The following is a 51324-nucleotide window of genomic DNA, read 5'->3' as shown; positions in this document are numbered from 1 at the left end:
CCGTCCGGGGAGTTCAGGGCATACAAGCAGAGAACAAGCGGCAGGCGGATCAGCTGAGCCGGCAGCTGGGCGTGCTGGCAGGACTATTCGGAATCGCAGGGAGCCGTGATCCATTCCGTCCGATTTCCATCCCGACATTGGCACAGAAGGCGGTGACTAGCTTCATTCGTACGCTCTCAATACTGAGCGGCCGGGATGAGCTGAGCAGTGATCCGGCGGTGCAGAAGCTGCGGGGGATTATTCAGCAGTCGGGCCTGGCAAGCATTGAAGGACTGTCCGCGCAGGTCAAGCTGAAAGAGATTTATGAAGCGAGGGAGCAGATCGCGAAGGCACAGACAGCCTACGAGGTCTATCAGACGTTTGGGAATCAGGCTCAAATGGCGGCTGCACATCAGCAGGCGGAGGAAGCGCGCAGGAAGCTGGAATCGATGGGGATCAGCGCGAAGCAATATGAGGCAGGGAAAGATCTTACAGGCTACTTCAGGCAGGCGGCAATCAAAGCCTGTGATTATGATCCGTCGGTCATCGACAAGAGTGTACCGCTGCCGGAGAAGGAAGAATATGCGTTTCTGCTGCGGATGGCGATGGAACCGGGAATCCAAGGAGAGTGGGCAAAGCAGCAGCTGGCGCTGGTCAAGCCGGAAGCGATGCTAGGTCCGGTGGACCCGTACAACAGCGTATCGGAAGCGGATATCCTGAACCGGAACGATCCGAGGGCGATCGGGCGGCTGAAGGAAACGTACTGGTACACGTTGCCGCCGGAGGAGCAGGATCGGCGGTATGAAGAGCTCAAGGCATACTACGAGAAGCAGGAGAAGGAAGCAGCGGACAAAAACCGGCTGACGGGAAGCGGAGTAGGGAATCAGACACTGGCGAATATTCTGGTGGGCGGAAGCAATATGATTGTGAATGCGATCGATACAGCCTCGTTCGGAATAGCGAGGACGGTAACCGACTGGATCGCGGGCCCGAAGCCGGAAGGTTATGTCAGTCCGCTGGATGATTCCTACGGGAAGCAAGCGGGACAGGTGGCAGGGGGCTTTATCGGCATTGGTCTGCCGTGGAAGTATTTGAATAGTGTGGTGAAGGCGACGGGAGTGGTAGGCAAATTCTCGCCGACCCTGTACAAATCAATGGTATCAGGAGCAATAAGCGGAACGATTGGAGAAGCGTTTGACGCCGCGAATGATTACCGGGATGATGGGAAGCAGAGCCTGGGTGAGCGATTAATCTCAGTAGGCGTCAACACGGTGGTTGCCGGAGCGGGTGATGTGTTAATAACGACTGCCAGCAAAGGGCTTGCCGGTGTAAAGAAAATCGTGAACGGCTCCATACGGGAAGTGAAGGTTAAAGAGGTTGAAGGCACGGGCAAGGCCAAGGTGGAGATCGATGAGGCAGCGAAGGAGCTTGAGGACGTTCGGGTTGGGGGGACGGGTAAGATTGGTGTAGTAAGCGAGGGTTCGGGTGGTCAAAATTTACTATCAAGTATAGGGAAAGTAGATAAAGCTCCATCAACAGTTAAATACTTGGAAGACGGTATTAGAAATGAGCCGTTTGAGCATGGTCTGTTTTTCGATAAAGACGGCATTGTGATTGGTAAATTAATCTCTGATGGTGAACAAGCAAAAATTGATCTTTCTTCTTATAAAGATATAGCAAAGGATACTATATTTACTCATAATCATCCTAGTAGCAGTAGGTTTAGTATTGCGGACCTAGAAACAGTGGTATATTTTGATATGGAAGAAATAAGAGCTGTGACTCCAAACGGGGTAACGTTTAGTATTAGTAGAGGGACTGGAGGATGGGCGATACATCCACTGGACGTTGAGAAAGTTTTTAAACAAACACAAAGAGAACTTGCTGGTGACCCTACGGTTCAAGCATTATTTAAAGAAGGTAACACAGAAGCAGTTTGGAATATATTATATGTTAAAATGGCAGAGAAAATGGGAGGGGAATTTAGTGTTTTTAAATAATGATGAAAGAATTAATTCGAAATTTCTTTACAGAAAACCTACAGTTATTGGGATTTTGGACGATAGTGATAACGATCCCAATGATATGAGTTGGATGTTTGATAACTCATGTGAATTGTTAAAAGTAAAATTTTCAGAAAGTTCATTTCAGGAGTTAGTTATAGGATTGGTGGAAATATTTAGAGGGGGACAACCGAACTATTCATCACTTGGTGAAATGTTTGGTAACGATACAAATGTGGAGGAAGATGTTGAGAAGATAGTATACAGAATAACTACTATTGAAAGAATTTTAAATGATATTATGAAAGTCGAGATGCACCTTGATCCTATGAATCGAAATATTAATGATCTGTTTTTGTATCTTCGGGAAGGTTTAAATATATCAAACCTTAGTGAGATGCTTATCAAAAAATACGAGGGTTTATCTATAGAATATAATGACAAATTTATTATTACAGATAAAGATTATAGGATTATCATTTTATGAAAATAATTGAAGATTCGAATTAATTAGTTCTTCCAAGAAAATGTTTGTGAGGGGTCTGTCAATTTTTCGTGCAATACGACTCCAACAGAAGAATGCATAGTACAAATCAACAACGCCACAATGCGAGCTAACTGCCGTGCTGTGGTTTCATTTTTATCCGCCGCTAATACCAAACAATATAATCATACAAGTGGCGGCTGTTCAAAATACCCTACCCAGTGCCGAATGAACCCATCATTCAACCAATAATACATTTAACCCATGTAATACCCGTATAAAGATCTCTTCATTGCGGTTGTAAGCACAACAAATGCTTTTAATTTTATACCCTAAATAACGCCATTCCGTTACAAAAAAAGGTCAATTATGGTCAGATACCACCATGATTGATCTGTTTTTTTGTTATCTTCGCTTTCCCCCGTTTTTTTTTCAAAATTGATCGCAACTGTAGACTACCTTACAGCGATATAGACAGTGAGAAGGCAATCAGTCCAAAAGTTTATTGCAACTAATTGGTTAGATAGAACGACCATTATATTGTCAGAACTTAAGAAGGGGTGGCACATGAAAGGTGTAACTGTATCTATTGACCGCGTTGTCATTGACTTTATAGACGTATAGCGCTGGATGGAGTCAAGGACCTGAGCAAAGTCCTGAAGAACAGCGAAAAATTTCCGAACCTAAAGCCTTTCGTAACGACCCCGGAAGGCTTTACCTTAACAATTAAGTAGTTAGATGAGCAAATAGGTGGTACGAGAAAAGGAATGACATGGCATCATACGGAAATCCCTGGTAAAATGGAACTTGTGCCATTTGGTATTCACAATATTACACTTCACAATGGTGGGCGGACGGCAGGTATGTGGACTGACGCTCCTAGATAATATTTTTTAGGAGGTAGAGAAATGGAAGTTAAGGATGAAACTATAATATATCCATTGCCGGATGATGTTCTGCTGACTGAAAAAGAAAACAAGTGGAGAATTATATTGCCGGATAAATATAAAGAATTTATTAAGAAATTTAATGGTGCTTCTCTTTTAAAAGATAGTTTTATGTGTAACAGCCATAGTTATGCAATTGATAGGTTTTTAAGTATTATGAAGGTAACTGGGGAGAGGGAAGAAGAATTCTACGATGTAGGAGTAGTTAGAACTCAATTAGATGAGAGAATTGTTTCAGACGAAAATTTGTTAGGTACTGAGTTATTACCAATAGCTGTTCTTTTTGCAGGTGACTTTGTGTGTTTAGACTATAGAAATAATGATAAAACAGAGCCATCTGTTTGCGTTTGGAATCATGAAGAATCATCAGATTTAGATCCTGTAACTTATTCTACAAGTAACAGCTTTGATGAGTTTCTAAATATGTTAACCATATGAGTCTTGCAAAATTTTGTTTGCGACTTTATGCTTCCATTCAAGGGTGAGGCTACTCAGTGCCCCATGTGATACCAGGACTGACTCCATAAAGTGAGACAAATCAAAATACCTTCAAGAGAACAGGAAATGGAAAAAGAAAACAATAAGTATAATCATTATAAACTTTCGGGAATATATATTTCTTGATGCGTAACGTTGAGCCAGTTGAATAAATGGACAACATGTATTTTTCATCTTATAATTTTTACGATTTCTTTGATAACTTATACTAGAGATTAGTTCCGCTCAGCTTCCAGACAGGAGAAGACAAGCTATGGCATTAGAACGGCTGCGCGGATTTATTCGGGCTTGGCAGGATTATCCGTTACATTCAGGAGTATTAATCGGTGAACGCTATGAGATACATCGCCTGCTGGGTGAAGGAAGCTACGGGCTAACGTATTGCTGCCGCGATATTACAGACGGCAAGCTCTACGCGCTGAAGCAGTCCAGGCCGAGCAAAAAGACTGCCGGACGGATGCTGCTTGAGAAGGAGTACACTATCCTGAGGTCCATGGAGCACCCCAATATCCCCCGGTGCCGGGACTACCTGGAATATAAAGGATCGAACTGGCTGGTCAGTGATTATATTACGGGGAAGACACTGGAGGACCTGATCTTTGATGATCAGCTCATCTACGGTGAGCGGGAGAGCCTGGCTGTTATTCTTAAGCTGGCGGAGCTGGTGGCCCATGTTCATTCCCGAGGGTATGTGCATCTGGATCTGCGTATTCCTAATGTGATTTTACAGGAAGATGCTTTATACTTGATTGACTTCGGGCTGGCAAGCAGGATCGGAGAGGAAAGAACGGCAGTAGCGCAGCTAAGCCTCCTTGATCCAGCCCTCCTGCCAGAGCAGCTGCCGCCGGTAGCCGCTTCGGATCTGCATGACATGGGCCGGCTGATGCTGTTCATGCTGTACTCCGCCTATGAGCCGGTACGGGGTGAAGAGGAACGGAGCTGGAGGGAGGAGCTGAAGCTCTCACCTGAAATGCGGCAGCTGCTCAGCCGGCTGCTGGGTGAGCAGGCTGAGCCGTATCCGGATATAGAGACTTTTGCCCGTGAGGCTGCTGCTTTATATAAGAGTCTGCTGAAATAACAGAAAGAGGCGCTTCCAGCCGGAACCGGAAAGCGCCTCTTGCGTTATTACGGCTGCCAGAGCTTAGCTTGAGCTGCCGTAACGGTTCTTATAATATTTGTGTCCGCTTCCTCCGCGCCGGGCATCGGAGGACGAATGCCGCTTGTAGCCGCGGCTGCTGCTTGAGTGTCTGTTGTAAAAAGACCGTCCTTTATGGCTGCTGGAATGTCTGCGGTGACCGCCGGGCCTGGAGTGTTCCACGGAATGCAGCACTTTACCAAGAAGTTTTCTAAGCATTACAATTCCTCCTTATATGTTAGGTTTAGCTAATAATTTTATCTTACTCTATAATTACCCTGTAGTACGCGATGATTAAATTAAGGTTTCATGAGAAAATTTTCATTTTTGCAGGGTGCAGCTGGCAAGAATAGTGATATTCATATGACGCTGGCACCCTGCCGCAGCAACAGCAAACAGCCGTCTCCGGAACGGAGGCGGCTGTTTGCTGTGAGTAATACTTTTTACGCGCGCAGTGTCTTGAGAGCACCGCTCCAGGCCAGGACCTGATCAAGCATTGCATTAACGTTGGCTGTATGCAGATCAGCCGGCTTGAATACTGAACCATTCTCGAAATCAGTGAACAAGGAGAGCAGCGGATGGACACGGACATCTGCAACCTGCAGCTCTCCGAGAATTCCGCGTAGATGCTCGGCTGCACGCGCGCCGCCTGCCGAGCCGTAGCTTACAATACCTGCAGCCTTGTTATTCCATTCATCACGTGCGGAGTCAAGCGCGTTCTTAAGCGCCCCGGTAATGCTGTGGTTATACTCCTGAGCAATGAAGACAAATCCGTCCAGCGTAGCCAGCTTAGCCGCCCAGGCAGCAGCAGGGGCATAATCGTCACTCTCGCCCAATAGCGGCAGTCTAAAGTCGGCAATATCCACAATTTCATAATTGGCGTCTCCACGGGCATCCGCAATGCCTTTAACCCATTCTCCAACTTGCGGACTAACGCGGCCTTGACGGGTGCTTCCCAGAATAATTCCGATGTTTAAAGTAGTCATTTGATATTCCTCCCAAGTAATTGTTTTGGATGTCATTTGTTGTTTGTGTTTTTATTATAGCATATTACTTTTATAAAGCAAGTGTATTTACGAAACTAAAATGCATTTTTAGATACAGGCAGATTGAATGGGAAAATGAGCGTTCATTCTTGAAGAATTAGCTGCTGGAAGCAGATTTACAGGGAAAACGCTTCATGATAAACTAATAGCCTAAATAGTTATTTTAAAATTTAATTAACTTTCGGCAGTCTGATTTAATATATGATCTCGCGTCACCGTTACGGATATTCTGTGCAATTGTATGAGGTTAGAGCAGTAAATAAGTACTTAGTGCAGGTTTTTTGCAGCAAGATGTACACTGGAGGAGTATTATGACAAGAGCGGTAATCATCGACGACGAAAAGCCTGCACTTGAATTATTGGCCAACATGCTGCTCAGAGACGGGCGGATTGAAGTAATCGGTGCTTTCCGTACACCTTCAGATGCCCTGCGTGAGATTAGGTCGCTGAAGCCGGATGCTGTGTTTCTGGATATGGAAATGCCGGGCATGAACGGAGTGGAGCTGGCACTAATGCTGCTGGAAGCATGCGGCGAGCTTGATATTATTTTTGTAACCGCCCATACCTCCTATGCAGTAGAAGCATATAAGGTTGAAGCCGTCGATTATCTGCTGAAGCCCCTGATTCCGGAACAGCTGGACCGTGCGGTTACCCGGCTTCAGAAAAAACGGATGTTGCGCGGAGCCTATGAGGCAGGCGTACGATCCATTCAGCCGGAAACCCGGATTATCGGCTTCGGCGGGCTTAGGCTGCTGAACACATCGGGCGAGGAAGAGGAAGTGAAATGGAGAACCTCCAAAACGAAGGAGCTGATGTCCTTCCTGTTCTTGAAAGGCTTGTCCAATGTGTACAAGGGGCAGATTGTTCAGGCGCTCTGGCCGGACTGCAGCGATGAGCAGGCCCAGTCTAACCTGCATACCACTATGTATCAGTTGAAGAAGGCATTGAAAGCAGCGGAGATTCATATCGTTATTCATTTTAAGAGCGGAAAATACCGGATGGAGCTTGAAAGGACCACGGGTGATGTCTGGGAATTTGAGACGTTCATTAGTAGTAACAAGACGGTTGATGCGGCAAACGCGATGAATGTGGAGCGGGTACTGGAGCTGTACAGCGGGGATTTATTCGCTGATTCGGACTACTTGTGGAGTATCTCTAAACGGGAGGAAATGCTCAGCCATTATATTAAGCTATCCAAAAGGCTCTGCGGCTTCTATATGCGAGAGGGAAGGACGGAGGAAGCGATACAGCGGATCGGTAAACTGCTGCAGCATGCCCCGCTTGAGGAAGAGGCGCATGAACTGCTGCTTGGGCTCTATTTCCGGGAAAAGGACCGGATCAGCCTGATCCGCCATTATCATGCCATGAAAGAGCTGCTTAATCATGAGCTCGGGCTTGAGCCGAGAGAGTCAGTCAGACAGCTGTATAATGATATGCTGTACCAGCTCTAATCCTATATATGATGTAACAGGAGTACATCTTCCCTTGTTGGAAGGTGTTTTTTTGTGTGCATGGCTGTAAAAGATTCTTACGCTCTATTGTGAATCTTATGTTTCTATGCAGCACAAAAAAATGTGTCGGAAAATGTCCAGAAAATGTCCATAGTCCGATGATACATTAAAATAGTGTATACATTTCCGACAGGAGGTATTATGTGCTACAAAAAAAGACAGGAATGCGGAAGCATTTAAAGGTGGGAAAGAAGAAATCCTTGTAGGATTTTAATGCCTGGAGGTATCTTTTGTCACAGGAAATAAACTTGTCAATTTATTGTAGTGTTTGATTACCTGCGAAGCAGTAACAATAATCACATTGGACGGGGGATTATTTTGAAAGATAAGAAAAAAGCAATTATGACCGGTCTCAGCTTCAGTCTGTTCCTGTCGAGTGCAGCTCAGGCAGCCGCTGCTGCCAAAGCAAGTTTTACAGATCTGCAGCATGTGAAATGGGCGGAGAAGCAAATTACGCAGATGAACCTGCTGGAGGTCATTGATGGCCGCGGCAACAGCACTTTTGCTCCGCAGGATAACGTAACCAATCAGGAATCTGTTATCATGATGATCCGGCTGATGGGGCTTGATAACCAGCTGTCTGCAGGAGTAAGCGGTTACCCGGCTGATGATTGGGCTCAGTCATATATTAAGCTGGCATTGGATCTCGGACTGCTGGATCAGGACGATCTGGGTCCGGGATGGGGCAGAGCCTCGGCCAGCCGTGAAACTGTAACAGAGCTTGTTGTGCGAGGGATACAGTCAGCCAACCAGATCAGCGGGTTGACTGCGGATACCTCACCCTTCACAGATATCAGCGATGCTTCAACTGGTCTCGTGAATGCCATTCATGTTGCGACCCAGCTGAAAATCGTAAACGGTTTTCCAGACAATGAATTCAAGCCGTTACAGAATGTAACCCGTGCCCAGATGGCAAAAATTCTTAATGCTTCGCTGCCTTATCTGGCACTTGATGAAGCTTCACCAGTAGCACAAAAGGTAAAATACGGCATCATAAGTGAAATTACAGACAGCCGCCTTGTAATTGATACAGACGGCGTTAAAACGACGTACAGTCTGACTGAAGGACTGGCGGTCTACGGGCTTAATGCTTCAGCCATTAATCTTTCGCAGCTTAAAGTCGGACAGCCTGTATCTCTCGTATCTGATGCAAGCGGCCTGGCCATGATTGAGGTAACCAGCAAGGCGGTATCCTTGCCAGAAATCAAAGCTCAGCTCGCCCAGCTGGCAGTCAAGGGTGAAACAGGTGCAACCGGTGCGACAGGAGCAACGGGACCTGCCGGCCCGACCGGGGCAACAGGGGTGACAGGCTCCAGCGGTAACCCTGGTTCCCAGGGGCCGGTAGGCGCGACAGGAGCAACCGGGCCTGGAGGAAGTGACGGTGCAACCGGTGCGACAGGTGTAACCGGACCGTCGGGAGCGACGGGTGAAACGGGAGCGACGGGTGCAACCGGGCCAACGGGAGCGACGGGTGAAACGGGAGCTACTGGTGCAACCGGGCCAACGGGAGCGACAGGCGAAACGGGAGCGACAGGCGCAACCGGAGCAACGGGAAGTGACGGTGTGACCGGGGCTACTGGAGTGACTGGAGCAACAGGAAGTGACGGTGTGACCGGGGCTACTGGAGTGACTGGAGCAACAGGAGTAACCGGGGCGACAGGAGTGACTGGAGCAACGGGTGTGACTGGAGCGACGGGAGTGACTGGAGCAACGGGTGTGAATGGGGCAACAGGAGTGACTGGAGCAACAGGTGTGACTGGAGCAACGGGTGTGACTGGAGCAACGGGTGTGACTGGGGCGACAGGAGTGACTGGAGCGACGGGCGTGATTGGGGCGACAGGAGTGACTGGAGCAACAGGTGTGACTGGAGCGACGGGCGTGACTGGGGCAACAGGAGTAACTGGAGCGACGGGCGTGATTGGAGCAACAGGAGTAACTGGGGCGACAGGAGTGACTGGGGCAACAGGAGTAACTGGAGCGACGGGCGTGATTGGAGCAACAGGCGTAACAGGAGCAACGGGTGTGACCGGGGCAACAGGAGTGACTGGGGCGACGGGTGTAAATGGAGCGACAGGAGCAACCGGGGCGACAGGAGCTACTGGTTCTGCAGGGGGAAGTGGATACGCAAGCGGAGTCAATTCGGGTGGAGGAACAGTTTCAGTTGTAATCGGTGGTACAACGGTGCCGCTGACGCTCGACACACAAAGCTCCGCTGTCAGCTTCAGTAGCAATATGTTTACAATTACTACTGCTGGAACCTACTTTATTCAGTATGATATTAATATGAATAATAATTACTTAGTGAGCTCAAGAGTAATGCGCAACGGAGTACAGATTAATGCAAGTATAGTTAATTCTAGTGTCAGCACATCGCATCTTAACAACGGATTTATTATACAGTTGAATGCCGGTGACAGCTTAGAGCTGCAAATGTATGACCTGCTAGGAGCTGTTACTTTGACGACCGGGGACGGCGCTTCCATGAATGTAATATATATCGGACCGGGAACTCCTCCTATCTAAGTGAGCTGTAAACAGAATAGATCTGCTTCATAAAAAAGAGAAGGGCAGCTGCCTCCGGTTCATTCCGGTGTGCGGCTGCCCTTCTGGTTTATTTTGTTATGCCGGGTTATTCAGCCTTCCGTACCGGAGTGCAGCATCGGTGAGATATTAACCCGGAGAAGCTCGCTGCATACGGCTTCCCCGATATTCCGGATCATGGCCAGGAACATTTCATGCCCCTCGAACTGATATTCCTGAAACGGATCGTTACCAGAGTAAGCCCGCAGATGAATGCCCTCCCGGAGCTGATCCATCGCGTCGAGATGCTCCATCCATTGACGGTCTACCTGGTTAAGAATGATATATTTTTCTAGATTACGCATGGCTAAGCTGCCAACTGCTGTTTCTTTTCTGCTGTAAGCTGCGCTCAGACGCTCCGTCAGGTATAGACGCAGCTGCGGCTGCTCCATAATCCGCAGATCTGCTGCATTTATCTGCAGGTCGGGATCGAGCAGCGGATTCACAGCGGACTGCAGTCCTTCCGTGTTCCATTCCTCGGGAATCTCCTGTTCCGGGCAGTGCAGGGCTACAAGACTTCTGCACCATTGCCCCAGCATAGCCGCCACAAGGCCGCTGTCTATCCGGTTCAGCAGAACGTCCTCCCTGTCCCGGTAGATCAGCTTCTGCTGCCGGTTAATCACATCATCATATTGAATGACATGCAGCAGTGTATCGTAATGGATACCCTCGACCACATGCTGGGCGGATTCAATGCTCAGGCTGACCAGTTTGCCTTCGAGCGGGCTGCTTTCGTCATGGCCCAGTTTCAGCATCTTCCGTCTAAGCGAATCCGATCCGAAGCGCTGAAACAAGGAATCCTCCAGCGAGAGGAAGAAGCGGCTGGAGCCCGGGTCTCCCTGCCGGCCTGAACGTCCCCGCAGCTGTTGATCAATCCGCCGGCTCTCATGCCGCTCGGTCCCGATCACATGCAAACCGCCGGTTTCGGCTGAGCCTTCTCCCAGTTGAATATCAGTGCCTCTTCCAGCCATGTTGGTAGCAATCGTAACAGCACCTTTCCGGCCGGCGCCGGCGATGATTTCGGCTTCCTCCGCATGCCGGTGGGCATTGAGCACGCGGTGCGGAACACCCGCTTCCTGAAGAAGCACAGATAATTGTTCTGATTTCTCAATGGAGACGGTTCCGATAAGAACAGGCTGTCCGTTGGCGTGCCGTTCGAGCACCTCACAGATGATCGCACTGTTCTTGGCCGCTTCGGTCAGATAGATGAGATCCTGCAGATCATCACGGATACAAGGCAAGCGGGTCGGAATCTGGACGGCATGCAGTCCGTAGACCCTGCGGAATTCGTTATGCTCCGTAACTGCAGTTCCGGTCATTCCGGCCAGCTTGGGATATCCGGCGAAATAATGCTGGAGTGTCATTGCCGCTTTGGGAACCAGCTCTGTTCCGATATGCACCCCTTCCTTCTCTTCAATAGCCTGATGCAGACCATCGCTATAACGGCGTCCGGGCATCAGCCTTCCGGTATTCGTATCAATAAGCTGTATCGCATTATCCTTGACAATATATTCGGTATCACGTCTGATCAGGTGATGGGCTCTAAGCGCCTGAATCAGATGATGATGAATCAGTGAATGCTCCGGATCAAACAGGTTGTCAATCATGAATTCGCGTTCGGCCTTCCGTACACAGAGCTCAGTCAGGGTAAGGGTCTTGGCCTTCAGGTCAATGGTGAAATCAAACCCTTCGCTAAGCGGTAAAATAAAGCGGTTCATCCGGTAGTACAGCATGGACGGCCGCTGGCCCTTGCCGGAGATAACCAGCGGTGTACGGGCTTCATCAATGAGGATCGAATCCACCTCATCAATAACGGCATAATGTAGCGGGCGCTGGACCAGCTGCTCGCTGTACAATGACAAGTGGTCGTGCAGATAATCGAAGCCGATTTCACTTGCAGTTCCGTAAGTAAGATCGCAGGCATAAGCATGGCGTTTCTGGTCACGGGCCATCCCGTTCAGCGTGCAGCCGACAGAAAGACCCAGGAATTGGTACACGGGCTGCAGCTGCGTGCTGTCACGGACGGCCAGATACTCATTGGCTGTAACAATATGAACACCCTTGCCTGTCAAGGCGTGGACATAGCCGGCCGGAATGCTCGCCAGCGTCTTGCCTTCACCGGTCTTCATGTCCGCAATATCGCCTCTAAACAGGGCCGCAGCGGCCAGCAGCTGCTCATCATAGAGCAGCAGCCCCAGCACACGGCGCACAGCTTCGCGTACAACTGCAAAAGCCTCAGGCAGCAGCCCGTGCAGCGGCTCGCCATTGCTTATCCGTGTGCGGAAGACGGCAGTACGGGCCTTCAGCTCACCGTCACTAAGCGCTTGAATTTCCGGAGCGAAGGTATCCATACGCTCAATGATCCGGCTAAGCCTGCTTAGCTCCCAGTCGTTATGGTTTAATATCCGCTGAACTTGTCGCAGCATCATTGTTCCTCCTTAACATGCCGGTTAATCGGCATCCTCATATTCGAGCTGCATTGCAGACATCCGGTACGGATCGGCATCAGCCGGGGGATTCTGTTTTTCACGGCGCAGCTTTCGCAGTGTCAGGGTAAGCCAGATTTGGCTGGCTATACATACAGAAGAGTACACGCCTGTAATAAGACCCAGTGTCATTGCCAGTGAAAACAGCCGGATGGACTCACTGCCCCAGAACAGAATCGCTGCTGATGCAAAGAGTACGCACAAAAAGGTGTTCACCGAGCGGAGCAGCGTCTGGTTAATGCTTGTATTTACTATCTGCTCCAGCTGCTCCCGGTTGCGGGGAATACCGCTCTTCAGGTTTTCGCGGATCCGGTCGAATATGACGACAGTATCATTAACGGAGTAACCGATAATGGTCAGCATTGCTGCGATAAACGGAAGATTAATCTCCAGGCGGAAGATTGAAAAAATAGTAATGATAACAAAAACGTCATGCAGCAATGCGACGATAGCACCGACGGCAAATCTTTTTTCGAAACGGATGCCGACATAGACCAGAATACCGAGACTGGACAATGCCACTGCCAGACCGGCCTTCTTGGCGAATTCCCTGGCAATATCCGGGTCCACGGTATTCTCCTCCAGGCTGGCTGTGCCGCCGAGCTTGGAAGTCAGCGCATCGCCTATGATGGCGGCGTTGCCGCTATCGGGCGGAAACGTTTCATTAAAACGCAGCGAAACCCGGTTTGCGGCTTCACCGCCGATGGCAACAATAGCCGGCTGAAATCCGGCTTCACGGATGATGCTCTCGGCCTGCTGCTGGGAGACGCTCTGCGACAGCTGGATGTCCAGCGACGTGCCTGCACGGAAATCCACGCCGTAGTTCACCTGCTGAATCAGCAGGCTGGCAACCCCAATAATCGTCAGTGCCCCCGAAAAGATGTAAAACCGCTTCCGTGATCCGGTAAAATTGAAGCTGCGGTGCGAGGCTTTAACCTCATGCGCTTCGCGGGAGCCGAATGCATTTACCTCAGACGGCTTGACACTGTACCATCTGACATTCTGAAGCAAGCCTGAACGGCCGAGCTGGCGCAGCAGCCACTGGGAGAAATACACATTGGTAAGGATGCTCAGCACAATGCTCAGAATCATGGTGACCGCAAAGCCTTTAATCGCCCCCGATCCGAGGGAGAACATACAGAATGCAGAGATCAGCGCGGTTACATTGGAGTCCATAATGGTTCTGAAGGAATGCCGGGAGCCAGCCGTGAGCGCGGAGGGAAGGCTTTTACCTGACCGGAGCTCTTCCTTAATCCGTTCATAAGTGATGATATTCGCATCAACAGCCATTCCCACGCCGAGTACGAAGGCGGCTATTCCCGGCAATGTCATGGTCGCCTGAACCAGATTGAAGCTGAGCAGCAGCAGCCAGCCGTAAGTTATCAGCGTAAAGGAAGCAATGAGACCTGGCAGCTGGTAAAAAATCAGCATGAACAGCAGCACCAGCACAGAGCCGATCGCGGCAGCCCGAAGCGTCTCTGACAAGGCCTCCTGGCCAAGGGAGGCGCCGATGGTCTGGTTCAGCTTCTCATTCAGCTTCAGCGGCAGGGCTCCCATATTGATAATGTCTGCCAGCTCGGATGCTTCAGTCTGTGAAAAAGCGCCGACAATCCGCATTTTTCCGCCCGTTATGACTGCCTGTACGACCGGATCAGTCAGCAGCTCCCCGTCCAGTTCGAACCGGATCTGCCGGTTCAGCAGACGGGTGGACATTTCCTCAAGCTTCTCCGGATTCTTCAGCGTGACCAGAATGCCGGGATTTCCAAAGTCATCCCGCACAACAAGTGATTCGCCTTCGACAAAATCAGCCCCGCGCAGCTCCACTGAACCGTCAGGGCCGACTACCGTCAGTTCAGCCGGTTTACCGAGCAATTCCCTGACCTTCTGCTCGTCGGTTACACCGGGAAGGCGGACGCGGATCCGGTTCGTGCCCTCTGTCCAGATCTCCGGCTCAGAGGTGCCGAGCGCATTCACTCTTTTTTCAAGGCTGGCTGCTGTCTGTCTGAGGCTCTCCAGTGTAATGACGCCCCCGGGTGAAAGCGGCTGTGCCTCATACAGCACCTCAAAACCGCCCTTTAGGTCAAGTCCGAGCCGGACATCCTCTAATACTCTGGGAATTGTCGCTGCTATAATAATGAATAAGAGTATTACCGTTGCCGAGAAAGCAGCTATACGTTTCCGGTTTATCGCCACGCTGGAAAATCCCCCTGTGTGAAGCAGTGAAGCCGTTTCCGGCTGCGATTCTTCAAATTTTATTGTTTTGCTGCTATAGTAGATAAGAACTTACAGTATTCATAATAATAGAAATGAAGGTGGTTCCTTGAGCAGTGCCAAACCGCGTCTGACACTTTCCATGGTTGTACGCAATGAACAGGGGCGTTACCTCAGGCAGGCCCTTGAGCGCCACCGCCAATATATCAGCGACGCAGTCATCATTGATGACGGCAGCACCGACGGAACCCCTGAGCTGTGCCTGGAAGTGCTCCAGGGAATGAATGTGAAGCTGGTGCGGAATCAGGCATCCCGGTTCAGCAATGAAATCGATCTGCGCCGGCAGCAATGGCAGGAGACCCTTGAAGTCGGACCGGACTGGATTCTGAATCTGGATGCCGATGAATGGTTTGAGGATGCATTCGGCAGTCAGATCGAATCGCTGATATCAAAAGAAGATGTGTACTTATATTCCTTCCGTTTGTATGATTTCTGGAATATGAATGCTTACAGGGACGATGCCTACTGGCAGGCGCATCATTATTACCGCCCGTTCCTGCTCCGCTATGAGTCCGGGTACGCTTACACCTGGCGTGAAACAAGCCAGCATTGCGGCCGGTTTCCCGAGAATGTATACGGGCTTCACAATGAGCTTTCGGCGCTCCGCCTGAAGCATCTTGGCTGGGCAAGAGCAGAGGACCGCTTGAGTAAATACCGGCGCTACATGGAGCTTGACCCGGAAGGTGCTAATGGAAGTCTTGCCCAATATCATTCTATTCTTGACCCGGAGCCGCGTCTCGCGGCCTGGGAAGAATAACGCTACAGGCTGTCTCCGGCTTCTGCCAGGGAGACAGCCTTTTGCTATCCTGCGCCTGCCTTGGCCTAGCCGGTTTGCTCTGAGTCCGGCTGCGTTCCGGCGGCAGCCAGCTTGTCCAGCAATGCACTGCGGTTGTTAAGCATGACCGGATTATCAGGCGCGTAAGCAAGCCCCTGCTCATTGTATTTAAAAGCGGACTGCCAGCTGCCGAGCCTGGAGTAGCAGACGCACAGCTGAATACAGGGCATCCAGGTCCAGGTATCCTTTCCGGGCAGGCTCTCCCAGTTAGCCGGGCGGGGCGAGGCAAGCGACTGCTTAAGCCAGCGGATGGCTTCATCCCAGGCCTGCACGTCCATTAATTTGGCACCGATCCTAAAAGTGAGCTCCGACCGGCTGAAGCCGGCTGCAGCGGCACTGAGTAGGCCAAGGCCCTTCACTGTATCCCCGAGCCTGCCGTAACAGGCATCCAGCTCCAGCAATGCGGTTACCCGCTCATCCTCTGTACCCTGATTGTCCTCCAGAAACTGCTCAAGCAGCTCACCGGCTGCTTCATCATACCCGTAACGGATAGATTGCATGGCAGCAGACAGCCCAGTGTCTGCTGCTGCCGGCACCGCAGAGGCACTTGCTGCAAGATAGGCAGAGCAGCCCTCCAGATCAGAGCTTCTGTAAATATGGTAGGCAGGATAGGTTGTTTCGACATACATCTGCAATCCTAAGGCTGCTGCACGGACACAGAAATGCCGGTCTTCGCCCCAGTAGCCCAAATTCGGAATTTCGGCAAACCGTACTCCGCGCAGCAGCGCCTGACGGCTGATTAGCGTACAGGCTCCGAGGCCTCCGACCTCATGCAGGCCGGGCTGGCGCAGGCGGGCATAGAAGCGCTGAACCTGGCTCCAGGTCTCCTGCGGGCTTAAATCCTCACGCCGGATCAGCGGATGCTGGCCGTATTCACTATGCAGCCATACCTGGGGCATCTCCAGTGTATCCGCCTGCCAGCGGGTCCAAAAAACAGCCGATACAAGCTCCTTCCCGCTTTCCAGGAGAGCTTTAAGTGTCTGCGGATGGAACAGCAGGTCAGAATCGGCAAGAAAGACATGGGTATAGTCTGCAGCAGCGGCGCTCTGGAGAATCTGATCCTTCATAGCGGCGACTCTCCAGACGGCATCCTCAGGCCAGCGGTGGGTATTGTCATCTCTTGAGTAGCTGGAGCCCTCTTCCTCAGGGGGAGCAAGAATGACGGCAGCCCCTGAGGATTGCCGGACAAACTGCTGCAGGAGCCGGGAGGATGCGGGAGATGTATTATCATCGAAGAACATATAATGGATGTCAGTTCCAGCTGTATCCAGATTGCTAAGGGAGTACAGAAACAGGCTGAGGATTTCCGGCTTTTGCCGGATAGGGCTTGCGATAAGCAGTCGCGGGCTGTTCATAATGATGTTCCTCTCCTGATAGATGCCTCTCGAAAGTGCGTTTATTCATAGACAATAGTAGTGTTGAGGTTTTTTGGGGTGCTAAATTTGGTGGATGACGTTGATTTATAGATTGTTTTGGCTGTTCTACTATTCTGTGTTATCTTCTATTATATAAGAATTCACCTATTTGACACAATGAGCATCTATTTCAGCAAACCATAGAAATTCATTCCAAACTGGTCTAGAATAACAATGTACAAGAACTGCCGGTTCTGTCATGGCAGATAAAGAGGGCGCTGAGAGGAGAAGTGTGGAATGAAGTACCGCAGATTAGGCGGATCAGGGCTGAAGGTCAGTGAGATCAGCCTGGGAAGCTGGTTGACCTACGGCGGGTATGTGGAGCGTGATAATGCTGTGCAAGCTATTGAAACCGCTTACGGGTTGGGTGTGAATTTTTTTGATACAGCTAATGTGTATGAAAAAGGTGCGGCCGAGACGCTCCTTGGCAAGACGCTGCGCGGATTTCCCCGCGAATCCTATGTCCTGGCCACCAAGGTGTACGGCGTGATGGGCGACGGTCCAAATGACCGGGGGCTATCACGCAAGCATATTACGGAGCAGTGCCATGCCAGCCTGAAGCGGCTGGGTGCTGAATATGTGGACATTATGTACTGCCACCGTTATGACCCGGAGACGCCGGTTGAGGAAACGCTGCGTACGCTGGATGATCTGGTCCGGCAGGGTAAGGTGCTCTATGTAGGTGTTAGTGAATGGACGGCTGCACAGATGACGGAAGCGTTAGCGGTTGCTGACCGTTATCTGCTTGACCGCATTGTCGTTAATCAGCCGGTTTATAATATGTTCGAGCGTTATATTGAGAAGGAAGTAATTCCGCTCGGGGAGCGAAAAGGGATCGGACAGGTTGTGTTCTCACCGCTGGCCCAGGGGCTGCTGACCGGAAAATACAGCTCGGCCCACGACATTCCTGCCGGCAGCCGTGCCTCTAAGCTGGACTGGATGCGCAAAGGAGTCACCGAAGAGAAGATCGCCAAGGTACAGGAGCTGGGCAAGATTGCAGCTGAGCTGGACATCTCTGCCGGTAACCTGGCGCTTGCCTGGATTCTGCGGCAGCCTAATGTGGCAAGTGCACTTGTCGGAGCGAGCAGACCGGAGCAGGTTGAGGAGAATGTTAAGGCTTCGGGTATTGAACTGACTGAAGAGGTATTGTCACGTATTTCCGCCATCATTGATTAGAGAGAGGAGCATATACAGATGAAGGTACTTTTTATCGGAGGCACAGGATTAATCAGCGAGGCCGTATCAAAGCTTGCAGTTGCACAGGGGATCGAGCTGTATCTGTTCAACCGCGGGGAGCGGGATGAGTTCGTGCCCGAAGGGGCACAGGTAATCCGCGGGGATATCCGCGATGCGGCAGGAGCTGCAGAGGCGCTTAAGGGGTTGGAGTTCGATGCCGTGGTGGATTGGATTGCGTTCACACCGGAGCATGTGCAGACCGATATTCAATTGTTTTCCGGTAAAACGAAGCAGTATATCTTCATCAGCTCCGCCTCTGCCTATCAGAAGCCGCAGCGCAGCTACCTGATTACGGAGGAGACGCCGCTGATTAATCCTTACTGGGAATATTCCCGGAATAAAATCGCCTGTGAAGAGCTGCTGCTGGACGAACACCGCAGCGCCTCCTTCCCGGTAACCATTGTACGGCCTTCGCATACTTACGGCCTAACAGCCATTCCGGCGGCATTGACCAGCGGCAGGCATCCCTGGTCACTGGTGGAGCGGATCCGCAAAGGCCAGCCGATAGTCATTCACGGTGACGGCACTTCACTCTGGACAATGACCCACAATACAGACTTTGCCAAAGGCTTCGTGGGTCTGCTGGGGAACCCGGAAGCAATCGGTGAAGCCGTGCATATCACGTCTGATGAATCGCTGAACTGGAATCAGATTTATACTGCCATTGGCGGGGCGGCGGGCAGAGAGCCGAAGGTGGTTCATATCTCGACAGATTTCATCGCGGCGCATACACCGGCAGGAACCGCTGACGGCCTTATCGGTGATCAGGCGGTGAGCAGTGTGTTCGACAACAGCAAGATCAAGCGGCTGGTGCCTGAATTCAGTGCCACAGTCCCGTTTGCCGAGGGCATTAAGCAGTCTGTTGAATGGTTCGAAGCTCATCCGGAGCGCTGCAGCGTGGACGGGGAATGGTCCAAAATGCTGGATACGCTGATCAGCAGACACGGCGTTGACGCCAAACTGTTGTCCTATTACGTGTAACAGCATGTGGCATGAATCAAGGAATGATGAATATACTCTCACTACCTACCGAAACCTGTAAAAAAGGAGTCCTGGTCATGCCGACACATCCTTATGTATCCCGCTTTTTTGTCAATTCCGATGCCCGCCGCGATAAGCTGATTTATGACTTGCCGGAGTCCTGGTGGAGCCGGCCTTATGAATACGAATGGTGTACGAATTTCATTTCGTCCCATGATGTGGTGCTGGATGCCGCCTGCGGCATCTCCCACCCGCTCAAGTTCTATCTTGCCGGCTTCAGTGCCGAGGTCTACGCCTGCGATATTGATGCCCGCATTATGTCCAGGGAAGCGATTCTTGAGGACATTGTCGATGATATCGGCGTGGAAGCGGCCCGTCAGGTGCTGGCCAGAAGCACAACAAGCCTTCATCTGGCCCAGGCTGACCTAACATCGCTGCCTTATGCGGACGAGAGCTTTGATACGATTTTTTGCATCTCGGTGCTGGAGCATCTGTCCGTAGACGATGCCGTGCTGGCCATCCGTGAGTTCCACAGAACCCTGAACGGGGAGGGGCTGCTTGTGCTGACATTTGATTATCCGACCGTCAATCTGCCGGTGATGAACGATGTACTCCTGCAGGCCGGATTCCAGTACTGGGGGGAGACGGATTTCAATCTTCCGGCGGATGCGCTGCGGACAGAGCAGTGGGGCGGGCTGAACTGCTTCCGGGCGGTACTGAAAAAAGCGCAGGTCTAGCAGGGACTTTCTACTCTTTTGGGTAATGAACATTATCCGTTATAGTTGATAAATAAATTATCAAAAGGAGTAACCCGAATGCGCAGAGCGGCCATACTTATTCTACTAATCTTTCTGCTGGTTCCCGGCCCGGCGGTATCCGGGGGAGCTTCAAAGACACAGCCTGCAGACCGGATCACCCTGACCTTCGCCGGTGATATTCTGCTGGACGGCTTTGTGGGGGAGCAGATTGCCAGATACGGCATCAATTTCCCGTTTGCCAAAGTAGCTCCTGTCCTGCAAAAGGCCGATCTGGCCTTCGCTAATTTAGAGACCCCGGTCTCGGTCCGCGGCAAGCCGGCTGAGAAGATGTTTGCCTTCCGGTCCAAGCCGGAGACGCTCGGGGGATTGAACTATGCCGGTATCGACGGGGTATCACTGGCGAACAATCACATTCTCGACTATGGGCAGGACGCGATGCTGGATACGCTGGTTCACCTGGATAAATACAAGATCGGCCATACCGGAGCAGGCAGCAACATCGGCCAGGCGTTCAAGCCGTACGTCAAAACGGTCAAAGGCAAGCGGATTGCCGTACTCGGTGCAAGCCGGGTATTATCCGGGCCCTCCTGGCATGCCGGTAAGGATACGCCGGGAGCCGCATCAGCCTATACCGCCGAGCCGCTGCTGAGCGCAATTAAGAAATCCGTCAAGGACAACGACTATACAGTCGTATACCTGCACTGGAACGAGGAGTTCAAGGATTATCCCGAGAAATATGCCCGGACGCTGGCTAAGCAGATGATTGACAGCGGCGCGGATATTATTCTCGGCGCACACAGCCACTGTCTGATGGGCATTGAGTATTACAAGCACAAGCCAATCTATTACTCGCTGGGTAACTTTGTGTTCAACAAATCCACGCGCGGCGGGGAGAAGACGGTGCATTCGATGCTGGCTGACTTTACGATTACGAAGTCAGGTATTGCCAGTAAGATCACGCCGGTCAAGATCATCGGGGGACAGCCGAACTTTATGGGTGCCGCCTATAATAAGGAAACGATCCAAAAGCTGAACCAGCTCTCATTCAACGCCAGGATTGCCGCGGACGGAACGGTCAGCGAGAAGCAGTGATTGAGAAGCAGTTAGCAGCTGACTGGAATTGACCGCATGGTGAAGGGGGCTTATTAACTTAGCGCTGCTAATGTTAGCTACTGCGCCGCCTAACGGTTCTTCCTGTCAGCTCCACCTGATCACTTGCGTGCCCAGTATAGCTTTGTTCTAATATACCTTCTGTTCGTTCTCTAACAACATTTAGGTGGATTTTCTCCAGCTAATGCTATAATTGCTCAAGGTATTTAACGATTAGGTGGAAAAAATTATCTTAATTTAGGCTTCTACTCCCAGACGGCGCGAAATCAGCTATATTAGCTGTCATTTTTCCATCTAATGTCCTCTTCCCGGCAATTTCCCTGGATTTAGGTGGCGAAATTCCACTTAACTTTATCAGCAGTATGCTACGGAGTAATCTTAGCTACAACGTGCAACAATACGGACTCGCCGGCTCAATCATGCAAAATCATCTACTCGTGCGTCCGGAGTTCCAATCTGCCCGTACATCCGGACGGCATGCTGTGCTACCAGTATTATCCTTTCAGCATACCGAACCCAAAAAGGACCCCGCAGCCATTACGGCTCTGGGGTCCTTTTCTACAAGAAGCCTGTTGTCAGTCATGCCAAACCAGTTAGCCCTTAACCGCTCCGGCGACTACGCCCTTAACAATATACTTTTGCAGGAAGATGAACACGATGATGGACGGCAGCACGGCCATTACCATAGCTGTCATGGCATACTGCCAGTCAGAGGTATACTGTCCGACGAAGGTGTAAGCGGCCAGCGTCAGCGTCTTCGTATCCGGTGAGCCGTTGACCATCAGGAGCGGGAGCAGGAAGTCGTTCCAGATCCACATGACGTCGATGATGACAATGGTGGTTGTTACTGATTTCAGCAGCGGGAAGATGACACTGAAGAACAGGCGGAAGCCGGAAGCCCCGTCGATCGTAGCGCTTTCGTCGATTTCCAGCGGAATTCCTTTCACGAAGCCGTGATAGATGAATACGGCAAGCGGTGCACCGAAGCCCCAGTAGAGCAGGCCAAGTCCCCAGGTGCTTTCAGACAAATTCAGGTTCTTAGCTGTCTGGAGCACAGTCAGCATGATGGACTGGAACGGAATCAGCATCGGCATGATGCAGAGGAAATAGATGACGCCGCTCCATTTAGTTTTGGTCCGGGCCAGCTTGTAAGCGGCGATGGAGGAGACAAACACAATCCCCAGCAGCCCGACCCCGGTGATAATGAAGTTGTTCAGGAACAGACGCGGATAGTTAATGAATTCCCATACATAGGAATAGTTAGCGAATGTCAGCTTTTGCGGCAGGGCAATGACATCGGTCATGACCTCGCCGAAGCTTTTGAACGAGTTGATAATGGTCAGGAACAGCGGATACAGGAACAGCAGAGAGAGGAGGACGAGCACAATCTCGAGTACAATTTTGCCTGCTTTGTTGTTGGTTTTCATTATGCCTCCACCTCTCTCTTCTTGAAGAATGTAAGCTGAATAACGGTAACGATCAGCACCGCTACGAACAGGATAAGCGCTTTCGCCGTACCGTACCCGTACAGGTTGTTCTGGAATGTGTCACGGTAAATGTCATAGGCGATACTGTAGGTGGTTCCGCCGGGACCGCCACCGGTCAGCGACAGGATTACGTCGAATACTTTGATGGAGTTCGTCAGCGCCATAAATACCGAGATGGTAATGGAGGGTGCGAGCAGCGGCAGCGTAATGCTGAAGAACCGTCTCAGCGCCCCGGCGCCGTCCACTGTAGCCGCTTCTTTGAGATCCTCCGGTACCGACTGCAGGCCGGCGATATAAATAACAAGATAGAATCCGATAGACTGCCAGATGGATACACCCAATATGGATATAAAAGCGAGCCCCGGCGTCCCCAGCCAGCTTAAGTCAAAGATTGCCCAGCCAGTGCTCTCCCCGAGCGAGTTGAAGCCCTGCATGAAAATGAACTTCCAGATGAAGCCGACGATCACCAGGCTGAGAATATAAGGAATGAAGAAGGCCGCTCTCAGCCAGGAGGTGGACTTCAGCTTCATATCCAGCAGCACGGCCAGCAGAATGGCCAGCACATTGACAATGACGATGTAGAGCACCGCATATTTAATGGTGAACCAGGCGGAGTCGGAGAAATTGGTATCCCCGGTAAAAATCTGCTTGAAGTTATCCAGCCCGACGAATTTGGGATGCTTGGAAATCCCGTTCCATTTGGTCAAGGAATAACGGATGGTCATGATGAACGGGATGTAGAAGGCAACTGCGATACAGATCAGAACGGGCAGGGTGAAGAGCCCGAATTCCGTTTTATCGCGCCATTTTCTGCCGAGTGATTTTAACATGGATGCACCTCTTCTGCTATTTATAGGGTGGGAGTAACGGTCCCCGCTTGCCACACTTAACCATTCCGGTTAGTCTATATTGTGTATTATAGGGCAGCGCCGTATACTCAGAAATGGATTTAAGAAGACAGTTAGGGGTAAAAAAGTGAACTGAAAGCGCAAACAAAAATCATGCGGAGGAGGCTGCAGCTATTATGCCAAATACCCTGAAAAAGCTGCTGGAGCCGCTGCTGGAGCGGATTTCCCGCCGTCTGGCCAACAAGCTGATCCTGCTGTTCTCCATTATTATCATTCTGGTAGTCACCTCGCTGACGTTCATCTCCTACGGGATGCTGCGCAAGGAATCGGTCAATAACAGCATAGCGAGCACAAGCAACAACCTGCTGCTGGTCGGCCGGAATCTGGAGAGCTACCTGGGCGGAATCGAACAGCTGTCCCTGCCGCAGATCTCCTATGATGAGTTCGCCTATGCGATTATGCATGAATCGGATGACTACGCTTCCAAGATGTATGTGGAGGACTATCTGAAGAACCTATATTTTTCACGTAAAGACCTGGAATCGATCTACCTCTACATCATTAAGGAGCAGAAATATTATTATGTCACCAAGGAGAACTATAATATTACGGTCCGTGTCCTTGAGCATCCGCCGATTGATAACCTGACCTGGTACAAGCGTGCGCTGGCAAGCCCCAACAACCGGTCTTACCAGTCTTTTGTCGATGGTACTGTGGAAAATGGCGATTATAAGGTGAATCCGGATAATAGCTTCATGGGCTACCACCGGCTGCTGCGCTCCATTGCTTCCCGTGAGCCGCAGGCTGTATTATCGCTGTACTTCAACTCAAGCGTAACGGATGAGATTATGAAGGACATTCCCTTTTCGGAAGGGGAGCATCTGATGTATATCAGCCCGGATAATGAGCCGTATGTGGTGGATGACCGCGAGTTCTATGCTACAGCGGAGAAGGCGGAGCTGCTCAAGCAGCTGACCCCGGAGCAGGGCGGGCAGGTAACCTGGTCAGACGATGAGGAAAAATACCTGGTCATCTACGATATCAGTCAAAAAGAGGGCTGGAGGCTGGTTAAGCCAATTCCCTACAAGCAGATTTACGAAGCGGCGACCACAACGCGCCAGCTAAGCTATTCCATCGGGCTGCTCTTTCTGATTGCTTCGGTCATTCTGGTTGGCTTTCTGTCGAACCGGATTACAAGTCCCCTCAAAAATCTGTCCCTGCAGATGAAGCGCTTCAGCGCCGGCAGCTTTGAGGCAGAGGCGAGAGTGGAGGGCAATGACGAGATTGCCTATCTGTCCCGGCATTTCAACAAGATGGTTGAGCGGACGAACGAGCTGATCAATGAACGCTATAAGATGAAAATCGTCGAGAAAAATGCAGTGCTAAAAGCGCTTGAAGCCGAAATCAATCCGCATTTCCTCTATAATGCCCTGCAGGCGATTTCCACCAAGGCGCTCAAGAATAACAATGATGATATCGTCGAGATGGTGGACAATCTGGCACTGACGCTCAGATACTGCATCAGCGGGCGGGATGTCGTGCTGGCGAGCGAAGAGCTGCGGCATATTGAGCGTTATCTGGCCTTGCAAAAGGCCCGTTTCGGCAGCCGTATGCAGGTCGTCTACGAATGGGACGACAGTCTGCTGGAGCTGCGGATTCCGAAGCTGTCTGTGCAGACGCTGGTGGAGAATTGTATCAAGCATGCGCTGGAAAAGGTGTCGGCTACCGTCACTATCCGGATAGAGGCCCATGTAACACCGGCTTATAGCGTGATTTCTGTGATGGATGACGGCCCGGGGATCACAGCAGAGCGTCTGGAGGAGGTACTGGGCTCGCTGCAGATTCAGTGGGATGAGGAGAGCAGGGCTGAAGCGTCCGGTGCAGAAGGGGAACATGAGAGCATCGGACTCAAAAATCTGAATACCCGGCTGAAGCTGCTGTACGGGGATGAGGCGGGACTGCTGATTACAAGTGAAGGAAACGGAACACAAATGGATATTCTTTTACCGCGGGGAGGCCAGGGACAACATGTATAGAGTGCTGATTATTGATGATGAGGAGCCGCTGCGCGAAGCCATTCATATTCTGGGGGACTGGAAGGGGCTGGGGGTCAGTGAGGTGCTAGAGGCAAGTGACGGAAAAACCGGGCTGGAGATGCTGCGCAGGGACAAATTTGATCTGGTCCTGGTCGATATGAAAATGCCTGAGCTCAGCGGCAGCGAGCTGCTGCAGATAGCGGAGCGCGAGTTTCCTGAGCTGCTGCTGATTGTAATCAGCGGCTACAATGATTTTGAGTATACCCGCCAGGCTATCCGCTCGAAGGTGGTTGATTATCTGCTGAAGCCGGTGAACCGCGCTGATCTCAACAGCGCACTGCGCAAGGCTGTGGATATGCTTGATGCGAAACGGCGGAAGCAGAGCGAATTCATCACACAGAATATTACTTTGAATATGTCTGTACCGAAGCTGAAGGAGAAAATGTATCTCTCCATTATGGAACGGAGCTTTAAGAGCCAGCCTAATGAGGCTTTTCTGCCGCTGATCGGCGCGGATGCAGCCGGTAACCAGTTCACGGCAGGTATTCTCCGGCTGCTCAATCTGGAGCAGGTGCGCAAGGGGCGGTTTCATGAGGACCGTGATCTGATGCATTTTGCTGTGACGAATGTAATTAATGAGAACAGCGGCGGCGGTTTCGAGGCGTTCAGCTTCGTGAATCCGAAGAATGAGCGTGAGCTGATTGCGGTTTTTACGATGAAAAAAGGCTATGAAGAGGATGCGGCCTTCCGTTCCGTGCATCAGCTTAAAAAGGCTGCCGCGACGCTGAAGGAGCTGTTCGGCATTGTCTGTGCCGGTGCTGTCGGTGCTACATACAGTGATTATCTGGAGCTGGCGGGCTCCTATGAAGCAGCAAAAGAGAGGCTGGACGATATTGATCTGCTGCAGTTAAAAGGACCCCTGGTTGCCGGAGCCGGGTCAGCCGTGCAGGAATACAAGGACAGCCCGTCTCTAACCGGACGGATTCCGCAGATCCGCAGTATTCTGGAGAACGGCAATGCGGCCCATGCCAAAAGCATTCTGGGTGAATTCACCCGGAAATGGCACTCCTCCGCCCGTTTCAGCCTGGGGGATGCAGAGCGTACGCTCCGCGAATTTCTGATGCTGCTCGGCGATCTTGCAGGTGAGCTGGATGAAGCGCCGGCTGCGCTGCGTGCTGTCAAGAACAGAGGGCTGGCTGCGCTGGGCCTTAGCGGGGATTACGCATCGTTCAGCCAGTTTGAAAGCCTGCTCAATGAGCTTCTGGATGCCTATGCCGGTGAAATCAGCAGATCGCTTGCCGGTAACCGCAGCGGTGTGCTGGAAAATATTAAAGCATACATTGATAACCATTATTTCGAGAATATTAAAATATCGATGTTCACGGATAAGTATTACCTGAGCAGAGAATACTTGATGAAGCTGTTCAAAGGCAAATACGGCTGCGGCATTCATGAGTATGTGCAAAAGGTGAGAATGGACAAAGCCAAGGATCTGCTGACCGACCCGGCGCTTAAGGTTCAGGATATTTCTGAGATGCTGGGCTATAAGGACAAGAACTATTTCAGTAAGGCTTTCCGCAATTATTACGACTGTTCGCCTTCTGAATTCCGGACCGGAGCCTTGGAGGGAGAAAAGTGAAACGGTTACATTAGCCCACTTTTTTACCCTTAGAAGTTCACTTATGTACATTCTTATCCTTTTTCTTTTTCTTTAGAATAACAGCAAGAACACAAGATGCATGAGGAAAAGGGGGCAACATCATGTTAAAAAGATTCATGGCAGTCTCAGCGAGCCTGCTGCTATTCGGGGGATTGCTGGCCGGGTGCGGCGGCAACAACAATAATACGGCTAACAACACAGCTGGAACAAACGGCGGGAATAATGCAGCTACAGAAACAGACTCCTCCAAGCCCGTAACGATTAATATGTTCACCGCTTCTCCAGAGTACACGGACGCCTTCAATGCTTACATTGCCGAATATAAAAAAGTGAAGCCGAACGTGACCATTAACCTGGAAATTATGCAGGCCGACTATAATACTGTACTGAAATCCAAAATTGCCGCAGGCAGCACGCCTGACGTCTTCCAGACCACTGCCGGCGGGGATATTGATACTTTTGCTGAATACAGTGCGGATCTGACCAATGAGCCGCTGGCTGCAGCTATGACTGACGCTGTACGGGCCAACATGAGCTCATCGGACGGCAAGGTGCTGGGACTCCCGGTCAAAGGGAACCTGTTCGTGCTGATGTATAACAAAAAGCTGCTGAGTGATGCCGGCATCACTGAAGTGCCGAAAACAACGGCTGAGCTGGATGACGCCATCACCAAGCTGGAAGCCAAGGGCATCACACCGTTCGCCAATGCCTACAAAGAATGGTGGGTATGGAAGCATATCTTCCAGCACTTCGTGGATGCAGCCGCAATCGATGCGGGAACGGATGCCAAGACACTTGTAGCCCAGTTCATTGCCGGTGAAACGACCATTAAGGATCATCCGGTGCTGTACAATAACTTCTTCAGCTTCATTGATACTACGGTTAAACATGGTACAGACAAGCCTTTGGAGCGTGACAGTAACGCTCAGGTCAGTGATTTTGCCCTTAGCAAAGCAGCATTCATGACCGGTAAGGGTGCATGGGACGAAGAAGCTATTAAGAAAATCACCCCTGACTTTGATCTCGGTATCGCCGGCTATCCGGTCAGCGACAAGGCTGAGCAGTCCCAGATTATTACCGGTGCTGACCAGGCGCTGCGCATTAACAAGGATTCCGCAGTCGCTGCCGAAACGATTGAATTCTTTAACTGGCTGTACACTTCCGACTACGGTAAGAGCTGGTTCTCCACTGTAGCCAAGGTTATTCCGCCGATCAAGGATGCTCCGATGCCTGACCTGCAAATGCCTAAAGAAATGGAAGAAATCCTCAAAACCGAGAAGTCCGGCGATCTGTCCGTCAACTATTCGCTGGATACCTTCCATCAGAAATTCGGTGAGCTGATGCAGGCTTACATCGGCGGCAGTAAGACAAAGGACCAGGCTATCGACGAAATTCAAAAAGCATGGATTCAATTCGGCTCGGCTGAATAACAGAATGTGATAATCCGGGACGGTCTCGAAGGTAAGTTTCTTACCGGCGGGGCCGTCTTTTGCTGTAGGGAGCGTTTGGATTTACATTTAAGTGGTGATGTTCCAACTAAATATTTAATCCCGTTGTTTGAAGAAGAAATGGATGGAGAATTTCCACTTAATATGATTCGCATAAGCCTTTATAATCAGAAGAGAAACCAACATTTGTCAGGAGGAATAACAACATATGACCAGCAGACTGATTGAGATTGCCGAAAACGGGCTGTATCTTACGATTGAAATTACAGAGGAGCTGGATGTACGGCTGCTGCATTTCGGGGCGGCGCCGCTTGAGCACGGGGTAATTGCGGACAAGCATAAGCCGGGCTTCCGGCTGCTGGAGCTGCAGCTGTCCGGGGAGGACCGGGATGAATATCACGGACGGACGCACCGCGCTTCTTACCCGGGACTGCGGATGGAATACAGCGGACATAGTGACACAGTGAATGCACTGGGGCGCAAGCTGGAGCTGATGCTCGCTGATCCGGTGACGGGTGTTAAGGCCGTGCAGCATTATCAGTTTTACAATGGAGTGCAGATCATCCGTGCCTGGACGGTGCTGAAGAACGAAGGGGATAGCGAGGCCGCTATTGAATATATATCTTCCTTTGCGCTTACAGGTGTGGATAAAGAGGGTGGCGGGGACCGGGGCAGCAAGATTGAAGTCACGCTTGCGCACAGCGGCTGGCAGAGTGAGCTGCAGTGGCGGACCTACAGCCTGCCGGAGCTGGGCATGTACCATCTGGCTGACCGGGGCTCGAAGCGGATCGCCGCCAGCAATACCGGCTCATGGTCGGCGGCAGAGCTTCTGCCCATGGCGGTACTGCATAACAAGGAGAGCGGCAGCAGCCTGTTCTGGCAGATTGAGCATAACGGCTCCTGGCACTGGGAGCTGACCGACCAGTACGATCAGCTTACCCTGCTGGCAAGCGGACCTACGGAGCATGACAATCACTGGTGGCTGAAGCTTGCACCAGGTGAGGAATTTACCTCGGTGCCGGTTGCAGCCGGCTCCGTGCATGGGGGGATAGAAGCAGCGGCTGCACAGCTGACCGCGTACCGCCGGATTATCCGCAGACCGAATGAGGACAATGAGCTGCTGCGGATTATTTTTAATGATTATATGAACTGCCTGTGGGGTAGTCCGACGACAGAGAAGCTGCTGCCGCTGATCGATGCCGCCGCAGATGTGGGCTGCGAATACTTCTGCATTGATGCCGGCTGGTATGCGCCGGGCGAGTGGTGGGACGGCGTCGGCCAGTGGGAGCCTTCGGCTGAGCGTTTTCCGGAAGGCATCAGGTATGTGCTGGACTATATCCGCAGCAAAGGCATGATTCCGGGGCTGTGGCTGGAGCTGGAGGTTATGGGCATCAACAGTCCGAAGCTGGCTGAAGCCGATGACAGCTGGTTCTTCATGCGGCACGGTAAGCGGGTCAAGGACCGCAGCCGCTACCAGCTGGACTACCGTAATCCTAAGGTCATTGAGCATGCCAATGGTGTTATTGCACGGCTGGTGGAGGAATATGGCGTCGGCTACATCAAGATGGATTATAACATCAACGCAGGCATTGGTACGGAGACGGGGGCAGACAGCTTCGGGGATGGGCTGCTGCAGCATAACCGGGCTTATCTGGCCTGGCTGGACAGCATCTTCGCGCGTTATCCGGACCTGGTCATCGAGAACTGCTCCAGCGGCGGGATGCGGATGGATTATGCCATGCTCAGCCGGCACAGCATTCAATCCACCAGTGACCAGGAGGATTATGTGCAGTATGCGGCGATTGCAGCCGGTTCCCCGCTGGCGCTGACGCCCGAGCAGTCGGCGGTGTGGTCTTATCCGCTGCGCGAAGGTGATGATGAAGAGGTAATCTTCAACATGGTAAATGCCCTGCTGCTTCGTGTGCATCAGAGCGGGCATCTGGCAGAGCTTGCGCCCGGCCGCAGGGAACTGGTGCGCGAAGCGCTTGACTACTATAAGTCCATCCGCACCTCTATCCCGCAGGCATTGCCCTTCTGGCCGCTTGGGCTTCCGGACAGCAGCGGCGGGTGGGTCAGCTACGGCCTGCAGCACGGTGATGTCCGTTATCTGGCCGTATGGCGGATTGCCGGCGGTGAGCAGGCCGTTACCCTGCCGATGCCTGAGCTGGCAGGCCGTGATCTCCGTATCAGCTGTGCTTATCCTAAGCAGCACAGCTCAGAGTGGAGATGGGATAAGGCAGAAGGCAGCCTAACTGTAACTATCCCTGCGGGCAAGACAGCCAGACTGTTTGAACTACATGCTTAACGCACACGTTAAGGTCTAAAGAACCGGAAGAATCGGGACACTCTACGCAACCTGGAAATAGTAATCCAGTGCTTGCGGAGGGTGTCTTTTTGCTATTTACTCGAAATACCATTATTATTTAAACAAAACTATCTGATTATCATAATATTGCTATTTAAAATGAAAAATGGTTTAAAAAGTGTTTATTTTGATATTTTGTCGAAACATCTCTAAACTTTGTCGAATAGTTTGTCGATATATATCAAAAGATGTAGAAATAAATTTGACATGGAAGAAATAGCACTTTACAATGCAGATATGAGCGTAATCATTACTACTATTTAGAAGCATTGAGAGCTTTTAACACAAATGATTATATAAGGTGCTTATTTCAAGGGAGGATGCATAATGATGAAAGCAACAGGTATTGTAAGAAAAGTAGATGAACTGGGACGTATTGTAATTCCGATTGAGCTGCGCAGAACAATGGGAATCGACATAAAAGACCCGCTGGAAATTTTTGTTGACGGAGAGAAGATCATTTTGAGAAAATATGAGCCTACCTGCATCTTCTCCGGCAGTGCAGAAAACCTCATTAACTTCAGAGGTAAAATGGTCAGTAAGGATGTACTGGACGAGCTGATCTCCAGCTTTGACCGGATCTAGGCTATTATTGTATTTTATATGAATGATGTGAATGAAGGGGCCGGATGCAGACACTTTGACAGTGGATGCACCGGTCCCTTGTGCTTGTCCTGATTGCCGGATTCATAGACAACGTAGGCCGTAATCCTATATCATGATTTTGAGATCACCTGCAGAACAACACCGGAAGGGAAGGGTCCTTAATGACTAAACTGAAGAAACCGGAAGCCATTGTCTTTGATATGGACGGAACACTGTTCCAGACTGAAAGCCTGTTACTGCCTGCTTATCATAAAATGTTCGATATCCTCCGTGAAGAAGGATTGTATGCCGGCCCGACACCGCCGGAGGAACGGATCCTGGGCAGTCTGGGAATGCTGCTGGCGCAGATCTGGCATAATGTGATGCCCGAAGCAGATGAAGCTGTGCACCGGCGGGCCGATGAACTGCTGCTCCAGCTGGAAATTGAGGGGCTGGAAGCCGGCGGCACCCTGCTGTATCCGAAGGTAGTGGAGACGCTGCATGCGCTGCATGAGCGCGGGGTCCGTCTGTTCGTTGCCAGCAACGGGCTGGCGGATTACATTCACAGCATTGTAGTGGTACATGAGCTGAAGGAGTTGTTCGAGGGGCTATACAGCGCAGGAGGTCAGGGAACAGCAACCAAGACGGAGCTGCTGGGCATCCTGCTTAAGGATAACGGGGTGAGCAGCGCATGGATGGTCGGCGACCGTTCATCCGATGTCGAGGCCGGCAGGGGCAACGGCCAGACTGTAATCGGCTGCGGTTATGCCGGCTTCGGCCGCCAGGAGGAGCTGAAGGGCTCAGATGTCATTATCTCTGCGTTCGATGAGCTGATTGGTCTGTACGACAGCGCGGAATAACCTTGAAGTAACAACAGAAAAGTCCCGTTGATCCACCAGAAACGCCGGTGCAGCAGTGCAGCGGGGTGGAATTTTGCATAAGGTCAAGAGCAGTCCGGCTCCCCGTTCAGCTGCTCGAAATAAGCATGAACCTCGTTCAAGAGTCCGATGAGCTGGCTGCTTTTGTCCTCACCCAGATGGTCAATCATGCCCTTGAAGGTATCGCGAATCTTCGCGATTGCCTTGTCGGCGAGAATCTCACCCTGCTCCGTCAACTGAAGGGCGCTGATTCTGCGGTCTTGGGAGCTGGTGCTGCGTTCGACCAGCCCCTGGCTGAGCAGGCTATTTACCATTTGCGTAATGGTAGGGGACGTTACCCGGAGGAGCCTGCTGACTTCAGAGACGGTCAGCGTGTCCGTTCCGGATCTTTTTTTGCCCGTATGGATTGTAATCAGCACCCGGATCTCACTCGGCTTCAGTCCGAACATGGCTGTTTTTTGCCAGTTAAGCCGTGAGAATTGTTGAAATGCCCCCATTAGAGCGTCCGCGTTGTCATAGCTGTGTTCCTTCATTTGTACACCCCGTAAATATATTTACCTTCAATTATAGCCCAAGAAGCCGGAGAAAAGAAAACAGGCACGAAGCCTAGTCCTGATATGGGACATAGCAAAGGCCGGATATTTTTCTCTGCCGGCTGATGTTAAAGAACCTGCCAAAAGTCTAGCGGATGATTGCCGAAGTATTGTATATTAAGTTAAGAAACTTAACTAACTATCTTGTAAAGGGCGAATGCTGAATATGTCATCTGCAGGAACGCCGAAAGCGATGCGCAACATGAATGAAATGCTGATCCTGGACCGGGTTATTGCCGGCGGACCGCAATCTAGAGCAGATCTTAGCCGTGAAACAGGACTAAGCAAGCCTACTATTTCCTCGGCGGTTGCGCAATTAATCGGGCGGGGGCTGGTCAGGGAAACAGGACGGGCTGAGAATGCCCAGGGCCGTAAGGCCACTTTGCTCGAATTTAACCAGAAGTGCTTTTATACCATCGGTGTTGACCTGGGAGCGACCCGGATCAGGATGGCGCTGGCCGATATGGGCGGAGAGATTTGCCATTACAAACAGCTGGTTATGCCGGCAGAGAATCTGGAAGAGCCGGATTTTCAGGCTTTTCTGGTGCTGGGCTTTGATGAGCTGCTTGCCGAAGCCGGGCTGAACTGGGGCAGTATCCAGTCGGCAGCCTTCGGAATTCCGGGTGTTGTTGATCCGGCAGACGGCAAGGTGTCTGAGCTGGTATCGCCGCTGGCGGGCCGGGAGGCAACACTGAAGCTGACGGCTCTGACACAGCTGTTCCCGGTGCCTGTCGTCACCGAAAATGATGTAAACCTCGCCGCCCTGGCCGAGTATACCTTATCGGGGCCGGAATTCAGCGGCTCTCTCCTCTATTTCTCCATTGGTGAGGGTACCGGCGGCGGGCTGATTCTGGGCCGGGAGATTTACCGCGGACTTGGCGGCGGTGCAGGGGAGCTGGCCAACGTGAGGCTAAGTGCGGGCAGGCTTGAGGATATTCTGTCCGCAGGCGGACTTAAGCAGCTCGCTTCCCGCTTATCCGCGGAGCATGATTCATCAGCAAATCCGCAGTTTGCAGAACCGGGTGTATCTGCTGAGCAGATATTTGATGAAGTCCGCAGCGGCAATGCCCTCGCTGAGTCCATTCTGGATGCTTACTGCAGCCTGCTTGCAGAGGCGCTTGGCAGTATTAGTGCGGTAATCGCCCCGGAACGGATTGTGCTGGGCGGCGGAATCGGCAGAAACGGAGACCTGCTGCTGCACAGGCTGGAAGCCGGGCTGGCGCAGCTGCACCGTAAGCCGCAGCTGTCTGTTTCCGGCAATGGAGATAAGGATGTGGTGCTTGGTGCCATTCAAATTGCAATTCAGGCTGCCTTCCGTAATATCCGCGGACAGTAGGCCTGCACAACAAATCATACTATGCGGAGGAATTCATCATGAACTTATTTAGCGCAGGAATCGATGTCGGCGGGACCAAAACACAGCTCTGCCTGACAGATGAGCAGGGCAATATACTGGAGGAGTACAAGCTGGAGACACAGCTGAGCCGCGATCCCGGGAGATTCTTTGATTGGTTATTTGCTGAACTGGAGCAGAGCTGTATCCGCAACGGCGGTACGCTCTCATCGCTTAAGGGAATAGGGATCGGCTTTCCGGGAGTGATGAACGAACGTACTGGGACACTAACCAGCGCTCCGGCGCTGAATTGGCCTGCTATAGATATCCGTCCTCTTATTGCCGCCCGTTATTCTGGTTCTATAGTCCTAGATAATGACGTCAATATGGCGGCACTGGGCGAGCATGCAGCGGGAGCTGCGGCAGGCTCCGGGCATTTCATCATGATCACGGTTGGAACCGGGGTCGGAAGCGCCTTGTTCCTGGACGGGCGGCTGTACCGGGGAGCCCGCTTCGCAGCCGGCGAGATCGGCTATCTCATCGTTAAGCCCGGTGAGTACACTGCTGCAGCTGATCCGGAGTACAGCGAGTTCGGCCCGTTTGAAATGGAGGCTTCGGGTACAGGGATTGGAGCGAAGGCTGAAGATTATGTGCACAGCAGCAAGCGTCCGTCTTTAATCCGCGAGCTGGCCCAGGGCGGACCTGTCCGCGCTGAGCATGTATTTGCGGCAGCGGAACGCGAGGATGAAGCCGCATTGCAGCTTTTGGATCAGGCCTATGAACACATGGCCGCTGTCGTCAAGAATATAGCAGTCACGCTCGATCTTGAGCTTATCATTCTCGGCGGCGGAGTAGTGGAGAAGAATCAGGGATATATAGATGAGGTTACCAGACGTGTCAGCCGTTATACACCGCAGCAATCACTGGCAATCCGGCAGGCGGAGCTCGGTAACCGGGCGGGAGCCATCGGAGCTGCGGCTGCTGTAAGAAGCAGGCTCACTTCAGGGCTATAAAAGAAATAAGGTGGTCTCGCATTCAAGCCGATAATATGCCTAAAAAGGGAGGGGAAGAGCTATGAAGCGCAGTTGGTACAGCCGGATGCTATTTTCATATTTCCCTGTTTTTCTGCTTGTTGTGTCCGTGCTTATTTTTCTGGCCTTTATGATCATTACAGAGCTCTCCCGCAGCGAGACGCAAAAAGCCAACTATATCTCCACCAGCTATATTGCAGATACCGTGGAGCGGACTTTAAGTGATGCGCAGTTCAGTGTGCTCGATGAGATCGAGAATAATTACGCCTACAATGATTTTTTTGATAGGTCCGGTGCGGCTTTCGCTGATGACGGATCCTACGAAATTGTCCAGAGCATGAACCGCCTGGCTGAGCGCATCAGCTTAATCGACTCAATCTATATTTACCGCAGCAAGGACAGGCAGGTTCTCAGCCAAAGCGGTTACGTGGACCTCGATTTAACTCATGAGGCAGCATACATTGATCAGATCTCACAGCAGCAGGTGCAGAGCGGATGGAGTCCGGTGCGGTTGTACCAGCCAAGAAACGCCAAGGCAGAATATCCGGTGGTCTCTCTGGCCAGAAGGCTTCCGATCCCCCTGGGTTCAGACGGTTACATCGTAATCAACATCAGCGTATACCGTCTGGAGCGTTTAGTGGAAGGGTTAACGAACGGCGAGCTTTCTTTTGTCCGGATTAAAGATTCTGCAGGCACCCTGATGTATGATTCCTCGCAGGCATCAGGCGACGGCATGCGCAAGCTGTCTACCATCCAGGCGGAGAGCCTGGGCTGGACCTTTGAGAGCGGACTCCGTGCAGGCCGGCTGTTTGACTGGATCTCAGTCATTTCCTATGTCTGGATTGTGATCGGCCTGGTGACGATTTCCCTCGGTGTGCTATATATCATTTATATCACCCGGCGCAATTACCGGCCGATTAAGCAGCTGATGATACGGATTCAAGCTTTGCAGCCCCATGGGAAAAATGAACCGGCTGCAGCCGCTAACCCGGATGAGCTGGCCCTGATGCACACAGCTCTGGACAGTCTGGTGCAGCTGACGACGGATTATGAGCGCGAGCGCTATGAAAATCTGATGATCCAGCGCAGGCAGCTGTTCCTGGATATCATGGGCGGCGAACGTATAAAGGATGTGCAGGACAGATTAACAGCGCTTGACCCCTTTGAGGGAACAAGAGAGTTTGAGGCCTTTGTTGTATTTGCGGCGGAGATCAATACCGCAGAGGAGCTGAAGGTTCTATCCCGGCAGGAGCAGAATCTGCTTAAATTCGCCCTGACCCATGTAATCAGTGATCTGATGGCGGAGAAACAGCTTCAGGCATGGTCGGAATGGGTTAGCGGACAACGGCTTGCTGTCCTGATCGGCCTCCGCCGCCAGCCATCTGAAGATAGCCCTCAGCAGCTGCTTGAGCTGGCCAAAGGGTGCCACAGCTGGATTCTGGATAATCTGCGGCTCTCCCTTACCTTTGGCGTCGGTCATAGTGTTAACCGCATGCAGGATATTCATCTGTCCTACACTGCTGCTGCCGGTGTATTGAGCCACAGGCTAGCGCTGGGAACGGAGATTGCCGCGGTTCATATGGACCGGCAGGAAGAGCCTGGGCTGCAGAGCTATAAATATTTCGATAATTTCACCCGGCTTGTCCGTGAATTCCGGCTGTCGGGAGAAAATTGGCGGAGTCGGCTGGAGGAAATATTATCTTCGTTCCGCAAGGACCGTTTGAAGGATGAGGAAATTTACATGCTGCTGGAGGTCATGCTGCAGGCGCTGGAGCAGGAGCTAAAAGGCATCTCGGAGACACTGGACAGGCAGTTTGCATTGACCGGTAACGGAGGTTTGCAGGAGCAGATCCGCAAAAGTAAAGATCTTGAGGAGATCAGGGAGCTGCTGACCGGCTGGCTTAATGAAACCTACCATGTTTATGTGTCGGTGAATGAACTCAAGAGCCACCGTGTCATGATTAAGGAGGTTAAGCATTACATTGAAGGCAATTATGCTAATCCGGATCTTTCCTTAAACCATCTGAGCGAACGGTTCCAGATCTCCGGCAAATATGCCAGCTATCTGTTTAAGGAGGAATTCAATATGAAGTTTGTCGACTTCCTGGCAGAGCTGCGGATAAGAAAGGCGAAGGAACTGCTGGATAACACGCAGGACAGCATACAGGATATTGCACTACAGATTGGATATGCTAACGCTATTACCTTCGGACGAGTCTTTAAGCGGGTTACCGGAATGACTCCCGGCGATCACCGGAAGCTGAATCATCCGTAAGCTATATATGAACAAAGCATAAGCAAAGCGTAAATCCGGAAGCCTAGCGGCCGGCATTTACGCTTTTTTATTCGAATTTTTAGTTATATCCATAACTTATTGTGTTATGTGTGTGTTATATAAGGCGGATATTTAACTGCTACTCACCTAAAATTCGCGGGAAAATTGTATATATGTCATGAAAAATGACGTAAATCTTTATTTTTTTTCATGAAAAAGCGCAAAGAAACATGTTTATTGTACTTTTGTAAAAACGATGTAATAATTCATCCCATGATCAAGTCGAAAGCATAACAGAGACAGAGACGACTGGGTTAATACCAGAATTCGAAAGGGTAAGGTGAGGGAATATGGCAATCGGTCACAGCAAAGGGAAAATAGCTTTGGGTCTTTCGGCAGTTCTTGCTTCATCAGTATTGTTGTCAGCGTGCTCGCAAGACAATAGTACAAGTGCGGGTGAAGGCGGAGCAGAGCAAGCCGGAAGCTTGAAAATCGAAGTGTTTGACCGCGGCAATGCACCGGCTGGACTTACGGCATCGGATAACTTTTTGACCGACTATGTAAAAGAAAGCTTTGGTCAGGCCAACAACATCGACGTCGAATTTGTTCCTATTCCCCGCTCGGAGGAAGTAACCAAGCTTAATGTATTGATGGCGAGCGGCACCGATGTCCCTGATATTGTGTTCACCTATGACTCGGGCACCTTCAATAAATATGCCGAGCAGGGCGGCTTAACCGATCTGACCCCGCTGCTGGATGAATACGGACCGAATCTGAAAGCCTTCCTTGGTGAAGCAACACTGAAATATGGCCAATATGAGGGGGTTCAATACAGTATCCCGGCCAAACGCTCTACCGTCGGGAAATATGCCTCCTTCGTGCGCCAGGATTGGCTGGATAAGCTGGGGCTGCCGGTTCCAACAACTACAGAGGAGCTCTACAATACACTGATAGCCTTCAAGGAGAAGGACCCGGGTGAAACCGGAGGAAAGGTCATTCCACTCGGCATGACGATTGCTCCTGGCCAATATGAGTCTCTGATCTGGTCCTTTATCCAGCCTGTAACCGAGCAGGAGCGCTTCGAGCTGACCCAGACACTGAGCTCCAGAGATTATCCGATTCTGCTGCCCGGATTCAAGGATGCTGTCCAATATATGAACAAGCTGTATAACGAAGGGCTGATCAGCAAGGATTTTGCCCTGGATGAGAATAAAGAAACACTGACCCAGAATATCGGCTCCGGGCTCGTAGGTGCTTTTAGTGAAGACAACGATAATATCTTCTACCCTGATGGCGCTTATGATGTGCTGCTGCAGAATCATCCGGATGCGGTCCTGACCGCAATCGATCCTTACACGAACAGTGAAGGCAAGCACGCCAAACCGGTGGCAGCCCCGAACGGAATGTATGTAATGATCCCAAAATCCAGCAAACATGCGGTTGAAGCGATCAAATATCTGGACTGGATGGCCTCTGAAGACCATCTGATGTACATTCAGAACGGGATCGAAGGCGAGCACTATACCCTGGAAAACGGTGTGCCGGTTACCATTTCCGACATGTCTGCTGAATCCTCTAATAAGCTGATGGGCGGCGGAGATATCGGTATTATCGCTAACGGCCGGATTTTTGAGAGCCAGGAAAAGAATAATGAAGCTTTTGTAAAGAGCTTTAAGATTCAGTATCAGGATATCATTGCTAAATCACTGGAGATCTCAAATACGGATGCCGTTGAACCTGTGTACACAAGCCGTCCGATTGAGGCTGAAAGTAAATACGGCACTACTCTCGGTGAGAAAATTAAGCAGCTGATTGTAAAATCAACCATGGTGTCCCCGGCAGAATTCGATGCAACCTATGAAAGCATGCTGAAGGATTATATGGGAAGCGGCGGACAATCGATTCTGGATGAGCGCAAGGCTGCCTATAGCGATCAGAAGTAACAGATCTGAATTTGACGGAGCGGTGCGGCCTTCGGGCCGTACTGCTCTCCTTATAATCCGAGGAACAGCAAAGGAGGAGCCGCCCATGGGGTATGCCCGATATTTCCGCAGAAACTGGCAGATGTACGCATTGCTGGTGCTGCCCATTACCTTCTTCATCGTCTTTAAATACGGCCCTATGTACGGTGTGCAGATTGCATTTAAGGATTTTAACTTTTTCAGGGGAATCGGAGGCAGTGAATGGATCGGCCTGGACGGATTCCGTGAGGTTTTTGCCAATCATGATTTCTATTTAACCCTGCGCAATACGCTGATGCTCAACTTCCTTGATCTTATCGTATCATTCCCGGCACCGCTGATTCTTGCCATTATGCTGTTTGAGCTCAAAGTGGTTTGGTTTAAAAAGCTGTCGCAGACCATTCTATATATTCCGCATTTTATTTCCTGGGTAATCATCGGGGGAATTGTCTATCAGCTGTTCGGCACACAGTCCGGGATGGTCAACAATCTGCTGATGAGCCTCGGCTTTGATTCGGTGCCTTTCCTTTCTGATAAAAATTACTGGCTGATCACCTATCTGCTGACCGGGGTCTGGCAGAGTGCGGGCTGGGGTACAATTCTATACCTCGCAGCGCTTACCGGCATCAATAAGGAATTGTTCGAGGCAGCTGAAGTGGATGGAGCGGGCAGGCTAAAGCGTATTCTCCATATTACGATTCCGGGAATCAAACCGACCATTGTTACACTGCTGATTATCAACCTGGGAAATATGATCTCCATCGGCTTTGAGCGTCCGTTTGTTATCGGTAATCTGGCTGTAAGGGAATACTCGGATGTGCTTAGCACCTTCGTATACCGGATTGGTCTGGAATCGGGGCAATATACGCTGGCTACGGTGGTAGGGCTGTTCCAGGCGGTAGTCGGACTTATATTCCTGCTGGCAGCCAATTATATCTCCAAAAAGCTTACAGACGAGAGTATCCTATAACAACCTTGTGACAGGGAGTGTACATGATGAGTGAAAGAGCAGTTAACATAATTAGCAAAAGATCGACAAACATAATGAACAAAAGATCGACTAATAATGTATTTGATGCGGTCATTATCGTCTGTCTGACCCTATCGGTGCTGGCATGCCTGATTCCGTTTATTCATATTCTGGCTGTATCATTCAGCGGAACCGTGCCGATTTCATCGGGAAAAGTCACTTTATTCCCCTTGGATTTCAATGTGGAGGCTTATAAAAAGGTGTTCAGTGATGCTGCGATGATCCGTTCCCTGGGCTTCACGATCTTCCTGACCGTGCTCTTCACGGTGTTCTGCATGATGATGACCATTGCCGCCGGCTATGCACTGTCCAAAAAAGACCTGAAGGGCCGTAAATTCTTTATGTTCATCATTGTAGTAACCATGTTCTTCAGCGGCGGTATTATTCCTGAATATATTCTTACTCGTGAATTGCACCTGCTGAATACGATCTGGGCGCTTATTCTGCCGGGGCTGATCAGCCCGTTCTACATGATTATTCTGATCTCCTTCCTGGCCGGTATTCCGGATGCGCTGAAGGAGTCTGCAGAGATTGACGGCAGCAGCCAGTTTGGCACGCTGCTCAGGATTATAGTACCGCTGTCCATGCCGGTGCTTGCCACCTTGAGCCTGTTCTATGCAGTCGGCAGATGGAACGGATTCCAGGATACACTGATGTATATCACCAAGCCGGAGCTGTACCCGCTGCAGCTTAAGCTGTACCAGATGATCCAGAACAGCCAGGTATCGGATCTGATGCGGATGGAGGGCAATGCCATCAGTACGGTTGTGCCGGAGAGCCTCAAGGCTGCAACGGTAATATTCGCAACAGTGCCTATTCTGCTTGTATATCCATGGCTGCAGAAATATTTTGTCTCCGGTGTAATGACCGGGGCTGTTAAGGGGTGAAGCAGTGCGGGAGTGAAAATTACTTCTTCTTAATAATGATAAAGAGAGGGTGATCAGGAGTGGAATTCACATCAAAAGAGCAATACTCCTTCTCGACCTGCTGGAATATCAGAAAGCATGATTCCGGTGCCCGGATGATTGAGGAAATCCGTTCGCTGGGCTTCTCCAGAGTTGAACTGAACTATAACGTAACCCGGGAAATGCTGCAGACCATTGAGCCGCTGATTGAATGCGGGGAGATCGGCATTTCCAGTGTGCACAATACATTCCCGCATATAGCCGATCCCGATTACGGTACAGATTCGGTTCTGCTTGGATTCGAGGATAAGGAGCGGCGGAGCAGGGCGGTAGAGCTGCTGCTGCAGTCAGCCGAATATGCCCACCGTTACGGGGCTGAGGCTGTTGTAGTGCATCCCGGTGAGGTTCCTTCTGACTATGACATTGACCATCAGCTTAAAGAGATTTATACCAGGGAAGGCCGGGAGTCTGCCGCGTACCGGAAGCTGTGGTCCGAAATGATTGAACGCCGTGAAGCCTTAAGCGGGGGCTACATTAAGCGAATAATAGACAGCCTTGATGAGGTGTGCGGGCAGTCGGCAAGACGAGGGTACAAAGTAAAATTCGGGATTGAGACCCGTTCGCGCTGTAACCAGATGCCGACACTTGAGGAAGCCGGAACTATTATCTCCGGGCTGAAGGGGGCGCCGGTCGGCCTGTGGTATGACATCGGACACGGTATGATGATGGGCCGGATGGGGCTCTATGACAATGTGAATGAAGCGAATGCAATGATCAAAGATATTGTAGGCGTTCATATACACGAAACAATCGGCTTATCGGATCATTGGTGTCCCTATGTGCACAGCGGGGATGAAGAAGGCTTCGATTCGTTTCTTAATATTATTGCGCAGGCACCGGTGAAGGTGTATGAGCTGAAAGCGGCCTGCAGTCCGGAGGATATTGAGCGCAGCCATCAGCTCCTTGTTTCAAAAATAGCCCGGCGTACAGGGGGACATCCTGCGGGGACAGTTGGAGGGGAATAGCAAATGTTCAATAGAATAACGGCTATAAATGACAAGTGGACAGAGGAATCCCTGGCTATGCAAATAACAGACCGGGCGAGCCGCTATTCCGGAGGCGTACGTGATCCGCTGAGTGGTGTAGCCTGGCCGAATCATACCGGTACCGCCCAGTACATTGCGGCCTGGGCCGCTGCATTGTCCAATCCGCAGTCACGGTATTACCGCGATCCGGCGCTGCTTCAGCGGCTGCAGCAGGCCGTGGAATTCATGCTGCGGTTTCAGCACGAAGACGGCACGATCTCACCGGGCTGGACCAATTATCATTCACCGCCGGATACTGCCTTTGTTGTAGTGGGGCTGGCTAATATCTATACACTGCTGGAGCAGCAGGCATGGGAGCCTGCCTGCACGGTACAGAACATGATCGGCATGTTTTTGCAGCGGACCTTTCCGGCGATGCTGACCGGAGGAGTACATACGCCCAATCACCGCTGGGTACTGACGGCCGCGCTCGGCTCCCTGTACAGGATTTTCGGGGAAATTGAGCTGAAGCACAGAGCGGAGGAATGGCTGCAGGAGGGGATGGATATCACCCCGGATGGAGAGTGGACGGAGCGGAGCAACGGGATCTACAACACTGTCAGTGACATCATGCTCTATTATGCCGCCCGGGACTTGAACCGGCCTGAGCTGCTTGAGCCGGTCCGCCTGAATCTGCGGATGATGAAATACCTTGTCCACCCCGACGGGGAAGTGGTGACCGATTATTCGGGACGCCAGGACTTCGGCAGCGTATTCTCGCTGGCGGACTACTATCTGTGCTATAAGCTGATGGCCGAGCTTGACGGGGATGCTGAGTTTGCTGCCCTGGCAGAGCTGGCGGGCCGCGCGGTGAATCATCCCGGCTCACTGCCGAATCAGATCATGCTTGGCTTTCTGCTGTACCCGCAGCTTCAATCGGCTGCGGTTCAGCCGGGCGAGCTGCCTGACCGGTACCGCAAGGTGATCAACGGCGCGTTCAGCCGCCGGGAGCTGCTTGAGCGGATCGGACAGGACGGCTACGGCGGCCCTGTCCGCCACAGCAAGCAGCATACCGAATTCGGCGCTCCTGTTGCCCGGGTCCGCAGCGGCTCTACTAGCGTGAGCGTGATGACCGAGGCGTCCTCCCTGTTCTCACTGAGGCATGGCAAGGCCCGGCTGCTAGGTGTACAGCTGGCTTCCAGCTTCGAGCCGGGGCTGATTACGATGGATTCCCTGGAGGAGACTGAAGCGGGCTTCCTGCTGGAATCCGCGGGCGATAAGGGCTATTACGGGACGATTCCCGCAGACAAGCTGCCGCCGCGCCAAGGACTGCCCGCCAGTCCCTGGTATCTGCTGCCGCATGGCGAAAGGCTGCTTACCCATTCGCAGACCAGTAAAGTATCCGTCCGGGTGAGCGAGCACAGCGGGGGCTGGGAGCTGCATTTTACCGCGGCATCGCCGGAGGATGTACTGACCCAGATCGTACTGCTCTTCGGCAGTGAAGGGACGCTTGCGGGAGAGGCGCTTGCGCCGGTTCCGGGAACGAAGGAGACCTCCTTCTGGAAATCCGGCAAGCTCCGCTACAGCTCCGGCGGGGACTGGATGGAGCTTACAGACGGCAGCCATGAGCATCATTTGTCCGAGGTCCGCGGTATGAGCTATCCGGACGGCTGCCAGAAGGTTATTGTTACGCTGATAACACCGCTTGATTATACGCTGCGCATCAGTCTGTCATAGCCGCCGCGCAGCCGTGATTCACAGTATACCAGCTAACTGACTAACCAAAGAATCGGCCCTCCGGCAAGCCTGAGCACATGGATCCTTTGCGGATCTGCAGCTCAGGTTTTTTTTGTGTGGGCACTAACAATTTAACAAATGTAACTAAACGAAAGGAAGAGCCGATAAATAGATGTGGAGGGAAAAATTGAGATTTTATTAATCTCATTTACATATGGACCAAGGGAGTTTTTAGTTGATGATAATGAGTCTGCTGTTTATTGTTCTTAGTGGTGCGATGGGAGCCGGTATATGGTATTTAATTATCGGTATAGCTTTTTCTGTAGGGACAGGCAATGTGTTCACAGTCACCCGCTACGATGCCTTGGTGTTTTACATAGCCCTGTTGTTATTATGTATCATTGTGTGCATTCTGTTTGCATGGCATCTGCTAGAAGAGAAACTGGGACTGTTGCTGTTGGTTTGTACGGGAACGGCTTTGCTTACCTTTTTTCTTACAGCCTGGCTCCCGCTTTGAGGCCCGGAGTTGCACGAAAAGAAAGGGTACAGAGCAGCATTGGATGGGAGAGGCGATGTTCTGCGAAGGTTGGAACGTATCCCGATGACATAAATATTGCTGTAACTGCAGATGGAGAAATCAGATGCTATAGCAATAGAAGGATGACAATAAGGGGGCGTTGTAGGCGGCGGTGAGGAAGAGGATTCCGGATTTGTACATTTTACTATAACCCCCCACTACAATAATCCGGTAATTCCCGTAAGCGTATTATCCGTTATAGCGGCTGGTTACGTGCTTTTTATACTGTTTTCAGTCAAACATAAAAAGTCCGGGCTGATGCTGTCTTGCCTTATCGTTACAATCGTTTGCTTCCTCTATGCACTTTACATAATAGATTGGACCTTGGAGCTTGCTGATTATTTTCTTTAAAAAAGCAGCGGTTTAGCGTGTGGCAGTCAAATTAGATGGGAAATCCCCAGTTAATTCTTCTTTAAACAACGTTATTTCGATAGTAGATGGAGTAAGGACACTTCATTGAGCCGCATTCGCTTCAAGGTGGAAGGTTCGTCTGAATTAGGCTGCTTAATTCTAACTAATGCGGGCAAAAGGCTCTATTGTGCGGAAACAAGTGGCGGTAATCCAACTAAATTTAAATGAACTGCTGATGGAAGGGGGACGGCACTCTGGTGCTGAATGAACCTTAGCGTTGATCTTATGGCGGCTATACGATCTGTGTTCATATAAGTATCTATTATCATTCCTGCATTAACGGGATTGGACTTTTTGTAGTTCATTAATGATCCTTACTTGTTCGACTTTCCATTTGATAAAGGAGGGGCGGGTCAGCCGGATAGCAAGATTTCCCGTAACGGTTTGGAGGAGTGTGTTGTTCTGATCATAATCCATGCGCTCAAAGTGATAGTGTAGCTCAGGCGAGGAAGGGTTTGCATGCGTGAAGTCTCCGGAATATTCTAAATCTGTACCGGCTAAGTCACTGCCAAAAAACTGCGCTAACGTTTCTTTATCTTGAGTACTTATATTTAATTCAGCATAACTTCCTTCTAATGATTTTTGAATGACATGATTAACCATTGATTTCGGCAGGTGATTGGAGAAGTAATAATTACCGGCTATAGCGATCAAAAGTATTGATATAAGGGAGATAAACAGAATCTTATTTCTCATAAGTCATCACTTCTCTCTTACAGGAGGTTAAGGGTCCACGATTTCTGGCTTTAAAGGATTACAGAAGAATGAAGCTACTTGTTATAACATTATAGCTATAAATGGGCAAAAGTGGATGTGAAATTGATGTTGGGAGTGGCAGGGGAGATGTCTGAAATAAGTTGCTTTTTTTCAACTAATGCCGGAGTAGGCTACAGATTTGCGGAATTAGCGGGCGAAAATCAAACTAAATCGTTTGCATGTAAATGTACTCGTTAAGTGTCCAGATCAGCTGCACAGACCAGTCGTTCAGACACTTCTTTTACTGTAATCAACAGATGCCCCCTGCTCCGGGTTCTCCGGGCAGGGGGCATCTGTTTTATTCCTCCGCCGCCTTAGCCGGGGCAGGCGCATTCTTGTTCTTGTGCACCCACAGCGCGTACTCCAGCGGGCGGACCAGCGCTGTGCGGTAGGTGGTGTTATCGCCGGTGCGGGCGAACACCTCGCGGGCCGGCTTGGGGTTAACCTCAAGCACGAAGATCCGGCCCTGACGGTCGATCGCGAGGTCGAGCGCCAGCTCGCATAACGTGCCGAAGCTCTCCTCCAGGAAGGCTGCCGCCTCCAGGCCGAGCTTCTCCGCCGACTTCATGGTCTTGTCGGCCTTCTCGGTGCTGCCGAGCCATTCCTTCAGCAGCACCTCAGCACGGACGGCATGCCCGCCGCCGTGCAGGTTCGAGGTGACGCTGCGGGCAGCACCGACGCGGCCGGCCATGCCTGTCAGCTCCCATATGCCCTGCCCATTCTTCTGCACGAGCATGCGGTAGTCGTGGAAGCGCCCGCCCGGCAGGCGCAGCGGGATGCCCTGCTGGACGAGGAAGCGTCCGCCGGCGCACCACTGGCGGACAATAGCTTCCAGCTTCGCCAGTGTCACCTTGCGCGGGGGGATAATCTGCCGGCTTTGGCGGCGGCCTTGAATATCGTAGAGGCTTTGCCCCTCTTTGAGCCGTTCGATCCGCAAAATGCCGCGTCCGCCCGTACCGTTAACCGGCTTCACATAGACAACCGGGCTCGTTTTCAGCATCCGCAGCAGGTCAGACGAAGACTGGTAGAGCAGCGTCTCGGGCATATGCTGGCGGAAGCGGGTCTTTTGTGAAAAGGTCTGGTGGATCGTCCATTTGTTGCGCAGCGGACGGTTCAGAAAGGTCAGATGGTTATAACGTGAACGGAAGCGCAGCAGCTGCTCGAACCGGGAGCTGCGCTGAATCCGGCAGCGGTCATAGATCATATTCGGAAAAGAGCGCCATTTACGCGACCATTTGCCGCTTGCCGGGTCATAGATCATGGCATGAATCTGATCCTTGGCGGCGTTGACGTCCATTGGGGTAAACACGAAGACATCCAGGCCGAGCTTGCGGCCTTCAATGATCATCCTCCGGTAGACACTGCGCTCCTCAAGCTGCTTGGCGTCATTTAAATACAGGGTCAGGATACCTAAGACGGGTTCTGGCACAGGAGTTCACCTTCTTGTGGGAGAGTTGCCGCGCTGCGGCCGGAAGGCGACTGCAGCAGCAGCGTGGGCTTGCCTGTCGGGCCGCTTATCAGGTCAACAGCAGCCAGCCCGCTGTTGAAGCACATCTTCAGGCTGGCCGGATTATCGGAGGCCACCAGGCATTCCAGCCGGCCCAGGCGCTGTAGCTGGGCTGACAGCAGTGCTGTACCGGTATGGCGGCCCCTGTACAAGGGGTGAACGGCAACCAGGCAGGCTTCTTTACCGTAGCCGGAGACAAAGCTGATGCCGGCCAGCTGCCGGCCGCTTTGCCCGCGGACTGTTGCGACGAGGAGAGAGACGCCGGGAACCGAGAGCTGTTCCGGCGTTAACCGGGCAAGCTCGCGGCAGCCGCGCAGAGTGATCCGCCGGTCTCCGTATTCCCGGAGGAAATCAAGCAGCCCGGCGATTCTTGCTTTCCAGCGGTCAGGATTACTGTCATAAATAGAAGAGATCTGCATGGGGTTCACTTCCTTTAGGAGGATTCTACTTATCTTTCTTGCAGAAACGGATACCGTCCTGTTTAGGACGGCGTAGCCGTTTCTACTTGCCCTGCCGGGCAAGATGGTGGCTGTACTGGAAGATCCGCTCCAGCGACAGCTTACGGATGGCCGGCTCATCGAATTTCATCGGGCGTGAATTAGCCTCGAAGAACCAGAGGCCGCCTTCCTCGTCGACGCCCAGATCCATCGACATCTCACCGAGCATAGCCCCCGAAGCCCGCTCAATCTGGCGGGCGATAAGCAGGGCGGTGGTCGGGACGTTTTTGAGGATGGAAGCGGCCCGCTCAGTACCGAAGGTTCCCTCCAGCATAGCCGCAGGCTCCTCGATGCTGCCTCCGCGGGGCACATGGGTGGTAATGCTGCGGACGCCGGCCAGCCGGGCGCCGATTCCGGTCACCGCCCAGGCGCCGCGTCCGTTTTTCTGGAGCAGCACCCGCAGATCAAAGGGGCGGCCGCGGTGGGTGGCCAGCCCGATGGCCTGCTGTGCGATATATTGAGAGATACCTTTTTCTCTCTTGATCCGGCTCCACAGGCGGTCGATGGAGGCAGCCTTGTAGGTTACATTCTTTTTACCGCCCTGGATCTGCAGCCTGAAGGGGAGGGGGGACTCCGACGCGTATTTAAGCCGCATAATACCCTTGCCGGCCTTGCCGTTTTCTGGTTTCAGATAGAGGCTGTCATGATTTTTGAGCATCGCAACCAGCGTGGCTGCACTGCGCAGGCGTCTTGTTTTAGGCACATGCCGGACGGTAACCTTCGATTCCTTGAGCCATTCAAACAGATTCCATTTGTTGAAAAAGCCCGGGTTATACATCTGGATGGAGTCATGCTCCAGGCATTCGGCTATTTTGTGGGCGACCGGGGCTTTCTCTTCCTCATCCCGGTTTGGAATCCGGTTGTAGATGACCTGAGGCAGGGGCATGGGGGCGTTATACCAGATCCTTCCGCTGGGCGAAGGGATGAAGCCGTTCACCGTCTGCTCCTCAAACTTCAGGTCGCGGACGGTGACGACATAGACGAGATAACCCATTTCCTTGCCGGTACGGATGATGTCGCGGAAGTTGTTCCGGTTGCCGCGGAACTGCTTCAGCCTGTCGCTGGTTGTCAGTATTGCAATTACCGGTTTGCCGGAGTCAGGGGCGCGGGTATTCACAGTTCATCCCTCCTGCGGAATTTGCTGAGATACAGGCAGTGCTCCAGAATATGCTCAACGGAAGCTTTGCCCTCAGCACGCAGGGAAGGATGACGGAAGATGGAACGTCCCGGTTTGGCATTCGCCTCGAACATCCAGATATCTTCATCCTGGTCAATGCCAAGGTCAAACCCGATTTCGCCAAGCAGATGGCGGTGCTGGATTTCCAGCGCCTCTGCCAGCTTGACGGCAGTCGTTTTGGCCCGCTGCAGCACTTCATCGGACCTTGCACCGAATACCCGGCCGAGCGCCTGCTGTGGAGTGAGCAGGGCTCCTCCGTTCTTAAGATGGGTAGTGACGCTGCCGCGGCCGGCTTTTTTGGCTCCAATGCCGACTACGACCCACTGGTTGCTGCCGTTTTTGTGCATATGAAAGCGGAAGTCGATCGGGCAGGCGTCGATCTCAATCAGGCGGATACCCTGCTGCACCACATAATTCTGGAGGTTCTGGCCGTGGCGGGAGCGCAGCATGCGCATCAGGCTGTCAAAGCTGTTGAAGCGCAGCAGCACATTTTTGCCGCCCTTACGGTAACGGGCAAAATAGCCTTTCTTGGGCAGGTAGGTCAGCCGGTAAATGCCGTGTCCCAGACTTCCCGCAGACGGCTTGTAGTATACGAAGTGATGACGGTCCAGCATTTCCCGCATTTTTTCTGAGCTGGGGTTAGAGACGGTCTCAGGTACGTAGCGGTAGGCTGCATTGTCGTTCTCGAGCAGTCGGTATACATCTGATTTATTGAAAAAGCTCCAGTTGAAATAGGGAATCCGCTTCCGCCCGAACCGTTCGCGGAGCTGATTGATGTATGGAGAAGTTTCGGCCCTGCGGCTCGGCAGCCTGTTGTACACGACATCCGGCAGCGGGACAAGCTTGCGCTCAAATTTGTCACTGGCATTCAGGAAAAAGCCGTTGACCTGCTCCTTCTGCCAGTCAATGTCGCGCGGCGTGAAGGCAAAAATATAGCATTTGTTGCTGCCTTCGCGCAGCAGCTGCTTAATGAAGCCCGTACGGGACCCGAAGGGGTTGGCGGATGAGGTAGGCCCGTCGGACAGAATGCCGACCAGCGGCCCGAGCTGCACCTCATCATTCTGCAGATTGCGCAGATAGACGCCGCCCGTTTTGGGAACCTTGATGGCGCTCTTGACACCTGAAGCCAGGAACAGATGCTTCCCTGCCCGCTTGATCGGCTTGATCATGGCCGGAATGGCATCCTTGCCGAGCCGCAGGCGGATATTTTTTTTGCCGGATAGTTTCAGGCTTTTCATCAGTTCACCCGACACGTAAACCACTCTTTGGGGCTGCTTGGTGAAATGCACGTTGCAAAAAGTGAGACTCATTGATGAATCCTCCTTAGGAACCATTGATTTCATTCTCCTGTCTGTAGCGGAGCGTATTATAGCTGCTGTTTCTGCGGCCTGCCGGTGAATGCAGCAGCAGGTGACGCGCATAACGCAGCGGGTTCTCGGCTGCGAGCTTAGCAGCCCGCCTGTCACCCGTCAGCCGGAACACCGTTCGCCCCGGCTTGGAATTGGCCTCCAGCAGATAGATTCTGCCTCCGGCGTCGATCCCGAAATCGAGGCCCAGCTCCCCGAGCCTGCCGAAGGATTCCTCCAGCAGAGGAGGGAGGAGGGCTGCCGCTGCGGCTAGCTCGTCATGCAGCTCAGCCCCGGCAGAGCCAAACTCTGCAAGCAGAAAAGGCAGTACGGCAACCGCGGTGCCCCCGCCGTGCAGATTGGAGGTAAGGCTCCCGTGCCCGCCGAGCCTAACGGCCATGCCGGTTAGCGTCCAGGCGCCGCGCCCGTTCTTCTGCATCAGCACCCGGACATCAAAGGGCTGGCCCAGGCTGCTGGTCAGATGCAGATAAGGCTGCATAATGTAGCTGTGCTTCCCGGTGAACCGGTGAATCCACTGCAGACCTTGGTCCAGTGTTCTGAAATGATGATGGAAGGGTTCA

The 51324-nt window shown here is 51.7% G+C and carries 40 protein-coding genes and 1 pseudogene; 27 read left to right on the top strand and 14 right to left on the bottom strand.

What is annotated here, in order from left to right:
• From BN3772_RS18015 to BN3772_RS17995, 5 genes and pseudogenes are all read left to right on the top strand, one after another.
• Window positions 1-1979 (top strand): annotated as a pseudogene (locus BN3772_RS18015) (hypothetical protein); the annotation flags it as partial.
• Window positions 1966-2469, top strand: coding sequence for a hypothetical protein (locus tag BN3772_RS18010; protein WP_042201158.1), 504 nt, complete (start codon window positions 1966-1968; stop codon window positions 2467-2469). The pseudogene BN3772_RS18015 and the gene BN3772_RS18010, both read left to right, overlap by 14 nt.
• A gap of 743 nt (window positions 2470-3212) precedes the next feature.
• The gene (locus BN3772_RS31565; protein WP_280114393.1) at window positions 3213-3353 is read left to right on the top strand and encodes an HNH endonuclease signature motif containing protein; all 141 of its coding nucleotides are present in this window, start codon (window positions 3213-3215) and stop codon (window positions 3351-3353) included.
• Window positions 3354-3374: 21 nt separating this feature from the next.
• Window positions 3375-3851: an SMI1/KNR4 family protein gene (locus tag BN3772_RS18000; RefSeq protein ID WP_042201157.1), complete on the top strand. Its 477-nt coding sequence runs from the start codon at window positions 3375-3377 to the stop codon at window positions 3849-3851.
• Window positions 3852-4164: 313 nt separating this feature from the next.
• Window positions 4165-4989 carry a serine/threonine protein kinase gene (locus tag BN3772_RS17995; RefSeq protein ID WP_042201155.1) on the top strand — a complete coding sequence of 275 codons (825 nt, stop codon included), beginning with the start codon at window positions 4165-4167 and terminating at the stop codon, window positions 4987-4989.
• Window positions 4990-5052: 63 nt separating this feature from the next.
• Here BN3772_RS17995 and BN3772_RS17990 read toward each other — a convergent pair whose 3' ends face one another.
• Window positions 5053-5265 (bottom strand): hypothetical protein, encoded by a 213-nt coding sequence (locus BN3772_RS17990; protein WP_042174903.1) that lies wholly within the window; start codon window positions 5263-5265, stop codon window positions 5053-5055.
• 224 nt (window positions 5266-5489) lie between these two features.
• A complete protein-coding gene (locus BN3772_RS17985; protein WP_042201154.1) occupies window positions 5490-6032 on the bottom strand; it encodes an NADPH-dependent FMN reductase in 543 nt (180 codons plus the stop codon).
• 371 nt (window positions 6033-6403) lie between these two features.
• Here BN3772_RS17985 and BN3772_RS17980 point away from each other — a divergent pair, with 371 nt between their 5' ends.
• Window positions 6404-7543: a response regulator gene (locus BN3772_RS17980; protein ID WP_042201153.1), complete on the top strand. Its 1140-nt coding sequence runs from the start codon at window positions 6404-6406 to the stop codon at window positions 7541-7543.
• Window positions 7544-7921: 378 nt separating this feature from the next.
• Window positions 7922-10126, top strand: coding sequence for a BclA C-terminal domain-containing protein (locus tag BN3772_RS31560; RefSeq protein ID WP_052380576.1), 2205 nt, complete (start codon window positions 7922-7924; stop codon window positions 10124-10126).
• Between the two features lie 110 nt (window positions 10127-10236).
• Here BN3772_RS31560 and secA read toward each other — a convergent pair whose 3' ends face one another.
• Window positions 10237-12609 (bottom strand): preprotein translocase subunit SecA, encoded by a 2373-nt coding sequence (secA, locus tag BN3772_RS17970; protein WP_042201152.1) that lies wholly within the window; start codon window positions 12607-12609, stop codon window positions 10237-10239.
• 24 nt (window positions 12610-12633) lie between these two features.
• Window positions 12634-14862 carry a protein translocase subunit SecD gene (secD, locus tag BN3772_RS17965; RefSeq protein ID WP_244444780.1) on the bottom strand — a complete coding sequence of 743 codons (2229 nt, stop codon included), beginning with the start codon at window positions 14860-14862 and terminating at the stop codon, window positions 12634-12636.
• Between the two features lie 127 nt (window positions 14863-14989).
• Between secD and BN3772_RS17960 the strand changes: the two genes are divergently transcribed.
• Window positions 14990-15697, top strand: a complete 708-nt coding sequence (locus tag BN3772_RS17960) for a glycosyltransferase (protein WP_244444779.1) — start codon at window positions 14990-14992, stop codon at window positions 15695-15697.
• 65 nt (window positions 15698-15762) lie between these two features.
• Here the strand turns inward: BN3772_RS17960 and BN3772_RS31055 are convergent, their stop codons facing one another.
• Complete coding sequence (locus tag BN3772_RS31055) at window positions 15763-17130, bottom strand: hypothetical protein (RefSeq protein WP_052380575.1); 1368 nt, start codon at window positions 17128-17130, stop codon at window positions 15763-15765.
• A gap of 297 nt (window positions 17131-17427) precedes the next feature.
• On the opposite strand from BN3772_RS31055, the gene BN3772_RS17950 reads away from it, so the two are divergent.
• From BN3772_RS17950 to BN3772_RS17935, 4 genes are all read left to right on the top strand, one after another.
• Window positions 17428-18366, top strand: coding sequence for an aldo/keto reductase family protein (locus BN3772_RS17950; RefSeq protein ID WP_042201151.1), 939 nt, complete (start codon window positions 17428-17430; stop codon window positions 18364-18366).
• Between the two features lie 18 nt (window positions 18367-18384).
• The gene (locus BN3772_RS17945; protein WP_042201149.1) at window positions 18385-19407 is read left to right on the top strand and encodes an SDR family oxidoreductase; all 1023 of its coding nucleotides are present in this window, start codon (window positions 18385-18387) and stop codon (window positions 19405-19407) included.
• 77 nt (window positions 19408-19484) lie between these two features.
• Window positions 19485-20144 (top strand): class I SAM-dependent methyltransferase, encoded by a 660-nt coding sequence (locus tag BN3772_RS17940; RefSeq protein ID WP_042201148.1) that lies wholly within the window; start codon window positions 19485-19487, stop codon window positions 20142-20144.
• Window positions 20145-20222: 78 nt separating this feature from the next.
• The gene (locus tag BN3772_RS17935) at window positions 20223-21257 is read left to right on the top strand and encodes a CapA family protein (RefSeq protein WP_052380574.1); all 1035 of its coding nucleotides are present in this window, start codon (window positions 20223-20225) and stop codon (window positions 21255-21257) included.
• 611 nt (window positions 21258-21868) lie between these two features.
• On the opposite strand, the gene BN3772_RS17930 is transcribed toward BN3772_RS17935, so the two are convergent.
• On the bottom strand, window positions 21869-22702 hold the full coding sequence (locus BN3772_RS17930) for a carbohydrate ABC transporter permease (RefSeq protein WP_042174912.1): 834 nt from the start codon (window positions 22700-22702) through the stop codon (window positions 21869-21871).
• Window positions 22702-23592, bottom strand: coding sequence for a carbohydrate ABC transporter permease (locus tag BN3772_RS17925; protein WP_042174914.1), 891 nt, complete (start codon window positions 23590-23592; stop codon window positions 22702-22704). The genes BN3772_RS17930 and BN3772_RS17925 overlap by 1 nt, the downstream gene beginning before the upstream one ends.
• A gap of 194 nt (window positions 23593-23786) precedes the next feature.
• On the opposite strand from BN3772_RS17925, the gene BN3772_RS17920 reads away from it, so the two are divergent.
• The 6 genes from BN3772_RS17920 to BN3772_RS17895 all read left to right on the top strand — a co-directional run bounded on the left by BN3772_RS17920 (window position 23787) and on the right by BN3772_RS17895 (window position 32564).
• Entirely contained in the window at window positions 23787-25646 is a 1860-nt protein-coding gene (locus BN3772_RS17920) for a sensor histidine kinase (protein WP_042201147.1), read from the top strand.
• Window positions 25639-27285: a response regulator transcription factor gene (locus BN3772_RS17915; protein ID WP_042201145.1), complete on the top strand. Its 1647-nt coding sequence runs from the start codon at window positions 25639-25641 to the stop codon at window positions 27283-27285. The genes BN3772_RS17920 and BN3772_RS17915 overlap by 8 nt, the downstream gene beginning before the upstream one ends.
• A gap of 122 nt (window positions 27286-27407) precedes the next feature.
• Complete coding sequence (locus BN3772_RS17910; RefSeq protein WP_042201144.1) at window positions 27408-28736, top strand: type 2 periplasmic-binding domain-containing protein; 1329 nt, start codon at window positions 27408-27410, stop codon at window positions 28734-28736.
• A 226-nt stretch (window positions 28737-28962) separates the two neighbouring features.
• Window positions 28963-31059: a glycoside hydrolase family 36 protein gene (locus tag BN3772_RS17905; protein ID WP_042201143.1), complete on the top strand. Its 2097-nt coding sequence runs from the start codon at window positions 28963-28965 to the stop codon at window positions 31057-31059.
• A gap of 387 nt (window positions 31060-31446) precedes the next feature.
• On the top strand, window positions 31447-31704 hold the full coding sequence (locus BN3772_RS17900) for an AbrB/MazE/SpoVT family DNA-binding domain-containing protein (protein ID WP_042174925.1): 258 nt from the start codon (window positions 31447-31449) through the stop codon (window positions 31702-31704).
• A gap of 182 nt (window positions 31705-31886) precedes the next feature.
• The gene (locus BN3772_RS17895; RefSeq protein ID WP_042201141.1) at window positions 31887-32564 is read left to right on the top strand and encodes an HAD family hydrolase; all 678 of its coding nucleotides are present in this window, start codon (window positions 31887-31889) and stop codon (window positions 32562-32564) included.
• An 83-nt stretch (window positions 32565-32647) separates the two neighbouring features.
• Here the strand turns inward: BN3772_RS17895 and BN3772_RS17890 are convergent, their stop codons facing one another.
• A complete protein-coding gene (locus BN3772_RS17890; protein WP_042201139.1) occupies window positions 32648-33115 on the bottom strand; it encodes a MarR family winged helix-turn-helix transcriptional regulator in 468 nt (155 codons plus the stop codon).
• Between the two features lie 226 nt (window positions 33116-33341).
• Here BN3772_RS17890 and BN3772_RS17885 point away from each other — a divergent pair, with 226 nt between their 5' ends.
• The 9 genes from BN3772_RS17885 (at window position 33342) to BN3772_RS17845 (ending at window position 44989) form a co-directional block, all read left to right on the top strand.
• Window positions 33342-34511 carry an ROK family transcriptional regulator gene (locus BN3772_RS17885; protein WP_167336682.1) on the top strand — a complete coding sequence of 390 codons (1170 nt, stop codon included), beginning with the start codon at window positions 33342-33344 and terminating at the stop codon, window positions 34509-34511.
• Window positions 34512-34549: 38 nt separating this feature from the next.
• Complete coding sequence (locus BN3772_RS17880) at window positions 34550-35521, top strand: ROK family protein (RefSeq protein ID WP_042201135.1); 972 nt, start codon at window positions 34550-34552, stop codon at window positions 35519-35521.
• Between the two features lie 61 nt (window positions 35522-35582).
• Entirely contained in the window at window positions 35583-37814 is a 2232-nt protein-coding gene (locus BN3772_RS17875; protein ID WP_042201134.1) for a helix-turn-helix domain-containing protein, read from the top strand.
• A 350-nt stretch (window positions 37815-38164) separates the two neighbouring features.
• A complete protein-coding gene (locus BN3772_RS17870; RefSeq protein ID WP_042201132.1) occupies window positions 38165-39757 on the top strand; it encodes an extracellular solute-binding protein in 1593 nt (530 codons plus the stop codon).
• Between the two features lie 85 nt (window positions 39758-39842).
• A complete protein-coding gene (locus BN3772_RS17865) occupies window positions 39843-40745 on the top strand; it encodes an ABC transporter permease (RefSeq protein WP_042201131.1) in 903 nt (300 codons plus the stop codon).
• A gap of 74 nt (window positions 40746-40819) precedes the next feature.
• The gene (locus BN3772_RS17860; protein WP_042201159.1) at window positions 40820-41692 is read left to right on the top strand and encodes a carbohydrate ABC transporter permease; all 873 of its coding nucleotides are present in this window, start codon (window positions 40820-40822) and stop codon (window positions 41690-41692) included.
• A 59-nt stretch (window positions 41693-41751) separates the two neighbouring features.
• A complete protein-coding gene (locus BN3772_RS17855) occupies window positions 41752-42735 on the top strand; it encodes a sugar phosphate isomerase/epimerase family protein (RefSeq protein WP_042201130.1) in 984 nt (327 codons plus the stop codon).
• A gap of 3 nt (window positions 42736-42738) precedes the next feature.
• Window positions 42739-44472 carry a prenyltransferase/squalene oxidase repeat-containing protein gene (locus BN3772_RS17850; RefSeq protein WP_042201129.1) on the top strand — a complete coding sequence of 578 codons (1734 nt, stop codon included), beginning with the start codon at window positions 42739-42741 and terminating at the stop codon, window positions 44470-44472.
• Window positions 44473-44710: 238 nt separating this feature from the next.
• Window positions 44711-44989: a hypothetical protein gene (locus tag BN3772_RS17845; protein ID WP_042201128.1), complete on the top strand. Its 279-nt coding sequence runs from the start codon at window positions 44711-44713 to the stop codon at window positions 44987-44989.
• Window positions 44990-45736: 747 nt separating this feature from the next.
• Here the strand turns inward: BN3772_RS17845 and BN3772_RS17840 are convergent.
• The 6 genes from BN3772_RS17840 to BN3772_RS17815 form a co-directional block, all read right to left on the bottom strand.
• Entirely contained in the window at window positions 45737-46156 is a 420-nt protein-coding gene (locus tag BN3772_RS17840) for a hypothetical protein (protein ID WP_042201127.1), read from the bottom strand.
• Between the two features lie 358 nt (window positions 46157-46514).
• Window positions 46515-47645: a YheC/YheD family endospore coat-associated protein gene (locus tag BN3772_RS17835; protein ID WP_042201124.1), complete on the bottom strand. Its 1131-nt coding sequence runs from the start codon at window positions 47643-47645 to the stop codon at window positions 46515-46517.
• On the bottom strand, window positions 47627-48142 hold the full coding sequence (locus tag BN3772_RS17830) for a GNAT family N-acetyltransferase (protein WP_042201123.1): 516 nt from the start codon (window positions 48140-48142) through the stop codon (window positions 47627-47629). Before BN3772_RS17830 ends, BN3772_RS17835 begins: the two co-directional genes overlap by 19 nt.
• An 82-nt stretch (window positions 48143-48224) precedes the next feature.
• Window positions 48225-49337 carry a YheC/YheD family endospore coat-associated protein gene (locus tag BN3772_RS17825; RefSeq protein WP_042201122.1) on the bottom strand — a complete coding sequence of 371 codons (1113 nt, stop codon included), beginning with the start codon at window positions 49335-49337 and terminating at the stop codon, window positions 48225-48227.
• A complete protein-coding gene (locus BN3772_RS17820; protein WP_042201121.1) occupies window positions 49334-50707 on the bottom strand; it encodes a YheC/YheD family endospore coat-associated protein in 1374 nt (457 codons plus the stop codon). The genes BN3772_RS17825 and BN3772_RS17820 overlap by 4 nt, the downstream gene beginning before the upstream one ends.
• A gap of 13 nt (window positions 50708-50720) precedes the next feature.
• A partial coding sequence (locus tag BN3772_RS17815; RefSeq protein ID WP_042201120.1) for a YheC/YheD family protein occupies window positions 50721-51324 on the bottom strand: 604 nt, incomplete at its 5' end.

It is taken from the genome of Paenibacillus camerounensis (assembly GCF_000723885.1).
In the GTDB taxonomy this organism is placed as follows: domain Bacteria; phylum Bacillota; class Bacilli; order Paenibacillales; family Paenibacillaceae; genus Paenibacillus_AQ; species Paenibacillus_AQ camerounensis.
This window is presented reverse-complemented; position numbering and strand designations above follow the sequence as displayed.

Coding starts and splice junctions, on each gene's coding strand:
- BN3772_RS18000 (WP_042201157.1), top strand. CDS start 3,375: ATGGAAGTTAAGGATGAAACTATAATATATCCATTGCCGGATGATGTT.
- BN3772_RS17995 (WP_042201155.1), top strand. CDS start 4,165: ATGGCATTAGAACGGCTGCGCGGATTTATTCGGGCTTGGCAGGATTAT.
- BN3772_RS17990 (WP_042174903.1), bottom strand. CDS start 5,265: ATGCTTAGAAAACTTCTTGGTAAAGTGCTGCATTCCGTGGAACACTCC.
- BN3772_RS17985 (WP_042201154.1), bottom strand. CDS start 6,032: ATGACTACTTTAAACATCGGAATTATTCTGGGAAGCACCCGTCAAGGC.
- BN3772_RS17980 (WP_042201153.1), top strand. CDS start 6,404: ATGACAAGAGCGGTAATCATCGACGACGAAAAGCCTGCACTTGAATTA.
- secA (WP_042201152.1), bottom strand. CDS start 12,609: ATGCTGCGACAAGTTCAGCGGATATTAAACCATAACGACTGGGAGCTA.
- BN3772_RS31055 (WP_052380575.1), bottom strand. CDS start 17,130: ATGAACAGCCCGCGACTGCTTATCGCAAGCCCTATCCGGCAAAAGCCG.
- BN3772_RS17950 (WP_042201151.1), top strand. CDS start 17,428: ATGAAGTACCGCAGATTAGGCGGATCAGGGCTGAAGGTCAGTGAGATC.
- BN3772_RS17945 (WP_042201149.1), top strand. CDS start 18,385: ATGAAGGTACTTTTTATCGGAGGCACAGGATTAATCAGCGAGGCCGTA.
- BN3772_RS17940 (WP_042201148.1), top strand. CDS start 19,485: ATGCCGACACATCCTTATGTATCCCGCTTTTTTGTCAATTCCGATGCC.
- BN3772_RS17935 (WP_052380574.1), top strand. CDS start 20,223: ATGCGCAGAGCGGCCATACTTATTCTACTAATCTTTCTGCTGGTTCCC.
- BN3772_RS17930 (WP_042174912.1), bottom strand. CDS start 22,702: ATGAAAACCAACAACAAAGCAGGCAAAATTGTACTCGAGATTGTGCTC.
- BN3772_RS17925 (WP_042174914.1), bottom strand. CDS start 23,592: ATGTTAAAATCACTCGGCAGAAAATGGCGCGATAAAACGGAATTCGGG.
- BN3772_RS17920 (WP_042201147.1), top strand. CDS start 23,787: ATGCCAAATACCCTGAAAAAGCTGCTGGAGCCGCTGCTGGAGCGGATT.
- BN3772_RS17915 (WP_042201145.1), top strand. CDS start 25,639: ATGTATAGAGTGCTGATTATTGATGATGAGGAGCCGCTGCGCGAAGCC.
- BN3772_RS17910 (WP_042201144.1), top strand. CDS start 27,408: ATGTTAAAAAGATTCATGGCAGTCTCAGCGAGCCTGCTGCTATTCGGG.
- BN3772_RS17905 (WP_042201143.1), top strand. CDS start 28,963: ATGACCAGCAGACTGATTGAGATTGCCGAAAACGGGCTGTATCTTACG.
- BN3772_RS17900 (WP_042174925.1), top strand. CDS start 31,447: ATGATGAAAGCAACAGGTATTGTAAGAAAAGTAGATGAACTGGGACGT.
- BN3772_RS17895 (WP_042201141.1), top strand. CDS start 31,887: ATGACTAAACTGAAGAAACCGGAAGCCATTGTCTTTGATATGGACGGA.
- BN3772_RS17890 (WP_042201139.1), bottom strand. CDS start 33,115: ATGAAGGAACACAGCTATGACAACGCGGACGCTCTAATGGGGGCATTT.
- BN3772_RS17885 (WP_167336682.1), top strand. CDS start 33,342: ATGTCATCTGCAGGAACGCCGAAAGCGATGCGCAACATGAATGAAATG.
- BN3772_RS17880 (WP_042201135.1), top strand. CDS start 34,550: ATGAACTTATTTAGCGCAGGAATCGATGTCGGCGGGACCAAAACACAG.
- BN3772_RS17875 (WP_042201134.1), top strand. CDS start 35,583: ATGAAGCGCAGTTGGTACAGCCGGATGCTATTTTCATATTTCCCTGTT.
- BN3772_RS17870 (WP_042201132.1), top strand. CDS start 38,165: ATGGCAATCGGTCACAGCAAAGGGAAAATAGCTTTGGGTCTTTCGGCA.
- BN3772_RS17865 (WP_042201131.1), top strand. CDS start 39,843: ATGGGGTATGCCCGATATTTCCGCAGAAACTGGCAGATGTACGCATTG.
- BN3772_RS17860 (WP_042201159.1), top strand. CDS start 40,820: ATGAACAAAAGATCGACTAATAATGTATTTGATGCGGTCATTATCGTC.
- BN3772_RS17850 (WP_042201129.1), top strand. CDS start 42,739: ATGTTCAATAGAATAACGGCTATAAATGACAAGTGGACAGAGGAATCC.
- BN3772_RS17845 (WP_042201128.1), top strand. CDS start 44,711: ATGATAATGAGTCTGCTGTTTATTGTTCTTAGTGGTGCGATGGGAGCC.
- BN3772_RS17840 (WP_042201127.1), bottom strand. CDS start 46,156: ATGAGAAATAAGATTCTGTTTATCTCCCTTATATCAATACTTTTGATC.
- BN3772_RS17830 (WP_042201123.1), bottom strand. CDS start 48,142: ATGCAGATCTCTTCTATTTATGACAGTAATCCTGACCGCTGGAAAGCA.
- BN3772_RS17820 (WP_042201121.1), bottom strand. CDS start 50,707: ATGAGTCTCACTTTTTGCAACGTGCATTTCACCAAGCAGCCCCAAAGA.